The 55,225-nt window shown below is 72.1% G+C and carries 56 protein-coding genes and 2 pseudogenes (1 of these 58 cut by a window edge); 39 read left to right on the top strand and 19 right to left on the bottom strand.

The window, feature by feature from the left end; genetic code table 11:
• On the top strand, positions 1 to 2,024 hold the 3' portion of the coding sequence (locus AB0M59_RS47185; RefSeq protein WP_364628815.1) for an ABC transporter permease. It extends 226 nt beyond the left edge of the window; the window shows 2,024 of its 2,250 coding nt (coding positions 227-2,250); the start codon falls outside the window, past its left edge; its stop codon occupies positions 2,022 to 2,024.
• A 116-nt stretch (positions 2,025 to 2,140) separates the two neighbouring features.
• On the opposite strand, the gene AB0M59_RS47180 is transcribed toward AB0M59_RS47185, so the two are convergent.
• Positions 2,141 to 3,547, bottom strand: a complete 1,407-nt coding sequence (locus AB0M59_RS47180) for a hypothetical protein (protein WP_364628812.1) — start codon at positions 3,545 to 3,547, stop codon at positions 2,141 to 2,143.
• Between the two features lie 142 nt (positions 3,548 to 3,689).
• Here AB0M59_RS47180 and AB0M59_RS47175 point away from each other — a divergent pair, with 142 nt between their 5' ends.
• From AB0M59_RS47175 to AB0M59_RS47105, 15 genes are all read left to right on the top strand, one after another.
• Positions 3,690 to 4,124: a hypothetical protein gene (locus tag AB0M59_RS47175; protein ID WP_364628810.1), complete on the top strand. Its 435-nt coding sequence runs from the start codon at positions 3,690 to 3,692 to the stop codon at positions 4,122 to 4,124.
• Positions 4,125 to 4,128: 4 nt separating this feature from the next.
• A complete protein-coding gene (locus AB0M59_RS47170) occupies positions 4,129 to 4,716 on the top strand; it encodes a hypothetical protein (protein ID WP_364628807.1) in 588 nt (195 codons plus the stop codon).
• 223 nt (positions 4,717 to 4,939) lie between these two features.
• A complete protein-coding gene (locus AB0M59_RS47165; protein ID WP_364628805.1) occupies positions 4,940 to 7,504 on the top strand; it encodes an AAA family ATPase in 2,565 nt (854 codons plus the stop codon).
• A 130-nt stretch (positions 7,505 to 7,634) separates the two neighbouring features.
• Positions 7,635 to 8,600 carry a glycoprotein gene (locus tag AB0M59_RS47160; RefSeq protein ID WP_364628802.1) on the top strand — a complete coding sequence of 322 codons (966 nt, stop codon included), beginning with the start codon at positions 7,635 to 7,637 and terminating at the stop codon, positions 8,598 to 8,600.
• A gap of 35 nt (positions 8,601 to 8,635) precedes the next feature.
• Positions 8,636 to 10,489, top strand: coding sequence for a dynamin family protein (locus AB0M59_RS47155; RefSeq protein ID WP_364628800.1), 1,854 nt, complete (start codon positions 8,636 to 8,638; stop codon positions 10,487 to 10,489).
• The gene (locus AB0M59_RS47150; protein WP_364628798.1) at positions 10,486 to 11,961 is read left to right on the top strand and encodes a dynamin family protein; all 1,476 of its coding nucleotides are present in this window, start codon (positions 10,486 to 10,488) and stop codon (positions 11,959 to 11,961) included. Before AB0M59_RS47155 ends, AB0M59_RS47150 begins: the two co-directional genes overlap by 4 nt.
• A complete protein-coding gene (locus AB0M59_RS47145) occupies positions 11,958 to 13,199 on the top strand; it encodes a hypothetical protein (RefSeq protein ID WP_364628795.1) in 1,242 nt (413 codons plus the stop codon). Before AB0M59_RS47150 ends, AB0M59_RS47145 begins: the two co-directional genes overlap by 4 nt.
• Before the next feature lies 1 nt (position 13,200).
• The gene (locus AB0M59_RS47140) at positions 13,201 to 14,775 is read left to right on the top strand and encodes an Hsp70 family protein (RefSeq protein ID WP_364628793.1); all 1,575 of its coding nucleotides are present in this window, start codon (positions 13,201 to 13,203) and stop codon (positions 14,773 to 14,775) included.
• Positions 14,776 to 14,927: 152 nt separating this feature from the next.
• A complete protein-coding gene (gene cutA / locus AB0M59_RS47135; RefSeq protein ID WP_364628790.1) occupies positions 14,928 to 15,257 on the top strand; it encodes a divalent-cation tolerance protein CutA in 330 nt (109 codons plus the stop codon).
• Positions 15,258 to 15,266: 9 nt separating this feature from the next.
• On the top strand, positions 15,267 to 15,965 hold the full coding sequence (locus AB0M59_RS47130; protein ID WP_364628787.1) for an RraA family protein: 699 nt from the start codon (positions 15,267 to 15,269) through the stop codon (positions 15,963 to 15,965).
• A 66-nt stretch (positions 15,966 to 16,031) separates the two neighbouring features.
• Positions 16,032 to 16,484 carry a DUF6292 family protein gene (locus AB0M59_RS47125; protein ID WP_364628784.1) on the top strand — a complete coding sequence of 151 codons (453 nt, stop codon included), beginning with the start codon at positions 16,032 to 16,034 and terminating at the stop codon, positions 16,482 to 16,484.
• Between the two features lie 113 nt (positions 16,485 to 16,597).
• Positions 16,598 to 17,245 (top strand): response regulator transcription factor, encoded by a 648-nt coding sequence (locus AB0M59_RS47120; protein ID WP_364628781.1) that lies wholly within the window; start codon positions 16,598 to 16,600, stop codon positions 17,243 to 17,245.
• Positions 17,246 to 17,317: 72 nt separating this feature from the next.
• Positions 17,318 to 17,716 (top strand): ATP-binding protein, encoded by a 399-nt coding sequence (locus AB0M59_RS47115; protein ID WP_364628779.1) that lies wholly within the window; start codon positions 17,318 to 17,320, stop codon positions 17,714 to 17,716.
• A gap of 41 nt (positions 17,717 to 17,757) precedes the next feature.
• On the top strand, positions 17,758 to 19,335 hold the full coding sequence (locus AB0M59_RS47110; protein ID WP_364628776.1) for a PAS domain S-box protein: 1,578 nt from the start codon (positions 17,758 to 17,760) through the stop codon (positions 19,333 to 19,335).
• Positions 19,332 to 19,709: a response regulator transcription factor gene (locus AB0M59_RS47105; protein ID WP_364628773.1), complete on the top strand. Its 378-nt coding sequence runs from the start codon at positions 19,332 to 19,334 to the stop codon at positions 19,707 to 19,709. Before AB0M59_RS47110 ends, AB0M59_RS47105 begins: the two co-directional genes overlap by 4 nt.
• Before the next feature lie 4 nt (positions 19,710 to 19,713).
• On the opposite strand, the gene AB0M59_RS47100 is transcribed toward AB0M59_RS47105, so the two are convergent.
• Positions 19,714 to 20,106 (bottom strand): STAS domain-containing protein, encoded by a 393-nt coding sequence (locus AB0M59_RS47100; RefSeq protein ID WP_364628770.1) that lies wholly within the window; start codon positions 20,104 to 20,106, stop codon positions 19,714 to 19,716.
• A gap of 661 nt (positions 20,107 to 20,767) precedes the next feature.
• Here AB0M59_RS47100 and AB0M59_RS47095 point away from each other — a divergent pair.
• Entirely contained in the window at positions 20,768 to 21,076 is a 309-nt protein-coding gene (locus tag AB0M59_RS47095; RefSeq protein WP_364628767.1) for a DUF4326 domain-containing protein, read from the top strand.
• 130 nt (positions 21,077 to 21,206) lie between these two features.
• Positions 21,207 to 23,699: a hypothetical protein gene (locus AB0M59_RS47090; protein WP_364628764.1), complete on the top strand. Its 2,493-nt coding sequence runs from the start codon at positions 21,207 to 21,209 to the stop codon at positions 23,697 to 23,699.
• Here the strand turns inward: AB0M59_RS47090 and AB0M59_RS47085 are convergent.
• The gene (locus AB0M59_RS47085) at positions 23,696 to 25,141 is read right to left on the bottom strand and encodes a phenylacetate--CoA ligase family protein (RefSeq protein WP_364628761.1); all 1,446 of its coding nucleotides are present in this window, start codon (positions 25,139 to 25,141) and stop codon (positions 23,696 to 23,698) included. The genes AB0M59_RS47090 and AB0M59_RS47085 overlap by 4 nt on opposite strands.
• A 28-nt stretch (positions 25,142 to 25,169) precedes the next feature.
• On the opposite strand from AB0M59_RS47085, the gene AB0M59_RS47080 reads away from it, so the two are divergent.
• The 3 genes from AB0M59_RS47080 (at position 25,170) to AB0M59_RS47070 (ending at position 27,508) form a co-directional block, all read left to right on the top strand.
• Complete coding sequence (locus tag AB0M59_RS47080; protein ID WP_364628759.1) at positions 25,170 to 25,658, top strand: MarR family transcriptional regulator; 489 nt, start codon at positions 25,170 to 25,172, stop codon at positions 25,656 to 25,658.
• Between the two features lie 185 nt (positions 25,659 to 25,843).
• On the top strand, positions 25,844 to 27,109 hold the full coding sequence (locus AB0M59_RS47075) for a hypothetical protein (RefSeq protein WP_364628757.1): 1,266 nt from the start codon (positions 25,844 to 25,846) through the stop codon (positions 27,107 to 27,109).
• 105 nt (positions 27,110 to 27,214) lie between these two features.
• Positions 27,215 to 27,508 carry a DUF1883 domain-containing protein gene (locus tag AB0M59_RS47070; protein WP_364628754.1) on the top strand — a complete coding sequence of 98 codons (294 nt, stop codon included), beginning with the start codon at positions 27,215 to 27,217 and terminating at the stop codon, positions 27,506 to 27,508.
• Here the strand turns inward: AB0M59_RS47070 and AB0M59_RS47065 are convergent.
• Entirely contained in the window at positions 27,477 to 29,075 is a 1,599-nt protein-coding gene (locus AB0M59_RS47065) for an amidohydrolase (RefSeq protein ID WP_364628752.1), read from the bottom strand. The genes AB0M59_RS47070 and AB0M59_RS47065 overlap by 32 nt on opposite strands.
• A gap of 48 nt (positions 29,076 to 29,123) precedes the next feature.
• Here AB0M59_RS47065 and AB0M59_RS47060 point away from each other — a divergent pair, with 48 nt between their 5' ends.
• The 6 genes from AB0M59_RS47060 (at position 29,124) to AB0M59_RS47035 (ending at position 35,652) form a co-directional block, all read left to right on the top strand.
• Positions 29,124 to 29,648, top strand: a complete 525-nt coding sequence (locus AB0M59_RS47060; protein ID WP_364628826.1) for an MSMEG_6728 family protein — start codon at positions 29,124 to 29,126, stop codon at positions 29,646 to 29,648.
• Between the two features lie 253 nt (positions 29,649 to 29,901).
• Positions 29,902 to 32,451 carry a DUF5127 domain-containing protein gene (locus AB0M59_RS47055; RefSeq protein ID WP_364628749.1) on the top strand — a complete coding sequence of 850 codons (2,550 nt, stop codon included), beginning with the start codon at positions 29,902 to 29,904 and terminating at the stop codon, positions 32,449 to 32,451.
• Positions 32,452 to 32,473: 22 nt separating this feature from the next.
• Entirely contained in the window at positions 32,474 to 33,616 is a 1,143-nt protein-coding gene (locus tag AB0M59_RS47050) for a type III PLP-dependent enzyme (protein ID WP_364628746.1), read from the top strand.
• Complete coding sequence (speD, locus tag AB0M59_RS47045; protein WP_364628743.1) at positions 33,609 to 33,968, top strand: adenosylmethionine decarboxylase; 360 nt, start codon at positions 33,609 to 33,611, stop codon at positions 33,966 to 33,968. The genes AB0M59_RS47050 and speD overlap by 8 nt, the downstream gene beginning before the upstream one ends.
• Complete coding sequence (locus AB0M59_RS47040) at positions 33,968 to 34,843, top strand: spermidine synthase (RefSeq protein ID WP_364628740.1); 876 nt, start codon at positions 33,968 to 33,970, stop codon at positions 34,841 to 34,843. The genes speD and AB0M59_RS47040 overlap by 1 nt, the downstream gene beginning before the upstream one ends.
• Before the next feature lie 182 nt (positions 34,844 to 35,025).
• Positions 35,026 to 35,652, top strand: a complete 627-nt coding sequence (locus AB0M59_RS47035; protein WP_364628737.1) for a DUF4360 domain-containing protein — start codon at positions 35,026 to 35,028, stop codon at positions 35,650 to 35,652.
• 173 nt (positions 35,653 to 35,825) lie between these two features.
• Here the strand turns inward: AB0M59_RS47035 and AB0M59_RS47030 are convergent, their stop codons facing one another.
• From AB0M59_RS47030 to AB0M59_RS47020, 3 genes are all read right to left on the bottom strand, one after another.
• Complete coding sequence (locus AB0M59_RS47030) at positions 35,826 to 36,257, bottom strand: hypothetical protein (RefSeq protein ID WP_364628735.1); 432 nt, start codon at positions 36,255 to 36,257, stop codon at positions 35,826 to 35,828.
• Between the two features lie 168 nt (positions 36,258 to 36,425).
• Positions 36,426 to 36,563 (bottom strand): hypothetical protein, encoded by a 138-nt coding sequence (locus tag AB0M59_RS47025; protein ID WP_364628732.1) that lies wholly within the window; start codon positions 36,561 to 36,563, stop codon positions 36,426 to 36,428.
• 113 nt (positions 36,564 to 36,676) lie between these two features.
• Positions 36,677 to 37,129 (bottom strand): MarR family transcriptional regulator, encoded by a 453-nt coding sequence (locus tag AB0M59_RS47020; protein WP_364628729.1) that lies wholly within the window; start codon positions 37,127 to 37,129, stop codon positions 36,677 to 36,679.
• A gap of 74 nt (positions 37,130 to 37,203) precedes the next feature.
• Here AB0M59_RS47020 and AB0M59_RS47015 point away from each other — a divergent pair, with 74 nt between their 5' ends.
• Positions 37,204 to 39,267, top strand: coding sequence for an MMPL family transporter (locus tag AB0M59_RS47015; RefSeq protein ID WP_364628726.1), 2,064 nt, complete (start codon positions 37,204 to 37,206; stop codon positions 39,265 to 39,267).
• Here the strand turns inward: AB0M59_RS47015 and AB0M59_RS47010 are convergent.
• Positions 39,257 to 39,634 carry a MerR family transcriptional regulator gene (locus AB0M59_RS47010; protein WP_364628724.1) on the bottom strand — a complete coding sequence of 126 codons (378 nt, stop codon included), beginning with the start codon at positions 39,632 to 39,634 and terminating at the stop codon, positions 39,257 to 39,259. The genes AB0M59_RS47015 and AB0M59_RS47010 overlap by 11 nt on opposite strands.
• Before the next feature lie 48 nt (positions 39,635 to 39,682).
• On the opposite strand from AB0M59_RS47010, the gene AB0M59_RS47005 reads away from it, so the two are divergent.
• Positions 39,683 to 40,489 carry an MBL fold metallo-hydrolase gene (locus tag AB0M59_RS47005; RefSeq protein WP_364628722.1) on the top strand — a complete coding sequence of 269 codons (807 nt, stop codon included), beginning with the start codon at positions 39,683 to 39,685 and terminating at the stop codon, positions 40,487 to 40,489.
• Between the two features lie 66 nt (positions 40,490 to 40,555).
• A pseudogene (locus AB0M59_RS47000) lies at positions 40,556 to 40,633 on the top strand (anti-sigma factor antagonist); the annotation flags it as partial.
• A 306-nt stretch (positions 40,634 to 40,939) separates the two neighbouring features.
• Here the strand turns inward: AB0M59_RS47000 and AB0M59_RS46995 are convergent.
• The 5 genes from AB0M59_RS46995 to AB0M59_RS46975 form a co-directional block, all read right to left on the bottom strand.
• Positions 40,940 to 41,083: a hypothetical protein gene (locus tag AB0M59_RS46995; protein WP_364628719.1), complete on the bottom strand. Its 144-nt coding sequence runs from the start codon at positions 41,081 to 41,083 to the stop codon at positions 40,940 to 40,942.
• A complete protein-coding gene (locus AB0M59_RS46990) occupies positions 41,076 to 41,471 on the bottom strand; it encodes an ATP-binding protein (RefSeq protein ID WP_364628717.1) in 396 nt (131 codons plus the stop codon). The genes AB0M59_RS46995 and AB0M59_RS46990 overlap by 8 nt, the downstream gene beginning before the upstream one ends.
• Before the next feature lie 92 nt (positions 41,472 to 41,563).
• Positions 41,564 to 41,947: an STAS domain-containing protein gene (locus AB0M59_RS46985; protein ID WP_364628714.1), complete on the bottom strand. Its 384-nt coding sequence runs from the start codon at positions 41,945 to 41,947 to the stop codon at positions 41,564 to 41,566.
• A gap of 99 nt (positions 41,948 to 42,046) precedes the next feature.
• Positions 42,047 to 43,216 carry a VanZ family protein gene (locus AB0M59_RS46980; RefSeq protein ID WP_364628711.1) on the bottom strand — a complete coding sequence of 390 codons (1,170 nt, stop codon included), beginning with the start codon at positions 43,214 to 43,216 and terminating at the stop codon, positions 42,047 to 42,049.
• Between the two features lie 75 nt (positions 43,217 to 43,291).
• A complete protein-coding gene (locus AB0M59_RS46975; RefSeq protein WP_364628709.1) occupies positions 43,292 to 43,486 on the bottom strand; it encodes an antitoxin in 195 nt (64 codons plus the stop codon).
• Between the two features lie 208 nt (positions 43,487 to 43,694).
• Between AB0M59_RS46975 and AB0M59_RS46970 the strand changes: the two genes are divergently transcribed.
• The 4 genes from AB0M59_RS46970 to AB0M59_RS46955 all read left to right on the top strand — a co-directional run bounded on the left by AB0M59_RS46970 (position 43,695) and on the right by AB0M59_RS46955 (position 47,322).
• The gene (locus tag AB0M59_RS46970) at positions 43,695 to 44,618 is read left to right on the top strand and encodes an NmrA family NAD(P)-binding protein (RefSeq protein WP_364628706.1); all 924 of its coding nucleotides are present in this window, start codon (positions 43,695 to 43,697) and stop codon (positions 44,616 to 44,618) included.
• Positions 44,615 to 45,022 (top strand): PPOX class F420-dependent oxidoreductase, encoded by a 408-nt coding sequence (locus AB0M59_RS46965; RefSeq protein WP_364628704.1) that lies wholly within the window; start codon positions 44,615 to 44,617, stop codon positions 45,020 to 45,022. Before AB0M59_RS46970 ends, AB0M59_RS46965 begins: the two co-directional genes overlap by 4 nt.
• A gap of 114 nt (positions 45,023 to 45,136) precedes the next feature.
• Complete coding sequence (locus AB0M59_RS46960) at positions 45,137 to 46,846, top strand: sulfatase (protein ID WP_364628701.1); 1,710 nt, start codon at positions 45,137 to 45,139, stop codon at positions 46,844 to 46,846.
• 146 nt (positions 46,847 to 46,992) lie between these two features.
• On the top strand, positions 46,993 to 47,322 hold the full coding sequence (locus tag AB0M59_RS46955) for a hypothetical protein (RefSeq protein ID WP_364628699.1): 330 nt from the start codon (positions 46,993 to 46,995) through the stop codon (positions 47,320 to 47,322).
• Between the two features lie 61 nt (positions 47,323 to 47,383).
• On the opposite strand, the gene AB0M59_RS46950 is transcribed toward AB0M59_RS46955, so the two are convergent.
• The 3 genes and pseudogenes from AB0M59_RS46950 to AB0M59_RS46940 all read right to left on the bottom strand — a co-directional run bounded on the left by AB0M59_RS46950 (position 47,384) and on the right by AB0M59_RS46940 (position 49,304).
• On the bottom strand, positions 47,384 to 48,040 hold the full coding sequence (locus AB0M59_RS46950; protein WP_364628823.1) for a mandelate racemase/muconate lactonizing enzyme family protein: 657 nt from the start codon (positions 48,038 to 48,040) through the stop codon (positions 47,384 to 47,386).
• Positions 48,041 to 48,107: 67 nt separating this feature from the next.
• A pseudogene (locus AB0M59_RS46945) lies at positions 48,108 to 48,401 on the bottom strand (hypothetical protein); the annotation flags it as partial.
• 138 nt (positions 48,402 to 48,539) lie between these two features.
• On the bottom strand, positions 48,540 to 49,304 hold the full coding sequence (locus AB0M59_RS46940) for a helix-turn-helix transcriptional regulator (RefSeq protein WP_364628696.1): 765 nt from the start codon (positions 49,302 to 49,304) through the stop codon (positions 48,540 to 48,542).
• A 113-nt stretch (positions 49,305 to 49,417) separates the two neighbouring features.
• Here AB0M59_RS46940 and AB0M59_RS46935 point away from each other — a divergent pair, with 113 nt between their 5' ends.
• The 3 genes from AB0M59_RS46935 to AB0M59_RS46925 all read left to right on the top strand — a co-directional run bounded on the left by AB0M59_RS46935 (position 49,418) and on the right by AB0M59_RS46925 (position 51,683).
• Entirely contained in the window at positions 49,418 to 49,621 is a 204-nt protein-coding gene (locus AB0M59_RS46935) for a hypothetical protein (RefSeq protein WP_364628693.1), read from the top strand.
• 297 nt (positions 49,622 to 49,918) lie between these two features.
• Positions 49,919 to 51,040, top strand: a complete 1,122-nt coding sequence (locus AB0M59_RS46930; protein WP_364628690.1) for a S1 family peptidase — start codon at positions 49,919 to 49,921, stop codon at positions 51,038 to 51,040.
• Positions 51,041 to 51,140: 100 nt separating this feature from the next.
• The gene (locus AB0M59_RS46925) at positions 51,141 to 51,683 is read left to right on the top strand and encodes a dihydrofolate reductase family protein (RefSeq protein ID WP_364628687.1); all 543 of its coding nucleotides are present in this window, start codon (positions 51,141 to 51,143) and stop codon (positions 51,681 to 51,683) included.
• On the opposite strand, the gene AB0M59_RS46920 is transcribed toward AB0M59_RS46925, so the two are convergent.
• From AB0M59_RS46920 to AB0M59_RS46910, 3 genes are all read right to left on the bottom strand, one after another.
• Entirely contained in the window at positions 51,680 to 52,270 is a 591-nt protein-coding gene (locus AB0M59_RS46920) for a TetR/AcrR family transcriptional regulator (RefSeq protein ID WP_364628684.1), read from the bottom strand. The genes AB0M59_RS46925 and AB0M59_RS46920 overlap by 4 nt on opposite strands.
• 4 nt (positions 52,271 to 52,274) lie before the next feature.
• Positions 52,275 to 53,144, bottom strand: a complete 870-nt coding sequence (locus AB0M59_RS46915) for an alpha/beta fold hydrolase (protein WP_364628681.1) — start codon at positions 53,142 to 53,144, stop codon at positions 52,275 to 52,277.
• A 315-nt stretch (positions 53,145 to 53,459) separates the two neighbouring features.
• Positions 53,460 to 53,897 (bottom strand): nuclear transport factor 2 family protein, encoded by a 438-nt coding sequence (locus AB0M59_RS46910; protein WP_364628678.1) that lies wholly within the window; start codon positions 53,895 to 53,897, stop codon positions 53,460 to 53,462.
• Between the two features lie 50 nt (positions 53,898 to 53,947).
• Here AB0M59_RS46910 and AB0M59_RS46905 point away from each other — a divergent pair, with 50 nt between their 5' ends.
• Together AB0M59_RS46905 and AB0M59_RS46900 are read left to right on the top strand one after the other, a co-directional pair.
• On the top strand, positions 53,948 to 54,592 hold the full coding sequence (locus AB0M59_RS46905) for a helix-turn-helix domain-containing protein (protein WP_364628676.1): 645 nt from the start codon (positions 53,948 to 53,950) through the stop codon (positions 54,590 to 54,592).
• 37 nt (positions 54,593 to 54,629) lie between these two features.
• Positions 54,630 to 55,136 (top strand): VOC family protein, encoded by a 507-nt coding sequence (locus tag AB0M59_RS46900; protein ID WP_364628673.1) that lies wholly within the window; start codon positions 54,630 to 54,632, stop codon positions 55,134 to 55,136.
• Positions 55,137 to 55,225 lie beyond the last annotated feature (89 nt).

Below are 55,225 nucleotides of genomic sequence, written 5' to 3'. Positions count from 1 at the left end.
AGGACTACTTCGACGGGCAGCAGATCGTACGCGTCGACGTCGCGCTGACCGGCGGTGCCACGCCCGGCTCCATCCCGCTGCCGGCGGGGGTGCCGCAGCTGCCCGGGCCGGGTGAGACCGTCGTGTCGCCGGCGCTCGGCCGGCTGCTGCAGGGCCACCCGGCCGGTCAGCTTGCCGACCGGTTCGGCAAGCCCGTCGCCGCGCTCGGCGAGGACGGCCTCCGCTTCCCGGAGCAGCTCGTCGCGCTCGTCGGGCACACACCCGACGCGATGCCGGAGAACTCCTACCCGATCGCGGGCCTCCCCGGCGGGAAGGCGAGCCCGGACGGCCTGCTCATGCTGCTGTCCTGGGTCGGGATCATCGTGCTGCTGGTGCCGAGCCTGGTGCTGGTCGCGTCGTCGGCGCGGCTCACCGCGGCCCGGCGGGAACGACGGCTTGCCGCGATCCGGCTGGCCGGCGCCACGCCCGGCCAGGTCACGAACATGGTGGCCGCCGAGACGACGTTGTCCGCGGGCATCGGCGCGGTGCTCGGCCTGGTGCTGAGCCCGGCCCTGAGCGGCCTCGCGTCGTTCGTGCCGTGGGCCGGCGGCACCTGGCTCGCGTCCGACTTCGCGTTGCCGGTCGGCCTGACGGTGTTCATCGTCGTGGCCATCCCGGTGCTCGTGGTCCTGGCCGGCGTCCTCGGCCTGCGCCGCGTGCTCAAGAACCCGCTGTTCGCGACCGGTGGTCACACGAAGAAGCCGTTGCACTGGTGGCGGCTGCTGGCCCTGCCCGCGGCCGGGCTGTTCTTCCTCGTCGCGGTGACGACGGCGAAGGACTCCGGTGGCATCACGATGGTCATGGCGGGGCTGTTCCTGCTGGTCGGCTCGGCCGCGATCGTCGGGCCGTGGGTGACGTCGGCGGTGGGCGGCACGTTCGTCCGGATCTGGCGCCGGCCGTCCTCGCTGCTCGCCGGACGCCGCCTGCGTGACGACCCGAAGAGCGCCTACCGGGCGTCCGCCGGGATCGTGCTCGCGGTGTTCGCCGGGTCGATGGCGCTGACGCTGCTGCCGACCTTCGAGTCGATGGCCGGCGGCGGGCGATCGTTCCAGGACTCCGTGCTCTACGTCGACACCGACGCCCAGCACGCGGGCGTCATCGTCGGCCAGGCCAACGCGTCTTTGCAGAAGTACGGCCAGTCCGAGAAGGCGGTCGCCGTCGGCGAGATCTACCTCGCCAAGGGCGACGGCGGAAACCGCACGGTCCAGCGGGGCCTGGTCATGAGCTGTGCGGACGCGGTCAAGCTGACGCGGTTCGGGATCACGCCGGAGATGTGTGCCGGCGGGCCGGCGATCTACAGCGACTCGGCGCTCGACCTGGCGCAGTTCAAGCTCACCACCGAGTACGACACGCCGGGCGTGACCCCGATGTCGGGCACGCGGGTGGAAACCGTCCACTTCCCGGACCCCGATCTTTCGGGCTCGCTCATCATCGACCCGGCCGCGGTGCCCGAGAGCGTCACACCGAAGTACGTCACCGTGGTCGCGCCGACCACCGACGCGAACCGCGAGATCGTCCGGACGGCGCTGGCCGGTCCGGCCGCCGGCGCGGAGGTCGGCAGCCGCGACCAGTACCTGTTCAACCAGCAGACCGAGCTCGGCGACCTGCGCCGCGTCACGGTGATCGGGCTGGTCGCGGCGGGGATCCTGGCCGGCTGCAGTGCCGCGGTCGCGACCGCGGGCTCGGTGATGGACCGCCGCCGGACGTTCGGGGCGTTGATGGCCGCCGGCACGCCGGTGCGGGTGCTCGCGAGGGCGCTGCGGATGGAGGCCGCGCTGCCCGCGCTGGTCGCCACCATCGGCGCGGGAATCGTCGGGGTACTGGTCGGTGTTGGGCTCTACAGCATGGTCGACCCGCGCGGCATCGTGCTGAGCCCGTGGCTCCTGGCGCCGGTGGTGCTCGGGGTCGGGGTGGCCCTGCTCGGCGCGTCGGTCTGCACGCCCGCCCTCAAGCGGGTGCAGGCGGAGCCGCTGGCCGAGGAATAGGACGTTCGCCCCTCTGTCGGGGGAGGGGCGAGCACCGGGGGTACAGAGGGAGGTCGTGAGTGAGAAACAGTGTTAGAACACTGTTTCTCACTCACGACCAGCCGCGGCAGACCTGCTTACTCGACCGCGCCGTTCTGGGTCAGCAGGGTCTGGTACCAGGCGTCGTAGGGGTGGTTCGACGCCGGGTAGTTCGCCAGTGGCGTGGTCGCGTCGCCCGCGGAGTCGAAGTCCCAGCCGCGGACCAGCTTGCCGGACTGGCGCGCCGAGGTGATGAACGACGACTCCGTCGCGGGCGCCCCGTAGAACAGCGCGCCCTGCTGCAGCTCCGCGCTGTCGCCCTTCTGGAACTCGTCGAACGCGACCTGCCGGTAGCGGATCCGGTCACCGGCGACGCTCGCGGTGTCCACCCGCAGGGTGTTCGACGGCGTCGGGCCGTCCGCGCCGGTCCACACCCTCACGCTCCGGGTGCCGTTGGTGGCGGTGTCCTTGGCGAACCGAGCGTCGGACGTCTTGGCGTTGCCGGTCCACGCGACCGTCGTGGCCGCGAGCGTGCCGTTCCACGACCAGTTCTGGCTGCTGCTCTGGCTCTGGTGGATCTCCCGCAGGTGCGTCCCGTCGATGAACGCGACCGTCGGCTGGACACCGTTGTCGTACTGGTGGCTGGCCTGCCAGGTGATCTCGCCGTCGCTGCCGAGCTTGCCGACGTGGTACCAGAGGGTCGACGCGGTCTGCGACTGGTGGACCTCGACGAGGTCGCCGTTGTCGTCGAGCGCGACGGCCGGCGTCTGGCCGCTGTCGTACTTCCCGTGCCGCAGCCAGGTGACGCGGCCGTCTGCGCCGTAGGTCCCGGTCCAGTACCAGAGCGCGCCGCCGCCGGAGTCGTGCACCTCGACGATCTGGCCGCGGCCGTTCAGCGCGACGGCCGGGTGGTAGCCGACGTCGCGCTTGTACTCGCTGCGGCTGCCGCCGTCGCCCGAGAGCAGCGGCAGCACGCGCCCGCGCAGCGCGTCCACGGTCGGCGAGCCGGCCGGGTAGTCCTGCGCGCGCAGCAGCCGGCTGCCGAACACCGACTCCAGCTCCTGGTTGACCGCGACGAGGTTGCCCGCCGCGAAGTTCGCGTTGTCGGTCAGGTTGTCCTTGAGGTCGAGCATGACGACGATCGGCGCGGCCGCCGGGTGCGCCGCGGACCACATGTTGACGGTCGCCAGCCAGTCACGGAGGTTGTTCGACGCGGAGTTGCCGCCGCTGTGGTCGACGGCGTTGCCGGGCGAGTCGTGGCCGACGCCGTAGTCGTGGGTCGTGGCGTAGCCGTTGTCGTGCACGTCGAGCTCGACGAACCGGACGCCGTGGTCGAGCTGGTAGGCGATCGAGTTCTTCGCGCCGTCGACGTTGCCCGAATAGCTGTTGTGCGTGGCGCGGAAGACCGAGCCGGTGAACGGCGGGCTCGCGGCTTCGGCCGTCCCGCCGGTCAGCAGCGCGGCGGTGGTCAAGGCGGTGACGGCCAGAGCGGGCAGTCGGGTCATCCTCGGGTCCTCACGTCGGGGAACGGGGCCGTCCCATCCTGGCCGTCCGGGGCGGACGCTGTCCCGAACTCCGGGTGGAACGCCGTGGAACGCGAGTGGAACGCCTAGAAGGCGACAGCTGGACATCGAGGGAGGAAACACCATGACTTACGCGGGTGGACCCCAGTACCCGGACCCGACCGGACCCGTGCCGCCGCAGGCCGGGATGCCCGGCCCGCCGCCGCAGCCGCCTGCGGCCGCGCCGAAGAAGTCGAAGCGGCGGCAGAAGATCGTGCTCACCGTGTTCCTGATCGTCGTCGCCGCGATCCTCGCGCTGGTCTGGGTGGCCACCCGGTCCAACGGCGAGAACGCGCAGGTCGGCAACTGCGTCACCGAGAGCGGCGAGAACTACGTGAAGATCGTCGACTGCGGGACGCCCGAAGCGACGCTCAAGGTCGTCGCGCGCGTCGAGGACAAGACCCGGATCGAAGCGCAGATCAGCGCGTGCACGCCCTATCCGGACGCCGACCAGGTGTTCTGGCAGGGCAAGGAAGGCGAGACCGGCGTCGTGCTCTGCCTGGCGAAGACCGGCAAGTAGCCCGATGGCGGGCGGGAAGTTCTCGTTCACCGGCTCCGGTGAGGTCCGGGTCTCCAGCGGCGGGCGCACGCTCGCCGCGGCGGGCGACGTGATCGTGATCGGTGACCGGATCTTCCGGCTGGCCGAAGTGGACCGGGTCGCCTACCACGCGGCGGCCCGGCCGCACCAGGCCAGCTACGCGCTGGGCCTGGCCCGCGGCCCGGTGCGGAGCCGGTTCGTGTTCGACGCCTTCCGCCGCGGCAGCGAGCTCGAGGACGCGCGCGAAACGTGGCGGCGGCTGGTCGAGCTGGTCGAATCGGCGGCCTGCCCGCGGATCGCGCGCGCCGCGGTCGACGCCATCACGGCCGGCGCCACCGCCCGGTTCGGCGGGGGCGGGCATCCGCGGATCGACGCGGACGCCGAAGGACTGCGCCGACGGCGGTGGTTCGCGCCGAAGGTGCCGTGGGCCGGCGTGCTCGGCACCGACCTGCGCGCGGGCCAGGTGCGCGTGTGGACGGGCGGCCCGGAACCGGAGCTCGTCACCGCCATGGCGGGGTGGAACGCGGTGGTCCTGCCGCGCGTCGTAGGAATGATGGTCGCGCAGGAAAAATAATCACCGGAAAACCGATTATCACGATATCCCGGTAACGACCGGTAAATGTTCACGGAATGGGAGATCGACTGTCCGTTGTGTCGCATTTGCGACACCGTTCGTCGATTTATGCCAAATCGCCGCGCGGATTCGGTACTTGGCCGGGGCGCGCGTAGTCATTATCCGAGGAACGAGTGTGCGCGGGCATCCGGAACGCCCGTGAGGGGTTGGGGAGGCAGTGGGTGTGGCGAACGACTGGCCGCTGGTCGGCCGCGAACAGGAGCTGGCGTTCGCGCGCCGCGCGCTGGCCGATCCCGAGGTGTGCGGGCTGCTGCTGACCGGCCGCGCCGGTGCCGGCAAGACCCGCTTGGCGAAGGTGCTGCTGGCCGAGCTGGCCGGCGGCGGGGCGCGCACGCACTGGGTGCGCGCGATGTCGTCGGCCTCGACGATCCCGTTCGGCGCGTTCGCCCACCTCCTGCCCGGCAGCGCGGACGGCACGGGGGACCGCGCGCACCGGCTCAACCAGGTCGCCGGCCACCTGACCCGCGGCGCGGAGGGGCGCCGGCTGGTGCTGTGCGTCGACGACGCGCACCTGCTCGACGACCTGTCCGCGACGCTGGTGCACCAGCTGGCCGCGACCGCGTCGGCGTTCGTGCTCGTGATCGCGCCGCACGGCGTTAGCGTGCCGGACCCGGTGTTCGCGATGTGGAAGGACCGCGTCGCCGAACGGCTGGACATCGGTGAGCTCAGCCGCCCGCGGACCACCGAGCTGATCACCGCGGTGCTGGGCGGCCGGCTCGACGACGGCGCGGAGCACCGGCTGTGGCACCTGACGCTGGGCAACCCGCTGTTCCTGCGCGAGCTCCTGCAAGGCGGGCTCGACAGCGGCTCGCTGTCGGCCGAGGACGGCGTGTGGCGGTGGAGCGGTGCCTTGATGGCGACCCCGCGGCTGGTGGAGCTGATCGAGACCCGCACCGATCGGGTCGACGCCGACGAGCGGCGGTTGCTGGAGTTGCTCGCCTTCGGGGAGCCGCTGGGCAGCGAACCGCTGGTGCGCCTCGGTGCCGCGCGCGTCCTCGCCTCGGCCGAGCAGGCCGGGCTGGTCGTTTCCGAACGGACCGGGCGGCGGCTGAACGTCCGCCTCGCGCACCCGCTCTACGCCGACGTGATCCGGCGCCGGACGTCGCCGCTGCGCCAGCGCGACACCTACCGGATCCTCGCCCAGACCCTCGACCTCACCGGCGCCCGGCGCGCCGAGGACAAGCCGCGGCTGGTGCGGTGGCGGCTGGCCGCCGGGTTGCCGACCGACCCGCAACTGGTTCGGGCGGCCGCGGAGACGTTGCTGCGCAAGGACTTCCCGCAGGCCGAGCAGCTGGCGGCCGAAGCCGTCCGGATGGGCGGCGGCTTCGGCGCGAAGTTCCTGCTCGCCCAGGTGCGGGTCGCGGGCGGCCGGCACGCCGACGCCGACTCGCTGCTGTCCGAGCTCGCGGGCGAAACGGTGTCGGACGCCCAGCACGCCCGCGTCGCCGCGACCCGGGCCCGGAACCTGGCGTTCGGCCTGAACCGCTTCGAAGAGGCGGCCGCGGTGCTGGACACGGCCGAGACGGCGGTGTCGGGGACTCTCGACGAACTCGTGACCGCCCGGGCGGCCCTGCGGGCGGCGGCCGGTGCGTCGCGCGAGGCATTGGAGCTGCTCGGGCCGGTGCTGGACCGCAACCGCCGTGGCGACGCCCTCCGGCTCGCGGCGCTGGTGGTCGCGGCCGGGGCGCTGGCTTCGACCGGGCGGACGGAAGCGTGTCTCGGCGTCGTCGACGAGGGACTGGAGATCGCCTCCCGGATCTCGGACGCTTTCGCGCCGGGGGCGCGGGTCCGGCTGGAGCACGCCCGGATCGTCGCGCTGTGCCGGGCGGGCCGGCTCGAGGAGGCCGAAGACCGGGCCGGGGACGACTACCGGGACGCCGTCCGCGACCGGTGGGGCCCGGCGGTCGCGGGCGCGGCGGCGTCGCTCGGGACGGTCGCGCTCGCCTACGGCAACATCCGCGGCGCGATCCGCTGGCTGCGGGAAGCCCTGGCCGCGGACGCGCACGACCAGCCGCACGAGTTCCGCCCCGCCGTCGCCGCGGCGCTGGTCCGGGCGACGGCGATGAGCGGCCGGGTGGCGGAGCCGCTCGGCGACCGGGACGGCGCGTGGGTGGCCGCGGCGCGGGGCGAGCTGTCCCGGGCGGTGGAGCTGGCTGCCTCCGCCGCTTCGGCTGCTTCAGAGGACGGTCGGCTCGCGATCGCGGCCGAGATCCGCCACGACCTGGTCCGGTTCGGCGCCGAGCCCGGGGAAATCCCGGCCACGGGCGGGATGGCGGCGCTCTACGCGGCGCACGCTTCGGCTGTCGGGGACGCCTCGGAGCTGGACGCGGTGGCTTCTTCGTTCGCCGACGCGGGCGCGCGGCTGCTCGCCGCGGAGGCCTCGGCCCAGGCGGCGCGGGTGTATCGCCTGGAGGGCAAGAACGGCAGCGCGGCGATGTCGGCCCAGCGATCGCGGGCGTGGCTGGCGTCCTGTGAGGACGCCGCGACGCCGGCGCTTTCGTCGCTGGAGACGCCGTTGGATCTGACGGTGCGGGAGCTGGAGATCGCCCGCCTGGTGGCCACGGGGTTGACGAGCCGCGCGGTCGCGGACCGGCTCGTGGTGTCGGTGCGCACGGTCGACAACGTGCTGCACGGGGTTTACGCGAAGCTGGGTATTTCCGGGCGCCGTGAGCTCGCTTCGGTGGTAGGCCCGCTCGTCTCGGGGAGTAGTCCCGGCGACGGTCCATAGGTAGTCCGCGGCCGCGGTCGTGAGCAAGCCGAGTAGGCCACTACTCATGACCGGAGCGCCCGCCGGCTCAAGACTGGATGACAACGGAGGGGCACGGGCTTCACCGATCCGAATGTCAGGAGTGCACAGGATGACGACTTCATCGGGGAATCAGTTCAACGAGCAGGCCTCCACGGGTGGCGGCGGGGACATCTTCCAGAACGAGCAGGGCTCGGGTGGTCGGGGTGGGGACCAGTTCAACGAGCAGGCTTCGACTGGTGGTGGCCGTGGGGACATCTTCCAGAACGAGCAGGGTTCCGGCGGTCGCGGTGGGGACCAGTTCAACGAGCAAGCTTCGACGGGTGGTGGCCGTGGGGACATCTTCCAGAACGAGCAGGGCTCGGGCGGCCACGGCGGGAATCAGTTCAACGAGCAGGCCTCGACCGGTGGCGGGCGCGGCGACATCTTCCAGAACGAGCAAGGCTCCGGCCGCGGCGGAAACCAGTTCAACGAGCAGGCGTCCGCCGGCCACCACGGTGACGTGTTCCAGAACGAGCAAGGCTCGGGCGGCCACGGGGGCGGCCAGTTCAACGAGCAGGCGTCCACCGGCGGCGTGGGAGACATCTTCCAGAACGAGCAGGGTTCCGGTGGTCACGGTGGGAACCAGTTCAACGAGCAGGCTTCGACCGGTGGTGGCCGTGGGGACATCTTCCAGAACGAGCAGGGCTCGGGTGGCCACGGTGGGAACCAGTTCAACGAGCAGGCCTCCACGGGCGGCCACGGCAGCATCTTCCAGAACCAGCAGGGCTCGGGCCACCACGGCGGCGACCAGTTCAACGAGCAGGCCTCGACCGGCGGCCACGGCAACATCTTCCAGAACGAGCAAGGGTCCGGCGGCCACAACCAGTTCAACGAGCAGGCCTCCACGGGCGGCCACGGCAACATCTTCCAGAACGAGCAGGGCTCGAGCGGCCACCACGGCGGAAACCAGTTCAACGAGCAGGCGTCCTCCGAGCACCACGGCCACGAGAGCCACGAGCACGAGCACCACCACGGCGGCGGTCACCACCAGGACCACCACGACGAGCACCACCACCACGACGCCGACCACTACTGAGCCGGCGAAGAACAGTAAGGAATGAAGGAGCGGTCATGCAGGAGCCGAGCGGCGGGGGGCGCATCGCCCTCGACACCCTCGACCTCGCGGTCAAGGGGGCGAAGGCCTACGGACGGGACGATCTCGTCCAGCGCCTCACCGACGCCCGGCGCCTGCTCTCCGAACCGGACGTCACCGTCTACGTCGTCGGAGAATTCAAGCAGGGCAAGAGTTCTCTCATCAACGCCCTGCTGACCGCGAAGATCTGCCCGGTCGACGACGACATCGCGACCGCGGTGCCGACCGTCGTCCGTTACGCGCCGGAGTCCGGGGCTCTGGCGACCTACGAGCCGGCCGACCCGTCGTCGCCGCCGTGGACCGAGCGGATCTCCCTCGAAGACCTTCCGTCCCACGTGAGCGAAGCCGGCAACCCCGGCAACCTCCGCAAGCTGAAGTCGGTCACCGCGTCGATCAGCCGCCAGCTGCTCTCCGGCGGGCTGGTGCTGGTCGACACGCCGGGCGTCGGCGGTCTCGGCTCGCTGCACAACGCCGTCACCGTCAGCTCGCTGCCGCGGGCGCACGCCGTCCTCTTCCTCTCCGACGCCTCGCAGGAGCTGACCGGCGCCGAACTCCGGTTCCTCCGGACGGTGAAAGAACTCTGCCCGAGCGTCTTCTTCGTCCTCACCAAGATCGACCTCTACCCGCAGTGGCGGCGCATCCTGGAGCTCAACGCCGGCCACCTCGAAGCGTGCGGGATCGCCATCGACACCGTCGCCGTCTCCTCGGAGCTGCGCACCGTCGCGGCACGCTCGGCCGACCAGGAGCTCAACGTCGAATCTGGCTTCCCGCAGCTGGTCAAGCAGCTGCAGGGCGTCGTCGGCGACGCCGAACGGTCCGCGCTCAACGCCGTGGGCCTGCACGTCGGGTCCGCGGTCGGCCAGCTGAACGCGGCTCTGCGCGCCCGCCGCACCGCGCTCGCCCACCCCGAGCAGTCCGCCGACCTCGTCGCGGAGCTCAGCCGGGTCAACGACCGCGTCGACGCGCTGCGCAGCCAGTCCGCGAAGTGGCAGCAGTTGCTCTTCGACGGCTTCGCCGACATTTCGTCCGATGTGGACTACGACCTGCGCGCCCGCTCACGCGGCGTCCTGCACGAGGCCGAAGAGGCCATCGAGGACGGCGATCCCGCCAAGAACTGGGCGGAGTTCGAGAAGTGGCTGCGCCAACGTCTCGCCAACGAGACGCTCGAGAACTACGCGACCTTCATCAAGGAAGCCCGCGGCATCGCGTCCCGCGTCGCCGAGCACTTCGAGCTCGCCGAGTCCCAGGCCGTGCTGCCGCGCGAGGTGCAGGCGCCCGTCCAGGTCGTCGAGGAGATCGACATCGACTCGTCGTTCACCGGGGTCAAGACCCGCGGCACCACCGGGATGGCCGCGTTCCAGAAGGCCTACAGCGGCTTCCTGATGTTCTCCATGCTCACGAAGATGGCCGCGCTGGCCATCCCCACGCCGTTCGGGGTCGCGGCCGGCCTGCTGATGGGCCGCTCCGGCTTCATGGACGAACGCAAGCGGCAGCTGGAAAAGCGCCGCGGCCTGGCCAAGACCGCCGTGCGACGGTTCGTCGACGAGTTCAACCTTCAGGTCGGCAAGGACTCCCGCGACGCGATGCGGATCGTCCAGCGCGAACTGCGCGACGCCTACAGCGCCCGCGTCGAAGAACTGCAGCGGTCCCTGACCGAAGCCCTGGCCAACGCGAAGAAGGCGGTCGTCGAGGACGACGCCGAAGCGGGCGAGCTCAAGCGGCTGGAGGCCGACATCGAAGCCCTCGAAGTGCTCGGCCGCCGCGCCGACGAGCTCACCCTGCGCAGCGCCCCCAAAGCCGCGCCCGCACCCGTCCCGGCGGTGACGCGATGACCCCGCTCTACGTCCAGGTCCGCGGGTTCGTCGCCCGCGCGTGCGCCGGGTACGCCGGCACGCCCGCCGAGCCGCAGCTGCGGCAGATCGCCGGCCGGCTGGCCGAACCGCTGCGCGTCGCCATCGCCGGCCGCGTCAAGGCCGGCAAGTCCACCCTGCTCAACGCGCTCGTCGGCCAGGAGCTGGCGGCGACGGACGCGGGGGAGTGCACCCGGGTCGTCACGTGGTACCGCAACGGCCCGACCTACCGGATCATGCTGCACCCGGTCCGCGGGATGCCGCGCCAGCTGCCGTTCGGCCGGCTGTCCGGCACGCTCGGCCTCGAGCTCGGCATGGCGCCCGGCGACGTCGACCGGCTCGTCGTCGACTGGCCGTCGCCGGCGCTGCGCGTGATGACGCTGATCGACACGCCCGGACTGGGTTCGGCGCGCTCGGAGGTCTCCGGACGCACCGAAGCCGCGCTGGTCCCCGAAGGTGACGGGGTCGGCACCGCGGACGCCGTGGTGTACCTGATGCGCCACGTCCACGGCGACGACGTCCGGTTCCTCGACGCCTTCCACGACGACCCGGCGCAGCGACGCCCGGTGAACACGATCGGCGTGCTGTCGCGGGCCGACGAGGTGGGGCACGCCCGCACCGACGCCCTCGACTCGGCGGCGAAGATCGCCGACCGCTACGCCCGCGACTCCCGCGTCCGGGGGCTCTGCCAGACGGTGGTCCCGGTGGCCGGCCTGCTGGCCAGCTCGGCCGCGTCGCTGAAGGAGTCCGAGTACCGCGCGTTCCGGTTGCTGGCCGCCGCCCCGGAGGGGGCGGTCGCGCGGCTGCTGACGTCGGCCGACCGGCTCGCCCGCGCGGAGTCCGAAGTGGACGTCCCGGTGGCGGAGCGCGCGGACCTGCTGGCCCGTTACGGCCTGTTCGGCGTCCGGCTGGGGGTCGAGCTGACCCGCGGCGGCCTGGTGACCGGCGCGCGGGCGCTGTCGGGCGAGCTGCTGGCCCGCAGCGGCCTGCACCGGCTGCGGTCCCTGCTGACCACCCAGTTCGCCGCACGGGCCGACGTGCTCAAGGCGCGCTCGGCGCTGCAGGCGGTGGAACTGGTGCTGCGCGCCTACCCGGACCGCACCGGCGGGCTGCTGCACGAATGGGAGCGGATCGTCGCGGGGGCGCACGAGTTCGCCGAGATCCAGCTGATCGACTCGATCCGGCTCGGCGTCGTGCTCTTCACCACCGACGAGGCCCGCGACGCGGAACGGCTGCTCGGCGCGGCCGGGGTGGACGTGCCGAGCCGGCTGAACCTGCCGGGGGACGCGGGCCGCGCCGCGGTCCGGCAGGCGCTCGGCGCGCAGCTGCTGAGGTGGCAGCGGCGCGCCGAGCACCCCGCGTCGCCGCGCGACGTCCGTGACGCGGCCCGCGTACTGGTGCGCACCTGCGAAGGAATCCTGCTCAGCGAAGCCCGGGCGGAGGTCTTGTCGTGAACGAACTGCCGAAGAAGATCAAGCGGGCGGCCGCGGCCGTCGCCGGCGCCGTCGCGTCGGAGGTGGCGGGCAACGCGCTCACGCCCGGGTCGCCCGCCGCGTCGGCGCCACCGCCGCAGCCGGAACCGGCCGCCGCGCAGACCCCGCACGACGCCCCCGCCCACGAGTACGTGCCGCAGGTCGAGACCAGCACCGTCACGCGGGGCGAGGACGGCCACGTGGAAGCGCAGACGGGCACGGTCTGGCACCCGGAGACCACCGACGGCCTGCCGCTGAAGGAACTGCCCACCGTCGAGGAGTTCGAGCAGATCGAGGTCCACGAAGACGAGTTCGGCAACTTCGTCATCGACGCGACCGAGCGGTTCGTGGTGCACAACAACGGCCGGGACGAGGTGTACACCGATCACCAGCACCTCGTCGTGCCCGGCGACGGGACGCCGGGCGACACGGACATCGACATCGTCCAGGACGCCGACATCGTCATCCACGAGAACCCGGACGGCACGATCACCGTGGAGCACGACGGTTCGCTGACCTACGAGCTCACCCCGGACGCGCCGGGGCACGGCGACATCGAGGTGTTCCAGGAGGAGACGGTCGTCCTCGACGAAGCCGAGACCGGGCCGCCCGGCATCGAGGTCGGGATCACCGTGGACGAACAGGCCAAGGCCGACGACCCGTTCGGCGAGCCGGCCGGGCCGACCATCCACCAGACCGAGGTGATCGCCGACAAGGGCCGCGGCGCCACGGTGACCGTGCAGGTCACCGCGCCGGCCCCGTCGCTGCCCGGGACGCCGGCCCCGCCGGTCGTGACGTTCAGCCGCCAGCCGTCCACTGCGGACACGCCGGCGCCGCAGCCGGTCGCGGTCGAGACGACGACGCTGGCGGCGTCGAACACGCTCGCCGAGCACCCGGTGGTGAAGCACAGCTTCGCCACCGACCGCGAACCGGCGCACCACGACGCCGGCGAGGTCACGGGCACCCGGCCGCACCCCGCGGAGAAGGAACACCCGTTCGAGCCACCGCGGCACCGCGAGCCGGACCAGGACCACGAGCCGGCGCCGGACCACGAGCCGGCCGCGGGCCACCCGCCGGACGATCCGCCGCCGGAGCCGCACGACCCGCCACCGGTGGAGCCACCCGGCCCGCCGCTGCACGAAGACCACCTCGAGGAACCCGGGCGGGTTCCGGACGAGCACCCGACTTTCGATCACGCGCACACCGGCGGCGGAGGCTGACATGGGCTACGGACTGGGCATCGACCTCGGCACGACCTTCACGGCTGCCGCCGTCGACAGCGCCGGCCACGTCGAGATGGTGTCGCTCGGCGACCGGACGGCGGCCATCCCGTCGGTGGTGCTGCTGCGAGCCGACGGCAGCGTGCTGGTCGGCGACGCCGCCAGCCGGCGCGCGGCCGTCGAGCCGGACCGCGTGGCGCGGGAGTTCAAGCGGCGCCTGGGCGACCCGACGCCGGTGTTGCTCGGCGGCGCGCCGCACTCGGTGGCGTCGCTGATGGCGCACCTGCTCGGGTACGTGGTGCGGACGGTCGCCGGGCAGCAGGGCGGCCGGCCCGACCGGATCACGCTGACGCACCCGGCGAACTGGGGGCCGTACAAGCGGGAGCTGTTCGAGCAGGTGCCGCGGCTGACCGGGATCGACCGCGTCGGCCTGATCACCGAGCCCGAAGCGGCGGCGGCGCACTACGCGTCGCAGGAACGGCTGGAGGACGGCGCCGTCGTCGCGGTGTACGACCTCGGCGGCGGCACGTTCGACGCGACCGTGCTGCGCAAGCGCGGCAACGGCTTCGAGATCCTCGGCAGCCCGGAGGGCATCGAGGGCCTCGGCGGCGTCGACTTCGACGAAGCGGTGTTCGGGCACGTCGACCGGGCGCTCGACGGGAAGCTGTCGCAGATCGACCCGGACGACGCGGGCGCGGTGGCCGCGGTCGTGCGGCTGCGTCAGGAATGCGTGCTGGCGAAGGAAGCCCTGTCGGCCGACACCGAGACGGTCGTCCCGGTGCTGCTGCCGTCGGTGCAGACGGAGGTGCGGCTGACCCGCGGCGAGTTCGAGGAGATGATCCGCCCGTCGATCACCGCGACGATCGGCTCGCTGCACCGGGCCCTGCGCTCGGCGAACCTCCGGCCGGCCGACCTCGGGGCGGTGCTGCTGGTCGGCGGCTCGTCGCGGATCCCGCTGGTGTCCCAGCTGGTCTCGGCCGAGCTGGGCCGCCCGACGGCGGTCGACATCCACCCGAAGTACGGGGTCGCGCTCGGCGCCGCGGCGCTGGCGTCGGGCCGGTCGGGGCTGGTCCAGGCGACGCGCTCGCAGCCGGCGATCCGGCCGGTGCCGCCGCCCCCGCCGCCACCGGTCCCGCGCGTGCCGGCGCCGCGGGAGGAGACGAAGGAGCTGGCGACGCCCGGGTTCGGCGCGGGCGCACCGCCGCCGTCGCTGGGCCGCGCCAAGGCCGAGGCGAGCCCGGGCCGGCGGGCCTCGCGCCGCGGCGTCGTCGTGGGGCTGTGCGCGGTGGCGGTCGTGGCGATCGGCGGGGTGGCGGTCGCGGTGGCCAGCTCGGGCGGAAGCCCTTCAGGCGGGACGCCGCCGGCGACGAGTTCGGCGACCGAGACGCCGACGCTGGTGACGTTGCCGTCTCCGGAGACCCCGGAGACGACCCACGCGACGGTGGCGCCCCCGCACACGAACGCCCCGGCGACGACCCGGCGCAAGACCCCGCCGCGGACGACGACGCCGACGAAGACGACCACACCGACGACGACCACCACGCCGACGACCACGACCACGAAGTCCACGACCTGAGGGCCCTTCGGCGCGAGGGTTCGGCCGCCCGGTGCCAGGCCGTCGGGGGCGGGGGCCGGGTCGGCGCATGCGGTTCGGGGGCCGGCCCGGCCACCGGCACGTCGGCGGTTGTCGCCGAGGGATGGGGGCCTGCCGCCGGTAGCCTCGCGACCATGGCGGCAGAGCACGTGATCGTGACGTCCACGACCGACTCCGAGACGGCGGCCCTGGAGCTGGCCGCGAAGGCGATCGAGGAGCGGCTCGGGGCCTGTGCCCAGATCGTCGGGCCGGTGACCAGCGTCTACCGCTGGGAGGGCGAGGTGCGCACCGACCGCGAGTGGCGCGTCGAGATCAAGACGACCGCGGCCCGGGTGCCCGCGCTGACCGAGCGCATCCGGCAATTGCACGGCTACGACCTGCCCGAGGTGATCGCGACGCCGATCGAAGGCGGCAGCGCGGACTACCTGGCCTGGGTGACCACCGAAACCGGCAACGGTGGTTAGCTTCGGGGCATGGATCTCGGAACGCGCTTCGAAACCCTCACCACCGCCCACCTCGCCGACGCGTGCATCCGCGCCGGCCTGCCGGTGCGCTGCGCCCCGGCGCCGACGCGCGCGGTGGTGCCCGGCACCCGCCTGCTCGGGCCGGCGGTCCCGGCCCGGCACGTCGGCAGCGTCGACGTCTTCCTGGAGGCCTTCGAGCAGGCCGGCCCCGGCGGCGTGCTGGTCGTCGACAACGGCGGCCGGCTCGACGAGAGCTGTGTAGGCGACCTCGTCGTCCTCGAAGCGCGCGCGGCCGGGCTCGCCGGGGTCGTGATCTGGGGCCTGCACCGCGACACCGCCGACATCCGCGCGATCGGTCTCCCGGTGTTCAGCCTCGGCTCGATCCCCACCGGCCCGCTCAGCCTGGGCCCGCGCGTCGACGGCGGGCTCGCCGAAGCGATCGTCGGCCCCTGGCGGATCGGCCCGTCGGACCTCGTCGCCGGCGACGACGACGGCGTCGTCTTCCTCCCGCTGGACCGCGCGGACGAACTGTTCACCCTCGCCGAAGGCATCCGCGACACCGAACGCCGCCAAGCCGAGCGGATCCGGGCCGGCGAGCCGCTGCGCGAGCAGGTCCGCTTCGCCGAGTTCCTCGCCGCGCGCGAAGCCGACCCGGGCCTGACGTTCCGCGCGCACCTGCGAGCCGTCGGCGGCGCGATCGAGGAGTAACTCGAAAGTGTGATCATTCACCGAAGGGGGTATCCGAGGATCTGCGGCGGCGTGGGAGGCGGAACCATGAACACCCTCATCGACTTCGGCAGAGACATCGAATATCACTTCACCCGTGGCCTGCGGGCCTACCTCGGCCGGGTCGCCCGCGCCGTCGGCGTCGGGTTCGAATCGTGTTCGCTCGACCTCGACGTGCCCACCTCCGGCTACGTCGCCCTCGACCGCGAGCTCCCGGACCGGCCCGGCCACGACCTGGCGCTGATCTGGGACGAGGTGCACGGCTGGTCGGCGGTGGTCGAGCCCACCGGCGGCGACGGGCCGGAGGTGCTCGCCTACCTGGGCGGGACCGAAGTCGTGCCGCCACCGCAGGCGGTCGCGCGGTTCGTCGAACTGCTGCCGGCCACCGGCTCGACCCGCCCGCCGGTGTTCCGGGCGCCCGGCCGGCACGAGGATCTCGTGGACCGGCTGCCGGTCACCGGGCCCGAGGGACTGCTGCGGGCGAGCTCGCCGGCGTGGTGACGAGCCACGGGCACCCAGGCGGTGCCGGGTGAGTCCCCTCGAAGACCGCGAGCGTGCCCTGCCGGACAGTGCCTAGGATGGACCGGCAGCGATCCGTCCAGCGAGGGAAGTCCGTGAGCAGCGCCGATGAACCCAGTCCCGTCCGCGTCCTCCTGGTGGAGGACCACGACATGGTGGCGGAGGCGCTGCAGCTGGCCCTCGACCGCGCCGACGGGATCACGGTGGTCGGCCGCGCCCGGTCGCGCACGGAAGCCGTCGCCGACGCGCGCGAGCACGAACCGGACGTCGTGGTGCTGGACCGGCGCCTCGCCGACGGCGACGCCCTCGGTGTCATCGCCGAGCTCGGCGAGAGTGGCGCGCGCGTGCTGGTGCTGACCGGTGACGCGACGCCGTCAGTCGCCGCGCAGGTCGCGAAGGCGGGTGGGTCCGGGCTCCTGCTCAAGTCGTCGCAGCTCGGCGTGCTGGAGTCCGCGGTCCGCGACGTCGCCGCGGGCGGCGTGGTGTTCGACCCGGAGCTGCTGCCCGAGATCTTCGACCGGCTCTCCGGCCGGCTGCCCGCGCGCGGCGCCGAGCTGACGGCGCGGGAGCGCGAGACCCTCGACCTGCTCGCCGAAGGCGCCACCACCGAGGAGATCGGGGAACGGCTCGGCGTCTCCCGCAACACCACGCGCAACCACGTGCAGCGGGTCCTGGAGAAGCTGGGCGCGCGGTCGAAGCTCGAAGCGGTCGCCGTGGCCCGCCGGGAGGGCCTGATCGCCTGATGCACCTGCATCAGCCAGGCCGTCGCGGTTTGCATCTCGTCCGGCGGGGGTCCGCCCGGCAGGCTTGACGCCGTGGACATCCCGGCGCCGCTCGTCGCCGAATGCGGCCTGACCGATCCGGCGGGTGGCCTGGCCGTCGTGCGCCGGTTCGCCCGCCTCACCCTGACCGCCTGGGGTTGTGGCATCGCCGTCGACGACGCCCTGCTGATCGTCACCGAGCTCGCGACCAACGCCCTGCAGCACGGCGCCGGGCGGCCGACCCTCCGGCTGAGCGTCGGGGCCGGCCACGTCCGCATCGAGGTCTTCGACGACGACCCGGCGCCGCCCGTGCAGCGGACGCCCGGCGCCGACGGCGGCTGGGGCCTGGCCCTGGTCGAGCGCCTGTCCCTGGCCTGGGGAACCGCGAGCCACGGCCTGGGAAAGGTGGTCTGGTGCGCGCTGTCGGCACCGTCGGCCGAACTCGCCGGCTGACGCGCCGTGCCGGCCGGGCGTCCATCCGGCACAGTTGCCGCATGGACGACGAGCTTCGGCCGGGCGAGGACCACGCGATCGTGGAGCTGGACGCGCGCGGACGCGTTTCGAACTGGAGCGCGGAGGCCGAGCGGATCACCGGCCGGCCCGCGCGGGACGTCGTCGGGCGGCGGCTTTCGGTGCTCCACCCGGCGGAGGACGTGGCGGGGGACATCCGGCTGCTCGTGCAGAGCGTGCAGGACTACGCGATCTTCCTGCTCGATCCGCAGGGGCACATTTCGAGCTGGAACGGCGGTGCGGAGCGGATCAAGGGCTGGTCGGCGGACGAGATCATCGGTCAGCACTTCTCGGTGTTGTACCCGCTCGAGGACGTGGCGGCGGGTAAGCCGGCGCGGGAGCTGGAGATCGCCGTCGAGCAGGGGCGGCTGGAGGACGAGGGGTGGCGGGTCCGCAAGGACGGCACTCGGTTCTGGGCGAACGTGGTCATCACGGCGTTGTTCGACGAGCAGCGCCGGCTCCGGGGTTTCGGGAAGGTCACGCGCGACATGACCGAGCGCCGCAACGCCGTCGAGGCGTTGCGCGAGAGCGAAGAGCGGTTCCGGCTGGTGGTGCAGAGCGTCCAGGACTACGGGATCTTCATGCTGGATCAGGGCGGGCACATTTCGAGCTGGAACACCGGCGCGGAACGCATCAAGGGCTGGTCGGCGGAGGAGGCCATCGGGCGGCATTTCTCGATGTTCTACCCGCCGGAGGACGTGGCGGCGGGTAAGCCGGCGCGTGAGCTGGAGATCGCCGTCGAGCAGGGGCGGCTGGAGGACGAGGGGTGGCGGGTCCGCAAGGACGGGTCGCGGTTCTGGGCGAACGTGGTGATCACGGCGTTGTTCGACGAGCGGCACCGGCTGCAGGGTTTCGGGAAGGTCACCCGGGACATGACCGAACGCCGCAACGCCGAGCAGGCCCTGCGGGAACGCCGCCGGCTCGTCGGTCACCTGGTCGACGCCCAGGAGGTGGAGCGGCGCCGGATCGCCTGGGACGTCCACGACGAGTCCATCCAGTCCATGGTCGCCGTCGGCATGCGCCTGCAACTGCTCGCCTCCCGGCTGCCGGAGCCGCACGCCGCAGCTGTCACGGGGCTCGACGAGGCGGTGCAGGCCGCCATCGGGCGGCTGCGGGGCCTGGTGTCCCGGCTGCGGCCGCCGGAGCTCGACCGGCACGGCCTGGTGGATGCCGTCTCCACCTACGTCGACGAGGTCGCCGGCCGCTGGGGCCTGGCGCACTCGCTGCGGGACGAGCTCACCGCCGAGCCGTCGCCCGCCGCCGCGATCACCGTGTACCGGATCTGCCAGGAGGCGATCAGCAACGTCCACAAGCACGCCCGCGCCACCCGGATCGACCTCCATTTGTCCACAGTGGACAACGGGACACTCGTGCGGATCACCGACGACGGCGTCGGCACGGCCGGGGACGAGGCCGGCGTGGGCCACTTCGGCCTGGTCGAGATGCACGAACGGGCCGAAGCGGCGCACGGCTGGCTGTCGGTGACGAGCGCGCCCGGCCGCGGCACGACGATCGAGTTCTGGCTGCCGATGCTGCCCGACGCGGCGGGACTCGAACCGTGAGCGAGGTGCGGGTGCTGATCTCCGACGACGACGAGATGATCCGCACCATCCTCAAGGAGGTCCTCGACGAGGAGCCGGACATCGCCGTCGTCGCGGTCGCCGGCGACGCCGACGAGGCGATCCGGCTCGCCGAGCACCACCGGCCCGCGGTCGCGGTCCTCGACGTCCGGATGCCGGGCGGCGGGGGAGCCCGGGCGGCGCGCGAGATCGCCCGGTGCAGCCCGGACACCGCGATCCTGGCCTTCTCGGCTTACGCCGACCGGGTGTCGATGGCCGGGCTCGCCGCGGCCGGCGTCACCGAGTACCTGGTGAAGGGCGTGCCGAACACGAAGATCGTCGAGGCCGTCCGCCGGCTGGGGCGGCCGCCGGCGTGAGCGGTCAGCCGACCGCCCGGGGGCTCATCACCCCGTAGAAGTCCATCGGCAGCAACGTGAACAGCCGCTTCACCGCCCGTGACCGGCCGGGGTCCACCGTCAGTCGCGCCCCGGCGGCGTCGGCGAGGAGCTGGGCGCGCAGCAGCGAGTTCAGCCCGGCGACGGAGAAGAACGTGACGCCGTCGAGGTCGATGCCGACCTCGCCGACCGGGCCGCGGATGCGCGACCGCAGGACTTCGTCGAGCCTGCGCGCGGTGCTCAGGTCGACCTCGCCGGCCACCCGGACGAGCAGGGTGCGCGGGGTGGGGCGCGAGACGCGCAGGGACAGGTGACCACCGACGTCGATCCGGCTGGTGGTGGTGAGCTCGTGGTCGGCCGAGCGAGGTTCAGGAACCATCGCGGGCACACCCTTTCGTCGGGCAGCGGGGGCGGGCCGGACGTGCGGGTCGGAGTGGTGCCGGTCAAGGCAGACTGCCGTCCCGGACGCGGAACGTCCGGCGGCGGCTGACGGCTCAACCGTGAGCTCTCAGCATAGTGCATATGCACTAGGCGGGCCACCGGGGTCATTCCGCCGGGTGCGGGGGCGGGCCGGACCGCGACCGCTTCACCCGCGCAACGAGGCCACCGGCTTCCCCGTGCGATCGACTCCAGCGACAGGTTCGTCGTGCGCAGCAGGTGTGCCGCCTGCAGATCGGCTCCGCCAGGCGCGCCCGGACCCAGCTTGCGAACGGCGCGACCATCGGGTCGTGCCCGGCCGGCGCGCTCGCGATCGTGTACGCCGACCGCGACGGGCGCTCGTCCACGACCAGGTACTGCGCCGCGCGAGCGCGAGCGCCAGGTCCACGTGCCCGAACGCCGCGCCGGCGGTGGCCACCCCGGCCGAACCGACCACCATCCGCGTCTGGTCGAGCTCGACGGCCGGGTAGCGCGCCCGGAACATGCTGGCCGCGCCGCCGGACATCCGCGAGACCGACCTGCTGGCGGTCAAGCTGCCTCGACCTCTCGCCTGGCGGCCCCGCGCCGGGGCCGCCAGGCTGGGCGGCGAGGAAGGAGCACGCATGCCCACCACCGTCGTCAACCTGAAGGGCCACCGCGACGACCCGGACTACGCCGACGTCGTCTACGTCGGGCGGGCCATGCACCGGGGCGGCTGGCACCTCGCGGGGTCGAAGCTGGCGAGCCCGTTCCGGCCCGGCCCGGACGGCACCCGCGAGGACGTCGTCACGAAGTACCGCGAGCACCTGCTGTCCCGGCCGGACCTGCTCGCCCTTCTGCCCGGGCTGCGCGGGAAGCGGCTCGGGTGCTGGTGCGTCCCGGAGCTGTGCCACGCCCAGGTGATCGCCGAGATCGCGGATCACGGGCCGTAACGAATCGCACCCCCTCCGCGAGTAACCTGGCGACACGAGGGGGTGATCGACGGTGCCCGCGCGACGTCACGGCGGCTTCGATCAGGCTGAACTTCCAGCGGCTCACCGGATCAGGTGGTGGCTCGCGGCGGTGACGGCCGGGCTCGTCGCGGCCGGCTTCGCCGTCGTGCCCTACCTGCCGTTCTTCCAGAGCTGGACGTTCGTCCGCGACCCGAAGGTCGCGAGCGTCATCACCTGGACGGTGCTGCAGACGTCCACCGTGATCATCTCCGCGGTGCTCACCCTGTACTTCGTGGGCCGGGCCCGCCTCGAGGCCGCCGCCTTCCGCGCCAACCAGATCGACATCCGCCTCTTCGCCGACGAGCGCCCCGACGACAGCCACGACCGCGAAATCGACTCCGCCGTCGAGCTGACCGCCGCGTTCAAGCGCATCCTCAACGACTCCCGGCTCTACACCCCGACCCCGGTGCCGGGAGCCGGAAGCTCCTACGACTTCATCCAGATCGTCGAGCACGCCGGCGACTCCGCGGAAGGCTGGTGGAAGGCCGCCACCAAGCTGGTCCGGCTCGTCCAGCCGCCCGCGGCGTTCACCGTCACCGGCACGGTCCGGCCCGGCAACACCGCCGGCCGCTACCAGCTCATCCTGGAGCTGGTCCGCGTCCCGCGGTTCGCCGCGAGCCCGCTGGTGATCGAGGACGAGAACTGGCCGCGCGTGCTGCACCGCGCGGCCAACGCGGTCGCCGCGCTGGTCATCCCGCGCAGCGCCTACGTCCGCACGAACATCCACTGGGCCGCCTGGCGGGGCGCGAAGATCCCGTACGAGCTGTTCGACGCCTACCAGCGCGCCAACCACTTCATCATCCACCGCCGCTACGACGAAGCGCTCGCCGAGTACTACCGCGCGGTGAGCCTCGACCCGTCGAACGTCTACATCAGACTCGAGATCGCCGCCCTGCAGGAGCAGCTCGACCTGCACCTCGACGCGCTCGCCACGTACGACGACGTGATCACCGTCTGCAGCCGGGGTCACCCGAAGCTGGCGCGGTGGTGGATCGGCCCGGACTTCGCGCGCCAGCCGCGCCACGCGGGCCGCGGGCGCGCCGTCGCGCTGCTGATCGCCCGCTACCGGCACGCGCTCGTCCTCGGCCACGGCGACTCCGTGGCCGGCTCGTGGTGGGTCCGGCGCACGACGGCGGGCGTGCCCGGCGACGCGCGGGCGCTGCGCCGCGCCGAGCTGAGAGTGGCGCTGGAGCTGCGCTTCCGCCGGTACGTCGACCTCGACGTGCGGGTGCGGCCGGACGCGATCCCGCCGGAGAAGCGGCTCGAACTGCATCGCCGCGTGCTGAAGGTCCCGGTCGACGAGCTGGTCGTCCACGACGCGACGCCGGAGCAGCTGGCCGAGTACAACCAGCGGGCCGCGGAGATGCGCTCGTACTTCTGCGCCCTGTCGCAGTACGAGATCGAACGGCTCGTCGCGGACTACCGCCGGTTCCGGCGGCGCTGGCGCGGCACCTGGCAGCAGCTGACGAACCGCGCGCTCGACCTGTCGCTGATCTGGACGGTGGTGCGGCGCGCGATGGCCGACGTCGAGCCGGTGACCGGCGCGGTCCCGGTGCCCCGGCCCGCCTACCCGGGCAGCCGCGTGCGGCTGGCCGACGTCTGCCCGGACCGCCACTGGCCGCCGGACCCGAAAGCGCTCGACGACACCGTCGAAGCCGCGGGGTCCCGCAAGTCGTGGGAGGAGTGCTACAACGCGGCAAGCGTGTACGCCATCGCGATGCTCGAAGTCGGCCCGCGCGGCGAACGCGACCTCCGCGACCGCGCCCGCAACCCGCGTCTCGTGGGTGAAGCGCGCGACGAGGTGGCTCGCCGCGCGGTCCGCGAGCTTTACCACGCCGCGACGATCAGCCACAGCGGCCGGCTGCCCGAGCGCCGGTCGTGGGTGATGGGGGAGGACCCCGACCTCGTCGCGCTGCGCGGGCACGAGCTGTTCCGGGTCTTCGAGATGGTCACGTTCTCCCCGGACCGCGCCGCGCCGCTGCGGCCGCAGCGCGCCCACGTCTGGGAACAGGTCAGCTACGTCCGGCAGCTCGTCGGGGAGATCGCCGCCTGCCGCGCCCACTTCTGGCGCGCCCGGGCCCTCGACGCCGGAGGACCCCCGGACGGCCGGACGCTCGACCGCTGGCGCGCGGCCGACCGCGACGCCTGGCGCAAGCTGACCGAGCTGGCGACCGGCAAACAGGACTGGTACACGCGCTACCAGGCGATCTGCGCGTTCCGCGCGTGGGCGGCCGACTCCGGCTACCCGGGGTCGATCACGGGATTCCCGCTGTACTGCGAAGAACGGCTGCACGCCCAGCTGCGCGGCGCCGCCGGCCGGCGCGTGAAGACGGGCTTGGACGTGAACATCGTCGTCCGCGAGTACGTCCGCCAGTGCGACCAGCGCCTCGACCGGCTGGCCGCCGACATCGCCGAGCTCGAGCACTCCCTGGTGGCGAAAGACGGCTTCGCGGCCCGCGCGGAACTGTGGACGGCGCTGTCCTCGTGGTTCGACGACGACATCGCCGACGGCTCGTCGGCCGACGAGCGGCGCGACCGGTTCCGGAAGCTGGCCCGGAGCTAGGACGGGCGCGTGTAGCGGTGCTTCACCCCGACCGGGAAGTACTCCGGGTCGCCGACCGGGCGCAGGACGACGTCCGGCAGCTGCCGCTCGGCGGGGACGTAGTGCGCGAACTCGCTGTTGAGTCGCCGCAGCTGGTCGCGCACGGCCGTCGCGAGGCGGGCGGCGTCGGCGGTCGCACCCGGCGCCGTCTCGACCGTGATCCGCAGCCGGCGGTCGCGGTCCGCGTCCTCGACGGACTCGATGACGAACTTCCCCGTCACCGTGTCGCTGATGCCGGGCTGCTCCAGGCCGACGGTGACGTTCTCCGGGTAGACGTTCGCGCCGAAGAACGAGACCGTGAACAACGACCGGCCGAACACGTACACGAACGGCAGCTCCGGCCCGGGCGGCGGCGTGAAACCGTGGCGGGCGCAGAAGTCCAGCAGCTCCGCGTGCGGCAGCAGCCCGCCGTCGTCGGCGATGTGGTAGCGGATCAGCGGGATGCCGCCGTCGCCGGTGAAGACGAGCGTGCCCTCGTGCTCCTCGAAGAAGCGGCTCGCCGGGTCGTACTGCACGAGCGTCGGGAGGCGCGCGTCGCCGAAGACCTCGCGGGCCAGGTCCGGGTGGTCGGCGAAGAATCGGCGGATACCCGCCGACAGCGGGGTTTCGGTGCCGAGGACGCCCGCGTCGGCCGTGCCGTACAGCGACGCGATGTCCCGGACCGGGTCGGCGATCCCGGCCCGCTGGGCGACGAGCTCGCGCCACTGCTCGCTGAAGACTTCACCCGCCAGCACGAGCTTGATCGCGTACGCGGGCCAGTCGACACCCTCGGCGAGGCCGGTGTCGACGACGTCCTTGACGAATGGCGGGTAGCCCAGCAGCACCACCTGCTCGAAGTGCGGCGCGAGCTCGGGGAGCACGCGCAGGATCTCCGCCTTGTTGTTGCCCGGCGCCACGACGGTGATCGGGCAGCCCTTGGCCGCGAGGTGGCGCACGCACGCCGTGGTGAACAGCCCGCCCACCCAGGTGCCGAGCGGGAAGCAGACGACGGCGAGCGTGCCGCGCCGGTCGGCCTGGAAGGCGTCCACCAGGACGGTTTCGAACCGGCGCGCGACGTGCAGCTCGTCCTCGAGCGCGCGCGGCCAGATCGTCGGCCGTCCGCTGGACCCGGACGAGACGGCGATCATGTCGTTCCCGGCGAACGTGCCGCCGCGGCACAGCTCGGGCAGCGGGTACTTCCGGTGGTAGCCCGCCTTGTCGAGCAGCGGCAGCTTCCGGAAGTCGGCCATGGTCGTGACGGTTTGGGCGTCGATCCCGTGCTCGTCAAGGAACTTCCGGTACGCGGGCACGGTCTCCGCGGTGCGGCGAAAGAGGTCAAGGACGTGGTCTGCTTCCGGTGCCTCGGGCGGGCCGAAAAAGGTGTCGAACGCCTGCCGCACGCGGGTCTGCCGACCGAGGTCCATGATCGGAGCATAGTCGCGGGCGCGTGTCATGATGAGCGGCGTGAGCACCTCCGCGGAGCAGCAGCCCGCTAGCCCGCCGCTGACCCTCTACCTGGTCAAACGGCTCGAGCTGGTGATCAGGGCGCTGCTCGACGACGCGCTGCGGCCGCTCGGGCTCACGACGTTGCAGTACACCGCGCTGACGGTGCTCGAAGCCAGCGGCGCGCTGTCGTCGGCGCAGCTGGCGCGGCGGTCGTTCCTGCGCCCGCAGACGATGCACGAGATGGTGCTGGCGCTGGAGAAGCGCGGCCTGATCGCGCGGGCCCCCAAGCCGGACAACCGGCGCGTCCTGCTGGCCGGCCTGACCGAAACGGGGCACCGGCTGCTGGCCGACTGCGCACCGGCCGTGGCGGAGGTGGAGGACGCGCTGCTGGCCGACCTGAGCCCGGGCCAGCGCGCGACGTTCCGCGAGGGGCTCCAGCACGGCGTCCTGGCGCTGGGCGCGTTGTCCTCGCAGCGACGGGCTCAGGAAGCCTGATCCGGGGCGTGGCCTGCGACTGGTGGATCGGTCTCGGCCAACTGGCGGGTGCATGCAGGCATGCTGACCCGAAAGAACTAGGCCGGTCGAGTGGTAGCGGCAGGTGGCGCGTAGCGGGCGTGTGGGAACGGGCGTTGGAGGGTAAGTCCCAGACCCGCATCTCACATTCCGGAGGTTCGCCGACCGTGGCCAGGGCTCGCGACAAGGGTGGCGCGACGACCGCCGCCCGGCGCTTGCTGCTCGTGGCCGGAGCGGTCGCCGGCTTTTGGCTGGTGTCGTGGTTGGTGTCAGGCCACGCCCAGGCCGAGACGCGTGAGGTGAACCCGCTCGGCGAGGTGGTGGCCGGAGTTGTCGGCGGGCCGCCGCCGGGTGGGATGACCCGGGCGCTGGAGGACGGGGCCGGCGCTGGGGTGGCCGGGTTGGTGACTCCGGTGCCTGGTGTCGAGCCGGTGTCGCAGGCGGTGCGGGCGGTTGTGCCGGTGTCGCAGGTGGCGCGCGCGGCTGGGCCGGCGGTTGAGCAGGATTCGCGCACAGTGCGGTCCACGGCCCCGGCGGTTGAGCCGGTCTCGCACGCAGCGCGGTCCACTTCGCGTGCCGTTGAACCTCTGGTGGGTTCGGTTGCGTCGATAGTCGAGCCGGTGTCGCAAGTCGTGCGTACGGCTGCCCCGGTGGTTGAGCCGGTGTCGCAAGTCGTGCGTGCGGCTGCGCCGGTAGTGGAGCCGGTGTCGCAGGTCGTGCGCGCTGCCGTCCCGGTAGTCGAGCCGGTGTCGCAACTCGCGCGCGCTGCCGCCCCGGTGCTCGAGCCGGTTTCGCAGGTCGTGCGGGCCGCCGCGCCGATCCTCGAGCCGGTCAAGCAAGTCGTCCGGATCCTGGCTCCCGTACTCGATCCGGTGCTGAGCGGCGCCGTCTTGCCCGTGGCCGGTGCCGTGGTGAACCCCGTCGCCGATGTCCTGGCTCCGGTGACCAAGCCCGTCGGCGACACCCTGACCCCCGTGGTCCAGCCGATCGTCGCGCCGGCCGGCGAAGGCGTCGAGACGCCCGCTGCGGACCCGACCGGTAAACGGCCGGCCCGCCACGCGAAAGTCGCTTCGCCACAAGAGGAAACCACCCCGGTCACCCACCAACTCGCCAGCCAGCTGACCGCACCGGACCTGGCGTACACCTGTCCGGCCACCGAGCCCGCCGCCGCAGAGCCGCGGCCCGCACACTCGAGGCCGTCGGGGCACTCCACTCACCACGCCACCAAACCGCAGCCGGCCCACAGCCCGGGGAAGACCCCGGCGCCGCGGTCGCCGGCCCCGGAAGATGCCGCCTGCGGGGCCGCCCCCACCATCCCGCCGGCTTTCCTGACCGCCGGCCACGGTCCTCGCGCCACTCGCGCGTTCACGCCGTCGCACGGGGACTTCGTCCCGCTCTGGCGGGCCTGCGAACCGGGCACCAGCCCCGGCTGACCTCGCCTCGAACTTCCTCCCGTCGCGTTCCGCGGCGCGATCCGCGCTGCCCGCGACCGCCAGAAGCACCACCCACGCGTGAATAGGGGCGAAATGGAAGCGAACGTGTTCGATCTCGGAAAGCTGCGAAGAGACGCGGTGGTCACCATCCGCCTGGAGGCGATGGCCAACGTCAGACTCCTGACGGAGGTCAACTTCCAGGCCTACCGGCGCCGGCAGTATTACCGGATGCACGGCGGGGTGGCCACCGCACCGATGTTCAAGATCCACATCCCGGCCAACGCGCACTGGTTCCTGGTGCTCGACGTCGAGGGGCTGGACAACCTGCCCCTGCGCCCGCGGGTGAACGTCGAGCCGGAGCCGGCCGTCATGGCTCGTGGACGCACCGGCCCCCGGTGAACGTCATCGCGACCTTCGCGGCCCCGATCTCCCGCTCGGGGCCCGCGAAGGGGTCGCGGTCGAGCACCACGAGGTCGGCGCGGTGGCCGGGCCGGATCGCGCCCGTGTCGTCGAGGTGGTTGACGTAGGCCGAGCCCGCCGTGTACGCGGCGATCGCCGCGGCCAGGTCGATTCGTTGCCCGGGTAGGAACGCGGGCACGTCCTCGCCGTACGGGATCCGGTTCACCGCCACGTGGATGCCCTGCAGCGGGTCGGGGCTGCTCACCGGCCAGTCGCTCCCGGCGGCCAGGGTGGCCCCGGACCGCAGCAGGGCGCCGAACGGGTACTGCCGCGACGCCCGTTCGTCACCGAGGAAGGGGATGGTCAGTTCGTCCATTTGCGGTTCGTGCACGGCCCACAGCGGCTGGATCGTCGCGGTCGCGCCGAGCTGCCGGAACCGCGGGACGTCGTCGGGGTGCACCACCTGCAGGTGTGCGAGGTGGTGCCGGTGGCCGGTCGCGCCGTTGGCGGCGCGGGCGGCTTCGACGGCGTCGAGCGCGTCCCGCACCGCGCGGTCGCCGAGCGCGTGGAAGTGCACCTGGAAACCGTGCGCGTCGAGAAGGGTGACGTACTCGCGCAGAGCCACCGGGTCGACGAAGCTCAGTCCACTGTGGTCGGTGCACCGGTAGGGGCTGAGCAGCGCCGCGGTGTGGTTCTCGGCGACGCCGTCCAGCATGATCTTGACGGTGCCGGCGCGAAACCCGCTGTCGCGCAACGACTCCCGGCGATCCATGAGGTCCGGGAGCTGGTCGGCGCCGCGGGTGCGGTCCCACCAGAGCGCGCCGGTGACCCGGGCGCTCAACAGGCCCCGTTCCGCCGCGGTGGCGTACGCGCTCGACGGGTCGGGCATGCCGCCGTACTCGCCGAGCAGCGGGTCCTGCCAGGCGGTGACGCCGAGCGAGTGCAGCAGCCGTTGCGCCCGCAGCAGGCCGGCGAGCTCGTCGGTCCCGGTGACCGGCGGCAGCAGCCGCGTGACGAGGTCCACCGCGCCTTCCTGGAGGACGCCGGTCGCGCCGTCGGCGTCGCGCTCGATCCGGCCGTCGGGTGGGTCGGGCGTGTCCGCGGTGATCCCGGCGCGGGCGAGCGCGGCGCTGTTCAGCCAGGCGCCGTGGTGGTCGCGGTTGACCAGAACGACCGGTCTTTCCGGCACGACGGCGTCGAGCAGCCGGCGGTGGGGGAGACCGCCCGCGAAGGTGTCGAGCGACCAGCCGCTGCCGGTGAGCCATTCGAGCCGCGGGTTCGCCCTGGCGTACGCGGCGACTGCGTCGAGACAGCTCACGACGGTGCCGGCACTGGTGAGGTCGCAACGGCCGAGCTCGATGCCGCCGCCGACGGCGTGCACGTGCGCGTCCTGGAAGCCGGGCAACAGCAGCCGGCCGTGGAGGTCGACGACGTCGGTGCGCGGGCCGATCAGGGGTCCCGGATCGTCGCCGACGGCGACGATCCGATCGCCGCGGACAGCCGCGAACCCGGCCCGGCCGCCGGGGGTGAGCACGGGGCCGCGGGTGAAGACGAGGTCGGCGTGCATTCACCGATCTTCCCGCATCGGCGGGCGCCGGTGGGGTACCCGGCCGGGATGCAGACGTTCCTGCCTTGCGCCGACTTCACCGCCAGTGCCCGCACGCTCGACCGCCGCCGGCTCGGCAAGCAGCGCGTGGAGACGCTCCAGGTGCTGCGCGCGCTGGTCGTGCCGGACTACGGCTGGCGCCACCACCCGGCGGCGAAGATGTGGACGGGGTACGAGGAGGCGCTGACCCGCTACGGCCTCGAGGTCTGCGCGGTGTGGTGCGCGCTGGGCGCGGCGGACACGTGCGCGGTGAAGCTGGGTGACGAGTACACGCGGGCGACCGGCGCGGGTGCCGATGAGCCGGCGGGCACCGGCGACCCGGGGTCGCCGGACGGCGCGGCGGTGCGCACGCAGGCCGAGCTGGCGGCCACCGGCGACCTCCCGCCCTGGCTGGGCGACGAGGCCCTCCACCGCAGCCACCAGTCGGCGCTGGTGCGGAAGGATCCCGACCACTACGCCGCGCAGTTCCCGGACGTGCCGCCGGATTTGCCGTACGTCTGGCCGCCGTCGGACCGCCCGCGCCGAACCGTCTGACGCCCGCACCGGCTCCGCAAAAGTCTTGAATGAGTCATTCAGGACCTCCGGTGCCCTGAATGACTCATTCAAGACACAGCCGACCGGAGACCCGGCCGAGCCGCTGGAAATCCGCACCGGACCTGCGCGTCCAGTGGTCCGCAAAGGAATCACCACACCGACCAACGGCGGATTTACAACGTTGTACCAACGATGTAAAAGTGTCCCTGCGCTGTTCGTCGCTCCGGCTCGCACGCCGTGGAAGGGGCCACCGATGTCCTCCCGAGAACGCGATCACCTGACCCGCCGGGACCTGCTCCGGCTCGCCGGGGGGACGGCCGCCGCCGTCGCCGCGGCGCTGTGGCTGCCCGGCACGGCCGCCGCCGCGGGCACCTTCAGCCCGATCCGCCCGCCCGCCACCCCGCTGATCGTCCGCTCGCCGTACCTGTCCACCTGGCAGCCCGCCGACAACCTCCCGGGCACCTGGTCGAGCTTCTGGACCGGCCACACCACCGCGTTGTGTGGTCTCGCCCGTATCGACGGCGTCGCGTTTGTCTTCGCCGGCTCGCCCGCGCTGCCGGGCGGGCCCGCCCTCACCCCGATGACGCAGGTCAGCCTGCAGGTGACCGGCACGCGCTCGACCTACGTCCTCGCCGGCGGCGGGGTGAACCTGACCGTCACGTTCTTCTCGCCCGTGGATCCGGCGAACCTCCAGCGCCAGTGCGTGCCCTTCGGCTACGTGACCGTCCAGGCCGCGAGCGCCGACGGCCGCGCGCACGCCGTCGACCTGCACTTCGACACCTCCGCCGAGTGGGTGCACGGGAACACGTCGACCCCGGTCACCTGGACTCAGCAGCAGTCCGGCGGCCAGACACTGCTCAGCTGCACCCCGGCGAGCCCGGGCGTGCTGCAGGAGAACGGCGACCAGGCGAGCTGGGGTTCGCTCGTGCTGGCCGCGCCGACGTCCGGTGTCAGCTGGCAGATCGGGCAGGACACCGTCGTGCGCGCCGCGTCCGCCGGCCAGGGCGCGCTGAACAACACCAGTGACACGGCGCAGCCGCGCGCGATCAGCGACCGCTGGCCGGTGCTGGCCTTCAACAAGAACCTCGGCACGATCCCGGCCGGTGGCTCGTCGAGCCCGTTCACGCTGTCGATCGGGCACGTCCGCACGCCCGCCGTCCGCTACCTCGGCACGCCGCTGAACCCGTGGTGGACGCACTACTGGGGCAGCTGGCAGGACATGGCCGTCTGGTTCGCCAACGACTACGCGAGCGCGCTCACCGCCGCGACCGCGATCGACCAACGCCTGCACGACGACGCCGTCGCGGCGGCCGGCGGCGGCAGCACCGGCGAGCACTACGCGGGGATCTGCGCGCTGGCGCTGCGCCAGGCCTTCGGCGGCACCGAGCTCGTCGACCGGGGCGGCGCGCCGTGGGGCTTCCTCAAGGAGATCTCCTCCAACGGCAACATGTCCACTGTGGACGTCACCTACCCGGCGTTCCCCGCCTACCTCTACCTTTCCCCGGCCTACCTGCGGCTGATCCTGGAGCCGCTGCTCGACTACGCCGAGCGCGGCGGCTGGCCGATGCAGTTCGCCGAGCACGACCTCGGGACGCACTACCCGGACGCGACCGGGCACAACGACGGCAACGAGGAGAGCATGCCGGTCGAGGAGTCGGCCAACCTGCTGATCATGGCCGCCGCCCTGGTGCAGCGGCTCCCATCGGCGGAGGCGAGCGCGTTCGCCACCACCCACTACCGGATCCTGCGGCAGTGGGCCGAGTACCTGATCGGCACCACCCTCGACCCCGGGTTCCAGAACCAGACCGACGACTTCACCGGCTTCATCGCCCACAGCGCCAACCTCGCGCTCAAGGGCATCATCGGCGTCGGCGCGATGGGCGTCATCGCCGCCACGACCGGGAACACCGCCGACGTCCAGCGGTACCGGTCGACGTCCCGCAGCTACATCAGCCAGTGGGTGACCCTCGCGCAGGACACGTCGAACCAGCACCTCAAGCTGGCCTACGACCAGCCCGGCACGTGGAGCCTGAAGTACAACGGCTTCGCCGACCGCGTCCTCGGGCTGGACCTCGTCCCGCTCGGCGTCGCGGCGCAGGAGGCCGCCTGGTACCAGGGCCGCGCCGGCGCGCACGGCGTCCTGCTCGACCCGCGCAACAACTACACGAAGGCCGACTGGGAGCTGTGGACCGCGGCCTGGCTCACCGACCAGCCGAACATCCGGAACACGCTGGTCGAAGGCGTCTACAGCTACGCGAACAGCACACCGCAGCGCGTCCCGTTCAGCGACTGGTACGTCGTCGCCGACGCCACCCAGCGCGGCTTCCAGGCCCGCCCGGTCGCCGGCGGCTACCTGGCCCTGCTGACGCGCCCGGCGGCGTCGGCCACGGTGTGGCGCAAGCTCCAGAACCAGCGCTCGGGCAAGGTGCTCGCCGTGTCGACCATGTCCCTGGCCGACACCGCCGAAGTCACGCAGTGGTCCGACAACGGCACCGCCGACCACCTCTGGGCGGTGGTCGACAGCGGCGACGGCACCGTCCGGATCGTCAACCGCAACAGCGGCAAGATCCTGGCGGTCCACGACCAGAGCCTTGACAACGGCGCCCACGTGCAGCAGTACCAGGACAACGGCACCCCCGACCACAACTGGCGGATCGTCGACGCCGGCGGCGGCTGGTCGAAGCTCGTCAACGTCCGCAGCGGCAAGGTCATGGCGGTCGACCAGCAGTCCACGGCGGACGGCGCGCAGGTGACCCAGTGGGACGACAACGGGTCACCCGACCACCTGTGGCGGTTCGTCTGACGCCGTTTGCGACACTGGCGCCGTGTGCGCCGACCCCCTTCGCCGGTTCCTCGAGGACCGGGACCCGCCGACCCCGTGCCTCGTCGTCGACACCGACGCCGTCGCGGCCCGGGCCCGCGAGTTCCGCTCGGCGTTCCCGGGCGCGCTGATCCGGTACGCGGTCAAGGCCAACCCTGCGCCACCGGTGCTCGACGCGCTGGTGGCGGCCGGGGCCGGCTTCGACGTCGCCGGTCCCGCCGAGCTCGCGCTGTGCCTCGAGCGCGGCGCGGCCCCGGCGGACCTCGCCTACGGCAACCCGATCAAGAAGCCCCGCGACATCGCCTTCGCGTTCGAGCGCGGGGTCCGCGAGTTCACGTCGGACGCGCCCGGCGACGTCGACCACCTGGGGCGGTACGCGCCGGGCTCGGCGGTGTCGATCCGCGTGGTGCTCGACGCGCCGGACTCGGTGACGCCGTTCGGCCGGAAGTTCGGCTGCGAACCGGCCGAGGCCCTGGACCTGGTGGTGCGTGCGGCCGCGCTCGGGTTGCGGCCGGGGATCGCCTTCCACGTCGGGTCGCAGCAGCCGGCCGTCGCCGCGTGGGAGATCGGGATCGCCACGGCGGCGAAGCTGTTCGCCGAGGCCGCGGCGCAGGGGGTCGCGATGACGCGGCTCAACCTCGGCGGCGGCTTCGCGACCACGCACCGGGCGGCCGTTCCTTCCCTGGCCACGTACGCGGCGACGATCGCGACGGCGCTCGACACGCACTTCCCCGGCGACCGGCCCGAGCTGATGCTGGAGCCCGGCCGGGTGCTCGTTGCCTACGCGGGGCTGCTGCGGACCGAGGTCGTGCTGGTCGCCCAGCGTGGCGAGCGCCGGTGGGTCTACCTCGACATCGGCCGCTACAACGGCCTCGCCGAGGCCGAGAACGAGGCGATCGCCTACCGGTTCGAGCCGGTGGGGGAGCACGACGGCCCGGCCGGGCCGGTGGTGCTCGCCGGGCCGACCTGCGACGGCGACGACGTCCTCTACCAGCGGACGCGCTACGAGCTGCCGCTGTCCCTGCGGACCGGCGACCGGCTCGACGTGCCGGGCACCGGGGCCTACACCGCGAGCTACGCGTCGGTCGGGTTCAACGGCATCGAGCCGCTGCGCACCCACTGCGTCGGGAGGTGGGGCGATGCCTGAGGTCGGCCGGTTCACCGGGCGGCACGTGCTGGCCGAGCTGCACGGCATCGACCCGGGCCTGCTCGACGACGCCGCGCGGCTCGGGGAGCTGCTGCGGGCGGCGGTGACGGAGGCGGGCGCGACGGTCGTCGACGTCGTGGCCAAGCGGTTCGCTCCGCAGGGCGCCACGGTGATCGCCCTGCTGGCCGAGTCGCACGCGTCCGTCCACACGTACCCCGAGCACGGGTCGCTGTTCGCCGACGTGTTCACCTGCGGCGAGCGCGCCGATCCCGAGTACGCGCTGCGGTTGCTGGCGAAGTCGCTGGACGCCGCTTCGGTCCACCTGTCCGTCCTGCACCGGGGAGAACGCTGATGCCCACGATCCACGAACCGGTCGGCGCCGGCCTCACCCGGGGGTGGGAGGTCGACGACGTCGTGTTCAGCGCGCGCACGCCGTTCCAGGAGGTGCTGATCGGGAAGACCGCGCAAGGGATTTCGCTGTTCTGCGACGGTGAACGCCAGAGCACCGAAGCGAGCCAGCTCGTCTACCACGAGGCGCTGATGGTGCCCGCGCTGCTGCTGGCCGAGCGGGTGCGGCGGATCCTGATCATCGGGTCGAGCGAAGGGGTCGCCTCCGAGCTGGCGGTTTCGGCGGGCGCCACGGTCGTCGACCACGTCGACATCGACGAGCAGGCGGTGCGGGCCTGCGCCGAACACCTGCCGTACGGCTACACGACCGCGGACCTCGCGCGCGCACTGGTGGAAGGTGCCGGCCCGATCCGGGTGTCCTTCGAGGACGGCTGGGCGTTCCTGGCCGCGGCCGAAGCCCGGGGCGACACCTACGACGTGGTCGTGATCGACCTGCCCGACGAGAACACCGACCCGGACGCACAGCACAACCGCTTGTACGGCACGGACTTCCTCGGCCGGTGCGCCCGGCTCCTGGCCCCCGGCGGGGTGGTGACCTGCCAGGCGGGCTGCCCGACGCTGTGGCGCAACGAGACGCTGCTCGCGTCGTGGCGCCGGTTCCGTGAGGTGTTCCCGACGGTGCTGTACTTCGGTTCCGACGAGCACGAGTGGGCCTTCCTGTCCGGGCGCGCGGACCGCGTCGACGAGCCGGGCGCGCTGGTGGCGCGGCGGTTCGCGGAGCGGGGGAGCCGGGCGACGACCCTGGACGCCGAGGCACTGCTCGGCGGCGCGACGCCGCCGTACTCGCTCCGGCACGATACTGGTCTGGACCAGCACTGACCGTCGATTATCCGCTATTCGCAACCGGTGAAGAGTGAAATAGCGGGAAATGGATTTCCCGTACTCCGAGTCGTCGTGTTACTCCGTTTAGTGGCCGTCGAAAACGTTGCGATCGCGCTACGATCCGTTCCGCGCGCGATCATCGTGATCAAAAGGCACCGTGGCCCATTTGGAGGAGCGTCATGCTCGGTATGTTGGTCGTAGCCGGAATGGTTCTGTCCGCCCTCGCCGCACCCGTCGATTCCGCGGCGGCATCGGCTCCGACCGAAAAGATCACGCTCGACATCAAGACCATCAACGGGTCCGGCTGCCCGGCCGGCACCGCCACGGCGTCGGCCGACGTCGCGTCCGACAACACGTCGTTCACGGTGCGCTACACGAACTTCACCGCCAAGGCCGGCGGTGGCACGTCCGCGCTCGACGCCCGGAAGAACTGTCAGATCAACGTGCTCGTCCATGTGCCCCAAGGGTTCACGTACGCGATCGCCGAGGCCGAGTACCGCGGCTACGCGCACATCGAGAGCGGGGCGAGCGCGCTCGAGCAGGCCAACTACTACTTCGCCGGGACGTCACCGACCGCGCGGGTCCGGCACACCTACCCGGGCCCGTTCCACGGCGTGTGGCGGGCGAGCGACACCACCGACGTCGCGGCGCTGGTGTTCGCCCCGTGCGGCGAGGACCGCAACCTGAACATCAATGCGGAACTGCGGGCGGACGCGGGCACCTCCTCCGGAACGAGCTACATAGAAATGGATTCCGAGCACGCGAGTGTCGACACGATTTACCACTTCGCGTGGAAGACCTGCTGAATTCGGCGGAATTGACCGGATGACCCGCTCACCGGAACGCTTCCGGGGTTCCGGCGAAGCCGCGTTTCCGAGCGACCCGGTGTGACGTTGGGTGCGTCTGACGCACCCAGCACCACACCGGGAGTCCGCCGTGACAGCCGGATCGCAGCACGCAGCGACTCGCGCCGTTCGGGTCAGACGTGAGTGACCAGAAGTGTCACTCCGGCCTCCCCGCCGCAGTCGACGAAGACCGGGCCGACGCCGTTGCCGATGTGCTCGGACACCGTCGCCTTGGCGACGAAGTGGTCCGGTCCGGCGTCGATGATCCGGATGTTCTCCAGTGCCGGGTGCTCCGGGAAGCCGCCGAGCACGGACTTCAGTCCGGTACCGCCTCCGCAGTTGCCCGTGATGGTCACTTCCTGGCCGCGCCGGGACGTCGGGTTCGGGCTCACCTGCACGGTGGCCCTGGCTCCCTGGGGCGGCTGGTCGTGGTTCGCGTTCGTCATGGTCCCCTCCGAGATTCCCGGTGCCGCCGACGCGCCGCCGGCCAGCCCGATGCTCACCGCCGTGACGAGCCCGGCCGCGGTGGCCAGCCCGATCACCGTGCGGGTGGACTTGCTGCGCATGGTGTGCTCCTCCCTCGATCCGGAGTTCGCCGGATCTGCTTCGTCAGTCGCCGCGGGGCAGGCCCGGGGTTCTCGACGGGGAGGAATGAGACGTGGATCACATGCAGGAGTCACCCGTGGCCTCGCCGGAGGGAGCGCTGACCATCCACAAAGGACGAGCGGGTGCCGCTAGTCGAGCGCGCTCGACACCGGCAGTTCGGCCGGTTCGCGCTTCGCGGCCGGCATGAGGGTGCATCGTCGCTCGAACCGCTCCATCAGAACGGTGGCGATCAGGAGGGCCACTGGGGTGCTCACCGCGATCCACATGGAAGAAGACCTACCCACCCCCGCGCGAGATGAATCGCCGGAGGTGGCCGCGGCACGGGCTTCCGGCCGTCCCTCCTGCGACGAGAACGCCGCCCGGCCTGGGGCGGAGCCGGTCAGGTCACCGGTTGGTCTCGATCTCCCGCGGACAGCCGGGTGATCACGTCCAGCAGCCCGGCGCGGAACGCGTCGTCCTCGCCCAGTACGCCGAGCAACGCCGGCTCGGCTCGCACCGCCCGTTCGTGCACCGCCCGGCCGGGCGCCGTCAACCGGGTCAAGTGCCGCCGAGCGTCGGCCGGGTCCGGCGTCCGGGTGACGAATCCCGCCTTGGCCAGCCGGTCGAGCGTGCGGCTCATCGTCTGGTCGGTCACCTGGCAGCGCTGGGCCAGCGTGCGCTGGGGGAGCGGCCCGTCGCGCAACGTGTGGAGCGCGATCAGCCCCGCGTGGGTGAGCCCCATGCCGTCGAGCACGGCCGCCCAGCGGTGTTCCACCAGGCGTGCCGCCACGGCGAGCAACCGGCCCGTGGGCCAGGTGCTCAGGTCGGGTTCGGGGGTTGTGCTCACCGTCACTCCGGGTCGTCGTGCAGAATGTTCAGCTTGCTGAACAATTGGGCGTGTTCGCCCTCGAAAGGACCTTAGCGACCATGAACGAGAAGCCGCGCCGGCTCCGCTGGCTGATCCCCGCCCTCCTGGTGATCGCCTGGCTCGGGCTGGGCGGGTTCGGCGGGCCGTTCGCCGGGAAGCTCAGCGAAGTCGCGAAGAACGACAACGCCGCCTTCCTGCCGCGCTCGGCCGAGGCCACCGAGGTCTCGGACGAGCAGAAGGCTTTCAGTCCGCGTCAGGTGCTGCCCGCGACCGTCGTCGCCGAGCGCACCACCGGCCTGACCGCCGAAGACCGCCGGTTCCTCGACGCCAAGGCCCAGGAGCTGAGCGGCATCCCCGGCGTCGTCGGCCCGCTCGGCAAGCCGGAGCAGGCCCCGCGCGACGACCAGGCCGTGCAGCTGGCCGTGCCGATCCTCGCCGACGGCAATCCCGGCGACGTCGTCAAGGAGGTCCGCGCGACGCTCGAAGGCGCCCCGGCCGGGCTGACCGTGCTGGTCACGGGGCCGGCCGGGCAGATCGCCGACCTGGTGAAGGCGTTCGGCGGTATCGACGGCATCCTGCTGCTCGTCGCCGGCGGGGTCGTCGCGCTGATCCTCATCGTGGTCTACCGCAGCCCGCTGCTGCCGTTCCTGGTGCTGCTCTCGGCCGTGTTCGCGCTCGGGCTCGCCAGCCTCGTCGTCTACCTGCTGGCGAAGAACGACGTCCTCGCGCTCAACGGCCAGAGCCAGGGCATCCTCTCGATCCTCGTCTTCGGCGCGGCGACCGACTACGCGCTGCTGACCGTCGCGCGGTTCCGAGAACAGCTGCGGGACACGCCGAGCCGCTTCGACGCACTGAAACTGGCCTGGCGCGCGACGCTCGAACCGATCGCCGCCTCGGCGGGCACCGTCATCCTCGGGGTGCTGTGCCTGCTGTTCAGCGACCTGAACTCCAACAAGGGCCTCGGCCCGGTCGCGGCGATCGGCATCGGCGCCGCGCTGCTGGCGTCCACGACGTTCCTGCCCGCCGCCCTGGCTCTCTGCGGCCGCGGCGCGTTCTGGCCGTTCAAGCCGGCGCTCGGCTCGCCGCACCCGGAGACCGCCGGGATCTGGGGTCGCGTCGCCGGCCTGGTCGGCCGCCGCCCGCGCACGGTCTGGGTGGTGACGGCGCTCGTCCTCGGCGTCGGTGTCGCGTTCCTGCCGCAGCTCAAGGCGTCCGGCACCGCGCAGTCCGACGTTTTTCTCACCCAGGTCGAGTCCGGGACCGGCCAGGAAGTCCTCGGCCGGCACTTCCCGGGCGGGCTCGGGGCACCCGCGATCACGGTTGCCGACGCCGGCGCGCTGCCCGCCGTGCTGAAGGCGTCCACAATGGACGGAGTCGCGCAGTCGTTCCCGCTGCCCGGCCCGGACGGCAAGCCCAAGGTCGTGAACGGCCGCGTGCAGATCCTGTCCGTGCTGAACGATCCGGCGGACTCCGAAGCGGCCGTGGCGACCGTCGGCAAGCTGCGTGACGCCGTGCACGCGACCCCCGGCGCGAACGCGAAAGTCGGTGGCCCGACGGCGATCCAGCTCGACACGCAGAAGACCTCGGAGCACGACCGCGCGCTGATCATCCCGATCGTGCTGCTCGTGATCTTCCTCGTGCTGGCCCTGCTGCTGCGGTCGTTGCTCGCACCGCTGCTGCTGATCGCGACGGTGGTGCTCTCGTTCGCGGCGACGATGGGCGTGTCCGCCTTGGTGTTCAACCACATCCTGGACTTCCCGGGCGCGGACCCGGTCGTGCCGCTGTTCGGGTTCGTCTTCCTGGTGGCACTGGGGATCGACTACAACATCTTCCTGATGACGCGGGTCCGCGAGGAGGCACTGACCCGCGGCACGCGCGACGGCACGCTGCGCGGGCTGTCGCTGACCGGCGGGGTGATCACCTCGGCCGGCGTGGTGCTCGCCGCGACGTTCTCCGCGCTCGCGGTGATCCCGATCCTGTTCCTCGCCCAGATCGCGTTCATCGTCGCGTTCGGCGTCCTGCTGGACACGTTCCTGGTGCGATCGCTGCTGGTGCCCGCCCTGACCGTGGACGTCGGGCGGCGCATCTGGTGGCCGTCGAAGCTGGCGAAAGCTACGAAATAGCCTGCTTGAAGTCCGGGCACTCGACCAGCGGCACGTGCTCGCAGGTCGCCGCGTGGCGGAGGCTGTCGCGCATGCGGGTGAGCCGGTCGATGGCGTCGTCGAGCTCGGTCGCCTTGACCGCCATCCGCGCGCGCAGCGCGTCGTCGCTCGGCGTCGCCACGAGGAACCGGGCGATCTCCGCGATCGTGAACCCGGCGCCGCGCGCGCAGGCCACGAGGTCGAGGCGGCGCAGGACGTCCGGGTGGTACGTGCGCCGCAGACCGTTGCGGCCGGCCGGCTCGACGAGCCCGCGCTTCTCGTAGAACCGCAGCGCCGACGGTGCGAGCCCGGACTTCTCGGCGACTTCGGCGATGTCGAGCAGGGTCATCGTGGCCTCCTTGACTTGAAGCGTAGTTCAAGTCGGACGATGACGGCCATGAAGATCCACCACCTCAACTGCGGGTCCGTGCGGCAGATCGAAGCCCCCGGACTGCCGGCCGCGCACGCGGTCAACCACTGCCTGCTCGCCGAGACCGAGCACGACGGCCTCGTGCTCGTCGAAACCGGCCTCGGCCTCGACGACGTCCGCGATCCCACCGCCGCCCTGGGCGGCGACTGGGTCACCATGGCGCAGCCGTTGCTCGCCGAAGACGAGACGGCCGTCCGGCAGGTCGTCCGGCTCGGCTTCACCCCGGAGGACGTGCGGCACGTCGTCCTGACCCACCTCGACGTCGACCACTGCGGCGGCCTTCCCGACTTCCCGGACGCGCGGGTCCACGCCCTCGCCGCGGAGCTGGACGCGGCCCTCGCCGAGGCGCCGAGCTTCCGGTACCGGCCGGCGCACTGGGCGCACGGCCCGAAGTGGGAGACCTACGAAGCGCCGTCCCAGGACGACTGGTTCGGCTTCGCTTCGGTGCCGCTGACGGGTCTCGCGGCAGACATCCGGCTCGTCCCGCTCGGCGGCCACACGGCGGGTCACGCGGGAGTAGCGGTGCACGACGGCACGCGCTGGCTGCTGCACTGCGGCGACGCGTACTACTACCACCGGGAGCTGATGGCCGACCCGGAGCCGCACCCGGTGCTGGACGTCGTGCAGACCCGCTCGGAGGTCCATCACGACCTGCGGGTGGGTACGCAGGCTCGGCTGCGCGAGCTGGCGAGGCGCCACGGCGACGAGGTGACGATCTTCAGCGCCCACGACCCGTGGGAACTGGACCGCTTAGGAGTCGAGCCGGGCCCGTGAGTCGGCGGTCTCGCCGGTCAGGTACGCCGTCATCCCGGTCAACGTCGGCAGGCCGACCACCCGGAAGTGCGGCTCGACTGCGGCGGGATCAGCTTTTGCGACTCCTCCGGGCTGTCGACGTTGCTGCTGGTCCACCGCGCGGTCACCGGCGCGGGCGGCCGGCTGCACTTGGACAACCGGCCGCGCGCGCTCGAGCGGCTGCTCGGTGACCAGCTGCAGCAGCAGCCGGGCCGTGGCGAACTCGAGTTCGCCGACGATCAAGACGCGGGCGGTGGCGGCGTCCGGTGCGGTCCAGGTGCAGGTCGACCCGGCGGTCATGCCGACAGCCTCGATCCGGCGGCCGGGTCCGCCAAGTACGTGCGGCGTGGAGCAGCCCCGTCGCCCGCACCGCGGACGATCTCGCCGCCGCGAGGTCGTGCGCCTCGACCAGCCAGTCCGCCACCGCGCCGGTCAGGGGACGCCGGGCTCGGCTACGGGGAAGAGCGCGAGGACCACACCCGTGACGTCGGCGCAGACGGCGGCCGTGGGCGCGGCGGCCCAGCCCCGGTCCCCGGTCTCGGGGGCCCTGCGCGCGGTGCGCACCGGGTCAGCCACGCGCGCCCGCAGGGTCGTCGGTGGCCAGCTCGGCCCACAGCGTCTTGCCGCTGGGCCGCCGCAGCTGGCCCCAGGCCGCCGCGCAGCGCTCCACCAGCAGGAGTCCGCGGCCGCCCTGGTCGGACGGCGCCCGGCGGCGAGCCGGATCGCCCCCGCCGTCTTCGACCTCGATCCGCAGCTTCGCGGTGCCGGTGAGCAGGCGCACGTGATAGGGCGCGCGGCCGTGGCGCAGGGCGTTGGACGTCAGCTCGTCCACCACCATCACAGCGGTGCTGACGACGTTCGCCGGGAGGCCGCCCAGGACCGTGCGGACCCAGTGGCGGACCTTGGCCAGCTCGGTGAGCTCGGCGGTGATGCCGAGCTCGTGCCGGATCGCTCTGAGGTTCACGTCCGCCTCCTTCGCCGTGCCGGGCTCCGGGAAGAAGCCTTCCCCTTCTTCATGCCCGGATCCGGCCCCGCCGACACGGGTATCGGAGGCATTCATGGTTCTTCCCAGGCCGCGCGCACCGCGGCGACGCTCGGGTGCAGCGGCATGACGTCGCCGAGACCGAGCCGCTCGATCGGGCGGAGCACGGCCGGCACGGTCGTCACAATGGCCAGCCGCCCGCCGGCTTCGCGCAGCCGGCCGGTCAGCCGCAGCAGGACCTGCAGGCAGCTGGAGTCGCAGTCCCCCGTCTCGCTCATGTCGAGCACGACGCGGCGGGCGCCGGGATCGGCCGGGAGCGCGTCGGCGAGCTGCGCCGAGACCGCGAGGTCGAACTCGCCGCGCAGGGTGTAGGTCTCCAGGCCACCGTCGTCGTGGACGTCCACGGACCAGCCGTCACCGGAAAACCGCTGCCGCGGCCGCAGTGCGTCGGTGGTCATGCGGGCTCCAGAATGGGGGAATCGGGGACGCGGGCCGGCGGCTCGACCTGCTCCGGGCGCAATCTACCAGCGCCGCCGATCCCGGGCAGCACGGTGTCGTCACGGTCCTTTAAGGACTTTCTCCGGGTGGGCCGGCTCGGCCGCCGGTCCGGGTTCCGGGGCGCCGGGCGGCACGATGGCGACGTTGACCGTCCGGGTCAGCCGTTCGTAGGGAGCCCGGTGCTCGCCGTCGAGCAGCACCGCCAGCGGTGTCCAGACGCCCACGACGAACACCGACGCCACCAGCGCGACGGGCAGGAGCAGCTGCTCAGGGTGCGCGCCGAGGTCCCAGTGGTCCAGGTCCAGCAGCATCCACGCGAGCCACACCGGCGACAGCAGGACGCCGTTGCGGACCAGCAGCGCGACGGGCCCGGCCCGGCGGCGGCCCCGGCGCACCACGCGCAGCAGCATCGCCCGCTTCCCGGGCGTCGACCCGGTCACCGCGGGCAGCACCACGAACCAGACGAGGGCGAGGATCACCACCGGCGTGTCGCGGTGCTCCAGGTCCTCGCCGAACAGCGTGAGCAGGCCGAAGAGGAAGCCGAGCAGCGCCGCGAACCCGAGCAGGTCGGTGGCCAGCGCGAACAGCCGCCGGGTGAACGTGACCTTCGCGGCGAGGCGCCGGTCGTGCTCGGGCTCCGGCGAGGGCAGCAGCCGGCCGAGCGGACCGGCCAGCAGCCAGCCCACGACGACGCCGGCGGTGTTGAGGATCAGGTCGTCGACGCTGAACAGCCGGTACGGGCACGGGTAGACGAACCACAGGCCGGTCAGCTGCGTCAGCTCGAAGAACAGCGACAGCCCGAAGCCGATCAGCGTCGCGGGCACGATCCGCATCCGCTGCGCGTAGCGGACGTAGAACCCGAACGGCGCGAGCATCACGACGTTGAGCGCGGTGGTCCAGACCGCCGGGTTGTGCAGCAGCGCGCCGGGGCTCCAGTGCCCGCGAGCGCGCTGCGAAACCACCTCGACGAAGTAGAAAGGCCGCAGCTGCGGAGAACTCGCGTACGTGTGGCCCGCGCAGAACGCCGGATCGGCGGGCAGCGGCAGCACCGTCTGCGTGGCGATCGCCAGCAGGTAGAACAGGAACGCGTAGAAGACGAACGTCGGCCAGCCGCCGGCGCGGCCCCGCCGGCGGTAGCTGACGAAGGCGGCCGGGAGCATGACGGCCAGCACGAGGAACGGGAAGAGGATGAGGGCCGTCCGGACGGGGACGAGGTAGGTGGCGACCACGGAGCCGGTGGTACCCAGCCGCGCGGGTAGCGAAGCGTGCTTCCCCCGGACGGCTGGGCGGTCACCGGCCGGGACTCACTGCGGAGGCGCGTCCTGCTGCCCGCCGCCCTGCTTGTGCAGGTAGTCCTTCACCTTGTCCGAGCCCTGGTCGATCTTGTCGGCGTGGTCGCCGAACCGCTGCTTGGCGGCATCGGCGGCCTTGTCGACACCTTGCTCGGCCTTGTCCGGGTTCTTCCCGATCGCTTCCTTCGCCTTGTCGAACAGGTTCATCGCCTCGGGCCTTTCCTTGGGAATCCGAGCTTCGGACCTTCCGAGGAGAACACCGGCGCAACCGGCCCGCAACCGAACGGCCGCAAGCACTCACCTGTCGTGGGTAATAGCGCCGCTTTCCCGGGTGAAAGCCGGCACCGCGGGTTTGGGAACGGCGTGTTCGGGTACGGACCGATTCCTTTCCCCGCCGCGCCCGGTCGTTACGGGCATGAGCACTCCGATCGATGAGAAACGGGTGGTCGCCGTCGTCGGCGCCACCGGGCGGCAGGGCGGCGGGCTGGCCCGTTCGATCGCCGCGGACCCGGGCGGGGCGTTCACCGTCCGGGCCATCACGCGCGACGCGGGTTCTCCGCGCGCGAAGGAACTGGCCGGGCTGGGCGCCGAAGTCGTGACCGCCGACCTCGACGACCCCGGTTCCGTCGAGGCGGCTTTCGCCGGCGCGTACGGCGCTTTCTGCGTCACGTTCTCCCAGGAACACCCGCCGGAACGGGAACGGGCGCACGCCGCGACGATGGCGGCGGCCGCGCGGGACACCGGCGTCGCGCACGTGGTGTGGTCGACGTTCGAGGACACGCGGACGGTCGTCCCGCCCGGCGACGACCGGGTACCCCTGCTGGCCGGGGGCTACCGGGTCCCGCACTACGACGCCAAGGGCGCGGCCGACGCGGAGTTCGCAGGCGTGCCCACCACGTTCCTGCGCACGGCGTTCTTCTGGGAGAACCTCCTCGACGGCGGCGGCCCGCGTCGCGGCGAGGACGGCACCCTGGCCGTCGCGCTGCCGCTGGGGTCCGCGCGGCTGCCCGGGATCGCCGTGACCGACATCGGCCGCTGCGCTCACGCGATCTTGCGCCGCCCGGAGCTGGAGGGGGAGACGCTGAGCATCACCGGCGGGAACCTGACCGGCGCCGAGCTCGCGGCCGGGTTCGCCGACGTCCTCGGTGAACCCGTGCGGTTCGACGACGTTCCCGTGGACGTGCTGCCCGCCGACCTGGCCAACATGTTCCGGTTCACCCGGGACTTCGAAGCCGCATACGCGGGTGCGCGCGATCCCGCCGAAGTCCGGAAGCTCCACCCCGGCCTGCTGACCTTCCGGCAGTGGCTGTCCGAAACCCTCGAAGGGACCTCCCGATGACCGTGCCCCTGACCGTCTCCCTGACCGGAGCTGCCCGCGAAGTGCTCGACGGCCCGCACACGGCGGTGATCGCCACCGCGAACGCCGACGGCCGGCCGCAGTCGTCGGTGATCTTCGTGAAGCGCGACGGCGACACCGTCGTGTTCAGCACCATCGAGGGCCGGCTGAAGACCCGGAACATGCGGCGCGACCCGCGGGTCAGCCTGCTGGTTTCGAGCAACCCCGGCCGGTACGTCGAGATCCGGGGCCGCGTCGAGGTCACCGACGACCCGGAAAAGGTGCTGTTGCACGAAATGTACGACCGGTACATGGGTGGGAAGACGCCGCCCCCGGAACCGGACGCGCGGCGGCTGATCGTCCGGATCGTCCCGGAAAAGCTCTACGTCTGGCCGCCCGCGGCGTGACGTGCCGCGGCGGCGTGAACCCTGCGCCGCCGCGGCCCGTATATGCGGTGAGGACCGCCGGCCCCGCCGCAGGGGCCCGGCGGCCGACCCGTGAACTTGATGTGAGGCCGCGCCATGATGGGAACCACCGGTCTGCCGCTTCCGCGGCGTATCCGCCGCCGCACCCCGGACGCGGGGGCACCCCTGCCGGACTTCGGGCTGCCCCGGGCCGCCCGGCGGCACGCCGTCGCGAGCGTGGTGCTCACCGTCCTGGCCGCGGTCCTGGTGCTGTTCGCGCTCCTCGCGCCGGACGACCTCAACTCGTTCTCGCCGGAAGCGCTGGTCCGCATACCGGTGGAAGGCCTGATCGTGGCCGCGTTCGTGCTGGTCCTGCCGCCGCGGCCGCGGCGCGTCGTCGCGGTGCTGGTCGGGCTGGGGCTCGGGCTGCTCACCCTGATGAAGGCGCTCGACACCGGCTTCTACGCGACGCTCGAGAAGCCGTTCGACCCGATTTACGACTGGAGCTTCTTCAGCGCGGGTGTCGAGTTCCTCGCCGGGGAAATCGGCGACGCGGGCACGTACGCCGTGCTGGCCGGGGCTGTGGTGCTCGCGATCGCGATCGTTGTCTTCATAGTGCTCGCGATGCTGAGGCTGACCCGGATCGCCGCCGGCCGGCGAACCGGCGCGACGCGCGTGGTGGCCGTGCTCGGCGTGATCTGGATCGGCTGCTCGCTGCTCGGCGTCGAGATCGCGCCGGGGCAGCCGGTCGCGGCCCAGAACGCCGCCGCCCTGGCCTACGACGACCTGCGCCAGGTGAGCACGGACCTGCGGGAACAGCGGCCGTTCGGCGAACTGGCGGCCGAGGACGCGTTCCGGAACACCGCCGGCGACCAGCTGCTGAACGGCCTGAGCGGCAAGAACGTGATCCTGACGTTCGTGGAGAGCTACGGCCGTGTCGCGCTCGACGACCCGGAGTTCGCGCCGAAGATCGGCGCGACGCTCGACGCGGGCACCGCCGAGCTGAAGGCGGCGGGCATCGGCGCGAAGAGCGCGTTCCTCTCGTCCTCGACGTTCGGCGGTGGCAGCTGGCTCGCGCACTCCACGGTCGAGTCCGGCATGTGGATCGACAACCAGCAGCGGTACAACAACCTCCTCGACAGCGACCGGCTGACCCTCGGCGGCGCGTTCCAGAAGGCGGGCTGGAAGACGGTCTGGGACGTCCCCGCGCACACGAAGGACTGGCCGGAGGGGCAGCGGTTCTACCACCCGGACGCCTACTACGACTTCCGGAACATCGGTTACCAGGGCCCTGGCTTCGCCTACGCGACGATGCCGGACCAGTACACGTTCTCGATGTTGCAGCGCAACGAGCTCGCGAAGTCCTCGCAGCAGCCGGTGATGGCCGAGGTGGACCTCGTCTCCAGCCACGCGCCGTGGTCGCCGCGGCCCTGGCTGGTGGACTGGAACCAGGTCGGCGACGGGTCGGTCTTCGCGCCGCAGCCGGGCGCGGGGGAGGCGCCGGAGTCGGTCTGGAAGGACCCGGCGAAGATCCGCGAGGCCTACCGCGACGCCACCGACTACTCGCTGAAGACGCTCATCTCGTTCATGCAGCACTACGGCGACGAGAACACGGTGCTCGTGTTCCTCGGCGACCACCAGCCGCCGGTGGTCACGCCGCAGGGCGCGGTGCACGACGTGCCGATCACGATCGTGGCGAAGGACCCGAAGGTGCTGGACCGGATCTCCGGCTGGGGCTGGACGGACGGCCTGCACCCCGCCGCGCAGGCGCCGGTCTGGAAGATGGACTCCTTCCGCGACCGATTCCTGACCGCGTTCGCCCGTTGACCGTCCGATTCGGACGCGGGCTAGCCCGGATGGAGCAGCGTGGTGACTTTGCGCTGCGCCGTATTCACTGGCCCGATGAATTGCCGGTAATTCTTCCGCGCTCCTACGCTTCAGAACGTCGGGTCTCTGTGCGCTGAGGAGTGTTCATGCGAAGAAAATTGGCGGTTCTCGCGGTCGCTGCGTTTTCGCTGTTCGGATTGTCGGTCGTGCCAGCGGCCGCAGCCGGCGGCGACTTCGCGCCACTCGGCTGTTTCGGCGAGCGCTACGGAACGCTCTTCGGGCAAGGCGTATCGGTCAGCTGCTTTCCGGGTGAGGGCTACGGGTACCGCGTGATCGCCCACTGCGCGAACGGCAGCGCGTTCTGGTTCGTGGCCGGCGATTTCGTGCCGTACGGATTCGGCCCGGCCGTCGCGGAATGCGCCGGGGCGCTGCTCGTCCCGTCGCGGGTGGTCACCTACCAGGTCGACGAAATCTGATTTCCGCAGAACCGTCCGGCCGCCCATTTCCGGGTGGCCGGACGGTGTCGTGTCCGGACTTTCACGACGTGCGGCGGTCGTCCATGGCGTCGCGATCCCAGTCGATTCCGAGCCCGGGCGTTTCCGGGGCTACCGCGTGGCCGTTTTCGACGGCGAGTCCGGTGCGCGTGATCGCGCGCAGCTGCGGGATGTGCTCGACGTACCGGCCGTTCGGCACGGCCGCCGCGAGGCTCACGTGCAGTTCCATGAGGAAGTGCGGGCAGACGTCGACGTTGAAGGTTTCGGCCAGGTGGGCGACCTTGAGCCACGGCGTGATGCCGCCGACTCGCGCCACGTCCGGTTGCACGATCGACGCGGCGCCGCGGTGCAGGTAGTCGCGGAACTGCGCGATCGAGTAGAGCGACTCGCCGACGGCGATCGGGACGGCGGTCGCGGCGGCGAGCCGGACGTGCCCGGAGACGTCGTCGGCCGGCAGCGGTTCCTCCAGCCAGAACAGGTCGAGCGGGTCCAGTCTGGCGACCCGCCGGACGGCCTCGGCGGCGGTCATCGACTGGTTCGCGTCCACCATGAGGTCGAGCCGCGGCCCGACGGCCTCCCGGACGGCGGTGAGCCGTTCGAGGTCCTCGCTCGCATCGGGCTTGCCGATCTTCACCTTGACGCCGCCCCACCCGGCGGTCGCGGCGGCTTTCGCGCCGGCGACGAGCTCCTCGGTGCTCAGGTGCAGCCACCCGCCCTCGGTGTCGTAGAGGGGAACGCGGCCCGAACCCGCCGGCGACGCGCCACAGCGGTTCCCCGGCCCGCCGGCACTTGAGGTCCCAGAGCGCGGTGTCGACGGCGGCGAGCGCTAGTGACGTGATGGCGCCGACGCTCGTGGCGCGGGTGGCGGCGAAGAGGTCCCGCCACAGCGCCTCGACGAGCCGCGAGTCCCGGCCGATGAGCCGGGGGAGCAGGTGGTCTCTCAGCAGGGCGACGACCGAGCTGCCGCCGGTGCCGATCGTGTAGGAGTAGCCGAGCCCGTTGCCGCCGTCGTCGGTGGTCAGTTCGACGAAGACGGTCTCCCGGGAGGTGAACGCCTGCACGGCGTCGGTCCGGGTCTGCTCGACCTCGACGTCGACGAGAAAGCCCTCGGCCCGCGTGATGACGGTCAACGATCCCCCTGAGGCTGAATCCTATAGGAAATACGATTCTGGTTGGCGGAGTGAAAACTGTCAACGACGTCAGCGCGGACCGAGCGCGTCGAGGTGGGGCAGGACGAGCGCGGCGGCGGCCGCCCGGGTGCGTACGCCGGTGCGGTCGAAGATGTGCTCCATGTGCTTGCGCACCGTCGACACCGACACGAACAGTTCCGCGGCGATGTCGGCGTTGCCGCGTCCCTGCGCGGCCAGCCGCAGCACCTCGTACTCGCGCGGGCTCAGCCGGGGAACCTCGCCCCGCCGGCGCTCGGCGTCGAGGTAGACCTCGTACAGGTGCGGGCGCAGGAGCCGGAGCACCAGCCGGTCCCGTTCGGTGAAGTCCCGGCCGCGGTCGCGGTAGAGCAGGATCCGGCGGACGACGCCCGGTGGCGCCGGCAGCGCCGCGGCCATGCAGTGGCGGCACCGGTATTCGATCTCGCAAAAGAACGGCGTCCGGCGCAGCTCGGCGAGCGAGTAGAAATCCGACCACGTGATCACGCTGGTCAGGTCACCGGTCTTCTCCGGGTACACGCACGGCCGGAATTCCTCGCGGAGCGCGAAGAACGATTTCGCCAGGGGTCCGTCGGCGCCGAACGAGAAAGTGCGTTCGCCGTCGTCGACCCACTGCTCGGCCCGCATGATCCGGTGCGGCACGTCGGTCTCGGTCAACCCGACGGCGTCGCAGGGGACCAAGCCCTGCAAGGCATCCATGGTCGCCCAGGGCATCGACGGGCCGGGGTCGTCGCGCAGTCCGTCCTCCGCCGCGGCGTACAGAGCGTGAAGATCCTTTTCGGACAGGGTTCCGGTCATTGCCGCCTCCGCGGGCCAGGGTACGCCCGGTCACGGCGAAATACGCCTGAAGGCGAATTCCGCTTTTTTCATCGCGCGGGGACTCTGGCTTCCGGAGAAAGGAGGTGGAGCCGATGTCGACGATCAATCGGGTGGAGACGCTCCGCTGGTACCGGGTGGTGGTGGTCCTGCTCTCGGCGGCGCTGACGGTCGCGACGGGAGTGGCGATCTACTTCGCCGTCAGCGAGCCGGCCGAAGTGGCGCCCCGCGTGGTGCCGGTGACCGTGCTGCCGTCCGAGCCGCCAGGGGACTGTCATGCACGTCTGGTGCCCTGTTGACTCCGTTTCGTGGTCTCGACTCCGGGGCCGTGGTGTAATTGGTCCATACCGTTTACAACGTTGTAAATGAGGGGTGGCAGTCTGTGGCGTGGACCGGTGAAGCCGGTTCGCGCCGCTTCGGTGCGCGCGAAACCCGTTGGGAGGCACTGTGTTCGGCGTAAAAGTCTACAGTGGACAGACGTTCGCCTCCGCGAATTCCGGACAGAAGACCGGACAAATCTGGACCACCTCCACGATCCGCCCGCACACTCGGCGCACGGTGAGTTTCTTTCCCTCCCCTGCCTCGAAGGAGACCTCATGCGTCGAAGAATCGCCATCGCCCTCGGCGGCGCCGCCGTCCTGACCGCGTCACTCGCCTCCGCCTCCCTCAGTCCGGCCGTCGCCTCGCCGGGGTTGATCGCCGCCATGCAGCGGGACTTCGGCCTGACCGCCGCCCAGGCCGAAACCCGCCTCGGCCAGGAAATCACCGCCGCACGGGTGATGCCGGCCGCGCAGCAGGCCGCCGGGGCCGCCTTCGGTGGTGCCTGGTTCGACCCCGCGCTCGGCAAGCTCGTCGTCGGTGTGACCGATCCGGCCGCGGCGCAAGCCGTCCGGCAGGCCGGGGCCGAAGCCGCGCCCGCCAAGGCCAGCGCCGCGAAGCTCGACGCGACCAAGGCCGCGATCGACGCCGCCGCCAAGGCCGACCCCGCGCCGGCGGCCGTCAGCGGCTGGCGCACCGACCCGCGCGCCGGCAGCGTCGTCGTCACCCTGCGGCCGGGCGCGCACGGCGCCGACGTCGATTCCTTCCTGGCGAAAGCGCGCAAAGCGGGCCCGGTCACCGTGGCGACCGCGCCGGCCGCCGAGCCGTTGTCGGCGGGGACCGTCGGTGGCGATCCCTACTACATCAACGGCAACACCCGTTGCTCGATCGGCTTCTCCGTGCAGGGCGGCTTCGTCAGCGCCGGCCACTGCGGCGGCGCGGGCAGCTCGGTCGTCGGCTGGGACGGGTCCGCGATGGGCAGCTTCGCCGGCTCTTCCTTCCCCGGCAACGACTATTCGTTCATCCGCATCGGCAACGGCTGGTGGACCGCGCCGGTCGTGCTCGGCTGGGGCACGGTGAGCGACGCGCTCGTCCGCGGCTCGTGGGTCGCGCCGGTCGGGACTTCGGTGTGCCGCTCGGGCTCGACGACGCATTGGCACTGCGGTGTCGTGGAAGGACTCAACGAAACCGTCAACTACTCCCAGGGCGCCGTCTACCAGGTGACCCGCACCAACGTCTGCGCCGAACCCGGTGACTCCGGCGGCTCCTTCATCACCGGCGACCAGGCCCAGGGCGTGACCTCGGGCGGCTGGGGCAACTGCGGCTCCGGCGGCGAGACGTGGTTCCAGCCGGTGAACGAGATCCTGCAGACCTACGGCCTCTCGCTCGTCACCGCCTAGGAAACTCCGCCGGCGGCGGCCGATGAATCCGGCGGCCGCCGCCGGTAGGTACCGGTGAGGCCGCGCCACCAGGGCGCGGCGAAAACCACCGGGAGTGGTCATGAGCGTGATCGTCGTCGAGTTCCTCACCCTGGACGGTGTCGTCGAGGACCCGGACGGCGCCGGGGGCACCGCCGCCGGCGGCTGGGCCTTCCGGCACGGCCCGGAGGCCGTGGCGGGGGACAAGTTCCGGCTCGGCACGCTGCTCGACACCGAAACCCTGCTGCTCGGCCGGACGACGTGGGAGCTGTTCGCGAAGCTCTGGCCGGGCCGCACGGGTGAGTTCCCCGACCGGCTGAACGCGGCCCGGAAGCTGGTCGCCTCGCGCACGCTCGAGGACGTGTCCGCGTGGCAGAACTCTTCGCTGCTGCACGGAGATCTCATCGACGAAGTCGAGCGTCACGAGCGCGATCTGATCGTCATCGGGTCCATCGGGATCGCGCAGGCGCTCGGCCGCCGCGGCCTGGTCGACGAGTACCGCCTGCTCGTGTTCCCGAGCGTCGCGGGCGAGGGCAGGCGGCTCTTCGAAGTGCCCGCGGACCTGCGGCTGGTATCGACCACGCAGGTCGGGCCTGCCATCCTCAGCACCTACCGGACGCACTAGGTACGCAGGAGGCTCGCGAGCCAGCCGCCGAGGACCTGCTGGACCTCGGCGCGGGTGCGCGCCGGGTCGTCGCCTGCGGCGATCATCCTCGCCGCCTCCATCACCGCGCTGAGCACCAGCTGGGCCAGGGCCCGGACGGGCATGTCCACGATCAGCCCGTCCGCCCTGGCCTGCTCAAGCACGGCGACGATCAGGCCGAGGCCGTACTCCGCCTCGATCTCGCGCCAGACGTCCCAGCCCAGCACGGCGGGCGCGTCGGTGAGCGAGATGCAGCGGACCTCTTCGCGCAGGCACGCGTCGAGGAAGACGCCGAGGCCCTGCATCATGCCCGTCAGCGGGTCCGCGCCGCCGGCGAACGCGGCTCGGACCTCTTCGGTCAGCTCGCGTTCCAGCTCTTCGACGACGGCGCGGAACAAGCCCTGCTTGTCGGCGTAGTGGTGGTACAGCGCGCCGCGGGTGACGCCGGCGGCGCGGGTGATCTCGTCCGCCGGGACGGCCTGGTAGCCGCGGGCGGCGAACAGTTCGCGCGCGGCGGCGACCAGGGCGGCTTTCGTGCCGGCGGAACGGTCCTGCTGGGTACGTCGCACCCGCCTAATCTGCCATGACGCCCGCGAACTCGGCGATGTGCCCGGCCAGCGCGGCGGGCTGGTCTTCGGAGACGAACGTGTAGGAGTCCGGGATCTCCACGACCTTCGCGTCCGGCAGCAGCGCGGCGAGCCGGTGGGCCAGCCGGATCGGGAACAGCTTGTCCTCCGGGGCCCACGCGAGCAGCACCGGCCGGTCGAACGTCCGCAGCGCCTCGGCGGCGGCGAGGGTGTGCCGCGGGTGCACGTCCCGCAGCAGCTTGCGCAGGTCGCGGCGCACTCCGGTGGACTTCCGCAGCGGCGAGAGGTAGGCCTGCGCGACGGCGTCCGGCAGCGGCCGCTTGACCACCCAGCCGAAGAGCAGGGGCAGCGGGTAGAGCGCGCGGATCCGCAGCAGCTGCCCGAGCACCGCCATCGAACCGGGGATCCGCGCGATCGGCGGCAGCGCCTTGAAGATCGGCGGGAAGAAGTACTCGAAGCAGTCGGACGGCGTGAGCACGACCCGCGCGACCCGCTCCGGACGGCGGCTGAGCAGGATCTGCGTCAGCGCGCCGCCGGTGTCGTTCGCGACGAGCGTGACGTCCCGCAGGTCTAGCGCGCCGAGGAAGTCCGCGATCAGGTCGGCGTTGCCGGTGGGGGAGAGGTCGGCGTCCGCGCGCATCGGGATTTCGTGCGAGCCCAGCGGCAGATCCGGGGCCAGGCACCGGAACCCGGCGGCGACGACGTCCGGCACCACCTTCCGCCACAGTTCGGCGTTCGTCAGCACCCCGTGGACGAACACCACCGGGGCGCCTTCGCCCCGCTCGAAGTACCGCACCTCGCCGGCCGGTAGCCGGACCCGGTGCTCTTGGCCCAGTGATTCGCTCCGCTTCGTCATGAGGGCAGAATACATACGTGGTGTATGTATGTAAATCGGAGTTATGGCTTCGGGATCGTGCTCCGGCGCGCGAGGAGTACACGGGGCTTGGTGGATTCCGGCCTCTGCCGCGGGCCGCCCGGCGACGCCACTGGCCTGAGTGATGCGGTGGTGGCCCCGGACTTGGCTTCGGGGAAAGGTCGGACCCGGGGACACCACCGCCCGCGGGACAGCTGACACGGTGCCCTGCGGTGGAACCACCCTACGAACCGCCGGCGCGCCTGGCCAGGGCCTCGATGCGGTGTCGAAGGTTTGTCGCCCGGTCGGTCACCGGACCTACCGAGAGTGGAGCGGACCCTCCGGCGCGGGCTCGTCCGGTGGCCGGTCGCCGTGGCGGTGGACGATCTTCCACTCGCCGTCTTCCCGGCGGTACACGTGCGTGACGCGCAGGGTGTACGTCGTCGGTCTGCCGTTGATCGACACGGTGTTGTGCTCGAAGCCGATCGTGTAGGCGAGGTCACCGCTCGCGCCCGCGGCGACGACCTCGAAGCGGTACTCGCGGGAGTCGGAGAACTGGGCGGCGACGCGGCGGAAAGCGTCGCCGACGTCCGCCCAGCCGGTCCGGATCGGCAGCCAGGCCCCGAAAAGGCTCACCGGGTCGGCCGTCGACCACAGTGCGGTGCGCGGGCCCGCGTCCCCGTTGTGCAGGGCTCGTTCGGCGGTGGTCTGGCGCGGCACCACGTCGGCCAGGAACTCGTCGGTGGGTGATGGCATGATGACTCCAATACAGTCAGACTGTTTTCAATACAGTGAGGATGTATCGGATGAGCGGGCCCGTCAAGCGTCGCTACGACTCGAGCCGGCGGCAGGAGCAGGCTAAGGAGAACCGGCGGCGCATCCTGGCCGCGGCGCACGCCCTGTTCGTCACGAAGGGTTACGGCCGGACGACCGTCGCGGACGTCGCCGCCGAGGCCGGGGTCGCGCCGGAGACGGTTTATTCGGCGTTCAAGAACAAGCCCGCGCTCCTGCACCGCACCTGGGACGTGGCGGTGGGCGGCGACGACGAGGACGTGCCGATGCTGGAGCGTCCGGAGCTGCGGGCCGTGTTCGCCGAGCCCGGCCTGCGGGCCCGGTTCGCGGCGTTCGCGGTCGTCAACACCGCGGCGATGCGGCGGACCGCGCGGCTGCACCTGGCCGTGCGCGGCGCGGCGGCGAGTGATCCCGCGGCGGCGGCGATGCTCGCCGAGATCGACCGGCAGCGGCTGGAGAGCATGGGAGTGCACGCGCGCGAGGCCGCGGCGACCGGGCAGCTCGCGGTCGCCGAGGAGGAATGCCGCGACGTGCTGTGGTCCACGACGGACGGGATGCTGTGGCACCGGCTCGTCGAGTGCCAGGGGTGGTCCGATGAGCGGTACGCGGCCTGGCTCGGCCGGCTCTGGGTGTCGTCGTTCGTGGTAGCCTTCAGTTGAAACTTCAACCGATTTGCGTGCCGCGCGGGGAGCCCCGATGTCGATCTTCCGCCTGAACCATGCCGTGCTCTACGTCCGGGATCTGGCCGAAAGCGTCGCGTTCTACCGGGACGTGCTGGGCTTCGGCTACATCGAAGGCGGCGACGCGCACCGCGGCGCGGCGTTCCTGCGGGCGCCCGGCTCGACCAACGACCACGACCTCGGCCTGTTCGAGCTCGGCTCGCACGCCGCGGACTCGGGCGCGGGCGCGACGTCGGTGGGGCTGTACCACCTCGCGTGGGAGGTCGACACGCTCGGCGACCTCGAACGGCTCGCCGGCCGGCTGACCGACGCCGGCGCGCTGGTCGGCTCATCCGACCACGGCACGACGAAGTCCTTGTACGCCAAGGATCCCAGCGGGCTCGAGTTCGAGGTCGTCTGGATCATCCCGCGCGAGCTGCTGACCGACGACGACCGGGCGAAGAGCGGGCGGCTCGACCTCGCGGCGGAGCTGGCGAAGTACGGTCCCGACGCCCGCAGCGGCGTGGGGATCTCGCGTCCCTAGGTGTATTGACCACGGAGGTTGGGTACGGGGCGACACGTGATCGGATGATCTTGGCGTGAGGGAGGGCCTCCGGGTTCGGTGTGGATTGC

It is taken from the genome of Amycolatopsis sp. NPDC051371, assembly GCF_040682155.1.
GTDB lineage: Bacteria > Actinomycetota > Actinomycetes > Mycobacteriales > Pseudonocardiaceae > Amycolatopsis.
This window is presented reverse-complemented; position numbering and strand designations above follow the sequence as displayed.

Coding starts and splice junctions, on each gene's coding strand:
- AB0M59_RS47180 (WP_364628812.1), bottom strand. CDS start 3,547: ATGACCCGACTGCCCGCTCTGGCCGTCACCGCCTTGACCACCGCCGCG.
- AB0M59_RS47175 (WP_364628810.1), top strand. CDS start 3,690: ATGACTTACGCGGGTGGACCCCAGTACCCGGACCCGACCGGACCCGTG.
- AB0M59_RS47170 (WP_364628807.1), top strand. CDS start 4,129: ATGGCGGGCGGGAAGTTCTCGTTCACCGGCTCCGGTGAGGTCCGGGTC.
- AB0M59_RS47160 (WP_364628802.1), top strand. CDS start 7,635: ATGACGACTTCATCGGGGAATCAGTTCAACGAGCAGGCCTCCACGGGT.
- AB0M59_RS47155 (WP_364628800.1), top strand. CDS start 8,636: ATGCAGGAGCCGAGCGGCGGGGGGCGCATCGCCCTCGACACCCTCGAC.
- AB0M59_RS47150 (WP_364628798.1), top strand. CDS start 10,486: ATGACCCCGCTCTACGTCCAGGTCCGCGGGTTCGTCGCCCGCGCGTGC.
- AB0M59_RS47140 (WP_364628793.1), top strand. CDS start 13,201: ATGGGCTACGGACTGGGCATCGACCTCGGCACGACCTTCACGGCTGCC.
- cutA (WP_364628790.1), top strand. CDS start 14,928: ATGGCGGCAGAGCACGTGATCGTGACGTCCACGACCGACTCCGAGACG.
- AB0M59_RS47130 (WP_364628787.1), top strand. CDS start 15,267: ATGGATCTCGGAACGCGCTTCGAAACCCTCACCACCGCCCACCTCGCC.
- AB0M59_RS47125 (WP_364628784.1), top strand. CDS start 16,032: ATGAACACCCTCATCGACTTCGGCAGAGACATCGAATATCACTTCACC.
- AB0M59_RS47110 (WP_364628776.1), top strand. CDS start 17,758: ATGGACGACGAGCTTCGGCCGGGCGAGGACCACGCGATCGTGGAGCTG.
- AB0M59_RS47100 (WP_364628770.1), bottom strand. CDS start 20,106: ATGGTTCCTGAACCTCGCTCGGCCGACCACGAGCTCACCACCACCAGC.
- AB0M59_RS47095 (WP_364628767.1), top strand. CDS start 20,768: ATGCCCACCACCGTCGTCAACCTGAAGGGCCACCGCGACGACCCGGAC.
- AB0M59_RS47085 (WP_364628761.1), bottom strand. CDS start 25,141: ATGGACCTCGGTCGGCAGACCCGCGTGCGGCAGGCGTTCGACACCTTT.
- AB0M59_RS47080 (WP_364628759.1), top strand. CDS start 25,170: ATGATGAGCGGCGTGAGCACCTCCGCGGAGCAGCAGCCCGCTAGCCCG.
- AB0M59_RS47065 (WP_364628752.1), bottom strand. CDS start 29,075: ATGCACGCCGACCTCGTCTTCACCCGCGGCCCCGTGCTCACCCCCGGC.
- AB0M59_RS47060 (WP_364628826.1), top strand. CDS start 29,124: ATGCAGACGTTCCTGCCTTGCGCCGACTTCACCGCCAGTGCCCGCACG.
- AB0M59_RS47055 (WP_364628749.1), top strand. CDS start 29,902: ATGTCCTCCCGAGAACGCGATCACCTGACCCGCCGGGACCTGCTCCGG.
- speD (WP_364628743.1), top strand. CDS start 33,609: ATGCCTGAGGTCGGCCGGTTCACCGGGCGGCACGTGCTGGCCGAGCTG.
- AB0M59_RS47040 (WP_364628740.1), top strand. CDS start 33,968: ATGCCCACGATCCACGAACCGGTCGGCGCCGGCCTCACCCGGGGGTGG.
- AB0M59_RS47035 (WP_364628737.1), top strand. CDS start 35,026: ATGCTCGGTATGTTGGTCGTAGCCGGAATGGTTCTGTCCGCCCTCGCC.
- AB0M59_RS47030 (WP_364628735.1), bottom strand. CDS start 36,257: ATGCGCAGCAAGTCCACCCGCACGGTGATCGGGCTGGCCACCGCGGCC.
- AB0M59_RS47025 (WP_364628732.1), bottom strand. CDS start 36,563: ATGTGGATCGCGGTGAGCACCCCAGTGGCCCTCCTGATCGCCACCGTT.
- AB0M59_RS47015 (WP_364628726.1), top strand. CDS start 37,204: ATGAACGAGAAGCCGCGCCGGCTCCGCTGGCTGATCCCCGCCCTCCTG.
- AB0M59_RS47010 (WP_364628724.1), bottom strand. CDS start 39,634: ATGACCCTGCTCGACATCGCCGAAGTCGCCGAGAAGTCCGGGCTCGCA.
- AB0M59_RS47005 (WP_364628722.1), top strand. CDS start 39,683: ATGAAGATCCACCACCTCAACTGCGGGTCCGTGCGGCAGATCGAAGCC.
- AB0M59_RS46985 (WP_364628714.1), bottom strand. CDS start 41,947: ATGACCACCGACGCACTGCGGCCGCGGCAGCGGTTTTCCGGTGACGGC.
- AB0M59_RS46975 (WP_364628709.1), bottom strand. CDS start 43,486: ATGAACCTGTTCGACAAGGCGAAGGAAGCGATCGGGAAGAACCCGGAC.
- AB0M59_RS46970 (WP_364628706.1), top strand. CDS start 43,695: ATGAGCACTCCGATCGATGAGAAACGGGTGGTCGCCGTCGTCGGCGCC.
- AB0M59_RS46965 (WP_364628704.1), top strand. CDS start 44,615: ATGACCGTGCCCCTGACCGTCTCCCTGACCGGAGCTGCCCGCGAAGTG.
- AB0M59_RS46960 (WP_364628701.1), top strand. CDS start 45,137: ATGATGGGAACCACCGGTCTGCCGCTTCCGCGGCGTATCCGCCGCCGC.
- AB0M59_RS46955 (WP_364628699.1), top strand. CDS start 46,993: ATGCGAAGAAAATTGGCGGTTCTCGCGGTCGCTGCGTTTTCGCTGTTC.
- AB0M59_RS46940 (WP_364628696.1), bottom strand. CDS start 49,304: ATGACCGGAACCCTGTCCGAAAAGGATCTTCACGCTCTGTACGCCGCG.
- AB0M59_RS46935 (WP_364628693.1), top strand. CDS start 49,418: ATGTCGACGATCAATCGGGTGGAGACGCTCCGCTGGTACCGGGTGGTG.
- AB0M59_RS46930 (WP_364628690.1), top strand. CDS start 49,919: ATGCGTCGAAGAATCGCCATCGCCCTCGGCGGCGCCGCCGTCCTGACC.
- AB0M59_RS46925 (WP_364628687.1), top strand. CDS start 51,141: ATGAGCGTGATCGTCGTCGAGTTCCTCACCCTGGACGGTGTCGTCGAG.
- AB0M59_RS46915 (WP_364628681.1), bottom strand. CDS start 53,144: ATGACGAAGCGGAGCGAATCACTGGGCCAAGAGCACCGGGTCCGGCTA.
- AB0M59_RS46910 (WP_364628678.1), bottom strand. CDS start 53,897: ATGCCATCACCCACCGACGAGTTCCTGGCCGACGTGGTGCCGCGCCAG.
- AB0M59_RS46905 (WP_364628676.1), top strand. CDS start 53,948: ATGAGCGGGCCCGTCAAGCGTCGCTACGACTCGAGCCGGCGGCAGGAG.
- AB0M59_RS46900 (WP_364628673.1), top strand. CDS start 54,630: ATGTCGATCTTCCGCCTGAACCATGCCGTGCTCTACGTCCGGGATCTG.